Origin of the sequence: Kitasatospora sp. NPDC050463 (assembly GCF_040655255.1) — a bacterium.
In the GTDB taxonomy this organism is placed as follows: domain Bacteria; phylum Actinomycetota; class Actinomycetes; order Streptomycetales; family Streptomycetaceae; genus Kitasatospora.
On the sequence record NZ_JBFAJO010000017.1, the window covers coordinates 55909 to 112432 of the forward strand.

The 56524-nt window shown below is 73.6% G+C and carries 53 protein-coding genes (2 of these 53 running past the window's edge); 33 read left to right on the top strand and 20 right to left on the bottom strand.

Features of this window, described 5'->3' with window-relative positions:
- The 3 genes from AB0J08_RS13520 to AB0J08_RS13530 form a co-directional block, all read left to right on the top strand.
- Positions 1-84: the 3' portion of a helix-turn-helix transcriptional regulator gene (locus AB0J08_RS13520; RefSeq protein WP_360631819.1), read on the top strand. It extends 633 nt beyond the left edge of the window; the window shows 84 of its 717 coding nt (coding positions 634-717); its start codon lies beyond the left edge, outside the window; it ends in the stop codon at positions 82-84.
- Between the two features lie 174 nt (positions 85-258).
- Entirely contained in the window at positions 259-1374 is a 1116-nt protein-coding gene (locus AB0J08_RS13525; RefSeq protein WP_360631822.1) for an alpha/beta fold hydrolase, read from the top strand.
- A gap of 451 nt (positions 1375-1825) precedes the next feature.
- Positions 1826-3151, top strand: a complete 1326-nt coding sequence (locus AB0J08_RS13530) for a hypothetical protein (protein WP_360631825.1) — start codon at positions 1826-1828, stop codon at positions 3149-3151.
- A 98-nt stretch (positions 3152-3249) separates the two neighbouring features.
- On the opposite strand, the gene AB0J08_RS13535 is transcribed toward AB0J08_RS13530, so the two are convergent.
- The 9 genes from AB0J08_RS13535 to AB0J08_RS13575 all read right to left on the bottom strand — a co-directional run bounded on the left by AB0J08_RS13535 (position 3250) and on the right by AB0J08_RS13575 (position 14901).
- Positions 3250-4074, bottom strand: coding sequence for a CDP-alcohol phosphatidyltransferase family protein (locus AB0J08_RS13535; protein WP_360632028.1), 825 nt, complete (start codon positions 4072-4074; stop codon positions 3250-3252).
- Positions 4075-4114: 40 nt separating this feature from the next.
- Complete coding sequence (locus AB0J08_RS13540; RefSeq protein ID WP_360631828.1) at positions 4115-4807, bottom strand: phosphatidylserine decarboxylase; 693 nt, start codon at positions 4805-4807, stop codon at positions 4115-4117.
- A gap of 507 nt (positions 4808-5314) precedes the next feature.
- Positions 5315-6517: an acyl-CoA dehydrogenase family protein gene (locus tag AB0J08_RS13545; protein WP_360631831.1), complete on the bottom strand. Its 1203-nt coding sequence runs from the start codon at positions 6515-6517 to the stop codon at positions 5315-5317.
- A gap of 185 nt (positions 6518-6702) precedes the next feature.
- A complete protein-coding gene (locus AB0J08_RS13550; RefSeq protein ID WP_360631834.1) occupies positions 6703-7206 on the bottom strand; it encodes a MaoC family dehydratase in 504 nt (167 codons plus the stop codon).
- A gap of 19 nt (positions 7207-7225) precedes the next feature.
- On the bottom strand, positions 7226-8188 hold the full coding sequence (locus tag AB0J08_RS13555; RefSeq protein WP_360631837.1) for a CoA ester lyase: 963 nt from the start codon (positions 8186-8188) through the stop codon (positions 7226-7228).
- A 24-nt stretch (positions 8189-8212) separates the two neighbouring features.
- Positions 8213-10243 (bottom strand): protein meaA, encoded by a 2031-nt coding sequence (locus AB0J08_RS13560; protein WP_360631840.1) that lies wholly within the window; start codon positions 10241-10243, stop codon positions 8213-8215.
- A 9-nt stretch (positions 10244-10252) separates the two neighbouring features.
- Complete coding sequence (gene ccrA, locus AB0J08_RS13565; protein WP_360631843.1) at positions 10253-11623, bottom strand: crotonyl-CoA carboxylase/reductase; 1371 nt, start codon at positions 11621-11623, stop codon at positions 10253-10255.
- 366 nt (positions 11624-11989) lie between these two features.
- Entirely contained in the window at positions 11990-12898 is a 909-nt protein-coding gene (locus AB0J08_RS13570; RefSeq protein ID WP_360631846.1) for a TetR family transcriptional regulator, read from the bottom strand.
- A 227-nt stretch (positions 12899-13125) separates the two neighbouring features.
- The gene (locus AB0J08_RS13575) at positions 13126-14901 is read right to left on the bottom strand and encodes a 3-hydroxybutyryl-CoA dehydrogenase (protein WP_360631849.1); all 1776 of its coding nucleotides are present in this window, start codon (positions 14899-14901) and stop codon (positions 13126-13128) included.
- A 686-nt stretch (positions 14902-15587) separates the two neighbouring features.
- On the opposite strand from AB0J08_RS13575, the gene AB0J08_RS13580 reads away from it, so the two are divergent.
- From AB0J08_RS13580 to AB0J08_RS13590, 3 genes are all read left to right on the top strand, one after another.
- Positions 15588-17084: a glutamine synthetase family protein gene (locus AB0J08_RS13580; RefSeq protein ID WP_360631852.1), complete on the top strand. Its 1497-nt coding sequence runs from the start codon at positions 15588-15590 to the stop codon at positions 17082-17084.
- Between the two features lie 3 nt (positions 17085-17087).
- Positions 17088-18206 (top strand): amidohydrolase family protein, encoded by a 1119-nt coding sequence (locus AB0J08_RS13585; RefSeq protein ID WP_360631855.1) that lies wholly within the window; start codon positions 17088-17090, stop codon positions 18204-18206.
- A gap of 408 nt (positions 18207-18614) precedes the next feature.
- Positions 18615-20105 carry a S8 family serine peptidase gene (locus tag AB0J08_RS13590; protein WP_360631858.1) on the top strand — a complete coding sequence of 497 codons (1491 nt, stop codon included), beginning with the start codon at positions 18615-18617 and terminating at the stop codon, positions 20103-20105.
- A gap of 236 nt (positions 20106-20341) precedes the next feature.
- On the opposite strand, the gene AB0J08_RS13595 is transcribed toward AB0J08_RS13590, so the two are convergent.
- Both AB0J08_RS13595 and AB0J08_RS13600 read right to left on the bottom strand, forming a co-directional pair.
- Entirely contained in the window at positions 20342-21235 is an 894-nt protein-coding gene (locus AB0J08_RS13595; protein WP_360631861.1) for a HipA family kinase, read from the bottom strand.
- A 41-nt stretch (positions 21236-21276) separates the two neighbouring features.
- The gene (locus AB0J08_RS13600; RefSeq protein ID WP_360631864.1) at positions 21277-22164 is read right to left on the bottom strand and encodes a winged helix-turn-helix transcriptional regulator; all 888 of its coding nucleotides are present in this window, start codon (positions 22162-22164) and stop codon (positions 21277-21279) included.
- A gap of 132 nt (positions 22165-22296) precedes the next feature.
- Here AB0J08_RS13600 and AB0J08_RS13605 point away from each other — a divergent pair, with 132 nt between their 5' ends.
- The 12 genes from AB0J08_RS13605 (at position 22297) to AB0J08_RS13660 (ending at position 36145) form a co-directional block, all read left to right on the top strand.
- Complete coding sequence (locus tag AB0J08_RS13605) at positions 22297-23100, top strand: ABC transporter permease (protein ID WP_360631867.1); 804 nt, start codon at positions 22297-22299, stop codon at positions 23098-23100.
- Between the two features lie 31 nt (positions 23101-23131).
- A complete protein-coding gene (locus AB0J08_RS13610; protein ID WP_360631870.1) occupies positions 23132-24139 on the top strand; it encodes an ABC transporter ATP-binding protein in 1008 nt (335 codons plus the stop codon).
- Positions 24136-25155: an ABC transporter permease gene (locus tag AB0J08_RS13615; RefSeq protein WP_360631873.1), complete on the top strand. Its 1020-nt coding sequence runs from the start codon at positions 24136-24138 to the stop codon at positions 25153-25155. Before AB0J08_RS13610 ends, AB0J08_RS13615 begins: the two co-directional genes overlap by 4 nt.
- 125 nt (positions 25156-25280) lie before the next feature.
- Positions 25281-25721, top strand: coding sequence for an SRPBCC family protein (locus AB0J08_RS13620; protein WP_360631876.1), 441 nt, complete (start codon positions 25281-25283; stop codon positions 25719-25721).
- A 212-nt stretch (positions 25722-25933) separates the two neighbouring features.
- Positions 25934-27088, top strand: a complete 1155-nt coding sequence (locus tag AB0J08_RS13625) for a glycosyltransferase (protein WP_360631879.1) — start codon at positions 25934-25936, stop codon at positions 27086-27088.
- A gap of 334 nt (positions 27089-27422) precedes the next feature.
- The gene (locus tag AB0J08_RS13630; RefSeq protein ID WP_360631882.1) at positions 27423-28946 is read left to right on the top strand and encodes an exopolysaccharide biosynthesis polyprenyl glycosylphosphotransferase; all 1524 of its coding nucleotides are present in this window, start codon (positions 27423-27425) and stop codon (positions 28944-28946) included.
- Positions 28947-28951: 5 nt separating this feature from the next.
- On the top strand, positions 28952-30280 hold the full coding sequence (locus tag AB0J08_RS13635) for an O-antigen ligase family protein (protein WP_360631885.1): 1329 nt from the start codon (positions 28952-28954) through the stop codon (positions 30278-30280).
- The gene (locus AB0J08_RS13640) at positions 30277-31986 is read left to right on the top strand and encodes a lipid II flippase MurJ (protein ID WP_360631888.1); all 1710 of its coding nucleotides are present in this window, start codon (positions 30277-30279) and stop codon (positions 31984-31986) included. The genes AB0J08_RS13635 and AB0J08_RS13640 overlap by 4 nt, the downstream gene beginning before the upstream one ends.
- On the top strand, positions 31976-33001 hold the full coding sequence (locus AB0J08_RS13645) for a polysaccharide deacetylase family protein (protein ID WP_360631891.1): 1026 nt from the start codon (positions 31976-31978) through the stop codon (positions 32999-33001). The genes AB0J08_RS13640 and AB0J08_RS13645 overlap by 11 nt, the downstream gene beginning before the upstream one ends.
- Complete coding sequence (locus AB0J08_RS13650; RefSeq protein ID WP_360631894.1) at positions 32998-34113, top strand: glycosyltransferase; 1116 nt, start codon at positions 32998-33000, stop codon at positions 34111-34113. Before AB0J08_RS13645 ends, AB0J08_RS13650 begins: the two co-directional genes overlap by 4 nt.
- Before the next feature lie 65 nt (positions 34114-34178).
- Positions 34179-34985: a Wzz/FepE/Etk N-terminal domain-containing protein gene (locus tag AB0J08_RS13655; protein ID WP_360631897.1), complete on the top strand. Its 807-nt coding sequence runs from the start codon at positions 34179-34181 to the stop codon at positions 34983-34985.
- Positions 34982-36145: a GNAT family N-acetyltransferase gene (locus tag AB0J08_RS13660; RefSeq protein WP_360631901.1), complete on the top strand. Its 1164-nt coding sequence runs from the start codon at positions 34982-34984 to the stop codon at positions 36143-36145. Before AB0J08_RS13655 ends, AB0J08_RS13660 begins: the two co-directional genes overlap by 4 nt.
- Positions 36146-36176: 31 nt before the next feature.
- On the opposite strand, the gene AB0J08_RS13665 is transcribed toward AB0J08_RS13660, so the two are convergent.
- Positions 36177-37187 carry a glycosyl hydrolase gene (locus tag AB0J08_RS13665; protein WP_360632032.1) on the bottom strand — a complete coding sequence of 337 codons (1011 nt, stop codon included), beginning with the start codon at positions 37185-37187 and terminating at the stop codon, positions 36177-36179.
- Positions 37188-37795: 608 nt separating this feature from the next.
- On the opposite strand from AB0J08_RS13665, the gene AB0J08_RS13670 reads away from it, so the two are divergent.
- From AB0J08_RS13670 to AB0J08_RS13710, 9 genes are all read left to right on the top strand, one after another.
- On the top strand, positions 37796-38725 hold the full coding sequence (locus tag AB0J08_RS13670; RefSeq protein ID WP_360631904.1) for a hypothetical protein: 930 nt from the start codon (positions 37796-37798) through the stop codon (positions 38723-38725).
- A gap of 203 nt (positions 38726-38928) precedes the next feature.
- On the top strand, positions 38929-40527 hold the full coding sequence (locus tag AB0J08_RS13675) for an ABC-F family ATP-binding cassette domain-containing protein (protein WP_360631907.1): 1599 nt from the start codon (positions 38929-38931) through the stop codon (positions 40525-40527).
- Between the two features lie 349 nt (positions 40528-40876).
- Entirely contained in the window at positions 40877-41110 is a 234-nt protein-coding gene (locus AB0J08_RS13680; RefSeq protein ID WP_049658450.1) for a helix-turn-helix domain-containing protein, read from the top strand.
- Positions 41111-41332: 222 nt separating this feature from the next.
- Positions 41333-42139 (top strand): enoyl-CoA hydratase/isomerase family protein, encoded by an 807-nt coding sequence (locus AB0J08_RS13685; RefSeq protein WP_360631910.1) that lies wholly within the window; start codon positions 41333-41335, stop codon positions 42137-42139.
- Positions 42140-42304: 165 nt separating this feature from the next.
- Positions 42305-42814, top strand: coding sequence for an Asp23/Gls24 family envelope stress response protein (locus AB0J08_RS13690; RefSeq protein ID WP_360631913.1), 510 nt, complete (start codon positions 42305-42307; stop codon positions 42812-42814).
- A 38-nt stretch (positions 42815-42852) separates the two neighbouring features.
- Positions 42853-43044: a hypothetical protein gene (locus AB0J08_RS13695; RefSeq protein WP_329490120.1), complete on the top strand. Its 192-nt coding sequence runs from the start codon at positions 42853-42855 to the stop codon at positions 43042-43044.
- Positions 43044-43397 (top strand): hypothetical protein, encoded by a 354-nt coding sequence (locus AB0J08_RS13700; RefSeq protein ID WP_360631916.1) that lies wholly within the window; start codon positions 43044-43046, stop codon positions 43395-43397. The genes AB0J08_RS13695 and AB0J08_RS13700 overlap by 1 nt, the downstream gene beginning before the upstream one ends.
- Positions 43394-44161: a DUF6286 domain-containing protein gene (locus tag AB0J08_RS13705; RefSeq protein WP_360631919.1), complete on the top strand. Its 768-nt coding sequence runs from the start codon at positions 43394-43396 to the stop codon at positions 44159-44161. Before AB0J08_RS13700 ends, AB0J08_RS13705 begins: the two co-directional genes overlap by 4 nt.
- Positions 44162-44237: 76 nt before the next feature.
- Positions 44238-44885 (top strand): alkaline shock response membrane anchor protein AmaP, encoded by a 648-nt coding sequence (locus AB0J08_RS13710; RefSeq protein ID WP_360631922.1) that lies wholly within the window; start codon positions 44238-44240, stop codon positions 44883-44885.
- A gap of 38 nt (positions 44886-44923) precedes the next feature.
- Here AB0J08_RS13710 and AB0J08_RS13715 read toward each other — a convergent pair whose 3' ends face one another.
- Positions 44924-45691 carry an SDR family oxidoreductase gene (locus tag AB0J08_RS13715; protein ID WP_360631925.1) on the bottom strand — a complete coding sequence of 256 codons (768 nt, stop codon included), beginning with the start codon at positions 45689-45691 and terminating at the stop codon, positions 44924-44926.
- Between the two features lie 227 nt (positions 45692-45918).
- Here AB0J08_RS13715 and AB0J08_RS13720 point away from each other — a divergent pair, with 227 nt between their 5' ends.
- A complete protein-coding gene (locus AB0J08_RS13720) occupies positions 45919-46344 on the top strand; it encodes a MerR family transcriptional regulator (protein WP_360631928.1) in 426 nt (141 codons plus the stop codon).
- The gene (locus AB0J08_RS13725; protein WP_360631931.1) at positions 46345-46677 is read left to right on the top strand and encodes a thioredoxin domain-containing protein; all 333 of its coding nucleotides are present in this window, start codon (positions 46345-46347) and stop codon (positions 46675-46677) included.
- A 16-nt stretch (positions 46678-46693) separates the two neighbouring features.
- Here the strand turns inward: AB0J08_RS13725 and AB0J08_RS13730 are convergent, their stop codons facing one another.
- Complete coding sequence (locus AB0J08_RS13730; protein ID WP_360631934.1) at positions 46694-47494, bottom strand: SURF1 family protein; 801 nt, start codon at positions 47492-47494, stop codon at positions 46694-46696.
- Between the two features lie 31 nt (positions 47495-47525).
- Positions 47526-48521 carry a DEDDh family exonuclease gene (locus AB0J08_RS13735; RefSeq protein WP_360631937.1) on the bottom strand — a complete coding sequence of 332 codons (996 nt, stop codon included), beginning with the start codon at positions 48519-48521 and terminating at the stop codon, positions 47526-47528.
- Positions 48522-48681: 160 nt separating this feature from the next.
- On the opposite strand from AB0J08_RS13735, the gene AB0J08_RS13740 reads away from it, so the two are divergent.
- The 4 genes from AB0J08_RS13740 (at position 48682) to moaA (ending at position 53023) form a co-directional block, all read left to right on the top strand.
- Positions 48682-49725 (top strand): zinc-dependent alcohol dehydrogenase family protein, encoded by a 1044-nt coding sequence (locus tag AB0J08_RS13740; RefSeq protein WP_360631940.1) that lies wholly within the window; start codon positions 48682-48684, stop codon positions 49723-49725.
- A gap of 250 nt (positions 49726-49975) precedes the next feature.
- Entirely contained in the window at positions 49976-50332 is a 357-nt protein-coding gene (locus tag AB0J08_RS13745) for a DUF485 domain-containing protein (RefSeq protein WP_360631943.1), read from the top strand.
- The gene (locus AB0J08_RS13750) at positions 50329-51939 is read left to right on the top strand and encodes a cation acetate symporter (RefSeq protein ID WP_360631946.1); all 1611 of its coding nucleotides are present in this window, start codon (positions 50329-50331) and stop codon (positions 51937-51939) included. The genes AB0J08_RS13745 and AB0J08_RS13750 overlap by 4 nt, the downstream gene beginning before the upstream one ends.
- A 94-nt stretch (positions 51940-52033) precedes the next feature.
- Entirely contained in the window at positions 52034-53023 is a 990-nt protein-coding gene (gene moaA, locus AB0J08_RS13755; RefSeq protein WP_360631950.1) for a GTP 3',8-cyclase MoaA, read from the top strand.
- Positions 53024-53069: 46 nt separating this feature from the next.
- Here the strand turns inward: moaA and AB0J08_RS13760 are convergent, their stop codons facing one another.
- The 5 genes from AB0J08_RS13760 to AB0J08_RS13780 all read right to left on the bottom strand — a co-directional run.
- Entirely contained in the window at positions 53070-53327 is a 258-nt protein-coding gene (locus AB0J08_RS13760; protein WP_360631953.1) for a hypothetical protein, read from the bottom strand.
- A 265-nt stretch (positions 53328-53592) separates the two neighbouring features.
- Positions 53593-53976 carry a DUF3099 domain-containing protein gene (locus tag AB0J08_RS13765; protein ID WP_360631956.1) on the bottom strand — a complete coding sequence of 128 codons (384 nt, stop codon included), beginning with the start codon at positions 53974-53976 and terminating at the stop codon, positions 53593-53595.
- A 102-nt stretch (positions 53977-54078) separates the two neighbouring features.
- A complete protein-coding gene (locus tag AB0J08_RS13770) occupies positions 54079-54627 on the bottom strand; it encodes an RNA 2'-phosphotransferase (protein ID WP_360631959.1) in 549 nt (182 codons plus the stop codon).
- A 40-nt stretch (positions 54628-54667) separates the two neighbouring features.
- Positions 54668-56065, bottom strand: coding sequence for a metallopeptidase TldD-related protein (locus AB0J08_RS13775; protein WP_360631962.1), 1398 nt, complete (start codon positions 56063-56065; stop codon positions 54668-54670).
- Positions 56065-56524, bottom strand: the final stretch of a protein-coding gene (locus AB0J08_RS13780) for a TldD/PmbA family protein (RefSeq protein WP_360632035.1). 1094 nt of this gene lie beyond the right edge of the window; only the last 460 of its 1554 coding nucleotides appear in the window; its start codon lies off the right edge, out of view — the gene reads right to left on this strand; it ends in the stop codon at positions 56065-56067. The genes AB0J08_RS13775 and AB0J08_RS13780 overlap by 1 nt, the downstream gene beginning before the upstream one ends.

A 56524-nucleotide genomic window follows, 5' to 3' on the forward strand; every position in this document is an offset into this window, starting at 1 on the left:
ACCCCCGGGGCGCCGGGGGCCCGGCCGCTCGGCGAGCGGTTCTGGGAGCTGCTGGGGCGGCTGGAGACGGGGATCCCGGCCTGACGGGCCGCGGGCTTCCCCGGCCCCGCCCCGGCCCCGCTGCGCCCCGCCCCGCCTCGGCGCGGCGATCCCGTGCCGCCGTGACCCGGACGGCCGTGTCCGGTGGCCGGGCGCCGTCCCCGCGAGTGGACTGGTGGGCACAGTGCCCAGTCCGCGACCAACAGAGCGGGGAGCGATATGCGTTGGGGAACCGCAGCCGCGGTGGCGGCCGCCGTCGTCGGCACCGGGGCCGCCGTCCTGCTGATCGGCCGGAGGGCGTCCGAGCGGATGGTCCACCCGGCGGTCGCCCGCGAACGGGCCGCCGGCCCCGTCGTGGTGCTGACCCTCGCCGCCGGACGGGCCACCTTCACCCGCAGCGCCGAGAGCGCCCGCCCCGGCCGCTGGGCCGTCGAGTGGGCCGACGGCGGGCACGCGGTGGTCGACGAGATCCTGCACGCCGACGAGCGGGGCGTCACCCGGCGGCTGGTCCGCGCCGACCGGGGCACCCTGGCACCCGGCACCGCGGTCCGCTTCACCCCCCGGGTCCACCTCGGCGATCCGACCGTCGCACTCGGCCTGCCGTTCACCGAGACCGCCGTCGAGGGCGAACTGGGCGCGCTGCCCGCCTGGTGGCTCGACGGCAAGCGCGGCACCTGGGTGATCCTGGTGCACGGCCCCGGAGCCGACCGGCAGCAGAGCCTCCCGGTGATCCCCGTCCTGCACCGGCTCGCCCTGCCCGTACTCGCCGTCACCTACCGCGGCGACCAGGGCGCGCCGGCCTCCCCGGACGGCCTCGGTCACTTCGGCGAGACCGAGTGGCGGGATGTCGAGGCCGCCCTGCGGCTGGCCCTCGACAGCGGTGCCGGGCGGGTGATCCTGTACGGCTGGTCGCTCGGCGCGACCATGGTCCTCCAGACCGCGGCCCGCTCCGCCTGGGCGTCCTCGATCAGCGGCCTGGTGCTGGACTCGCCCGTGCTCGACTGGCCGGCCACCGCCCGCCGGGGCGCCGCCCGGGCCGGCTACCGGGGCGCCGCCGCCGAGCTGGGCGCGCTCGCGGCCGAGGGCCGTGCCGGTGTGGACCTGGCCGACTTCGCCCGCCTCGCGGACGGCACCGACCTGCGGGTGCCCACGCTCCTGCTGCACAGCCCCGACGACGCGCTGGCCCCCTGGCAGGCCGCCGCCCGGCTCGCCGACCGCCGCTCCGACGTGGTCGGCCTCCAGGCCGTCCCCGGCGGGGAGCACGCCGGCCTCTGGAACGCCGACCCCGACCGCTACGAGGAGCACCTGCGGCGCTGGCTCACCCCACTGATGTGAGTCGCGGCCGCCTCCGGGCTCCGGCCGCAGCCGCTCCGGCCCCCGCGGCCGCCGGGGCCGGAGCCTCGGCGAGGGCGCCCCGCGCCACCGCCGGCCCGTCTCCTCCCGTCCCGTCCGCCACACCGCCCCCAGGCTGGCGTGTCCGCGTCATACAGATCCGGCCAGGCGGTTTGGCCTCTGTTGCCCGATCTTGTCGACCCCCCGTGACCGCCTCCCGGTGGTCGGGGCCGATCGGATGTGACAGAAGGCCGGTACAAGGGGAAGACTGCTCGACGTGACGTCTCGGAATCCGCGCGACCGTGATGCCCAGCTCCCGCCGACGATCGGCTCCGGTGCGACGGTGACCCGTCTCCCCGGAACTGCCCACCGCCCCGCCGGCGCCAGGCCGGGCGGCTCCGGCGTACCCCGCCGACGAGGCCCCGCACCCGCCCCCGGCCGTGGCCGGGTCCCGGTGCCGGAAGGCTTCCCCGCTCCCGCCGAGCTCGCCCCGCTGGCCCGCCGGATGCTGATCGACGCCGTCCGCATCGCCCGCTGGGCCGGTGAACTCGCCGAGGTCGACAAGCGCGGCGAGCTGCTCCCCGACGACGCCCGGGCCGCCGGCCGCGCCCTCGCCATGACGGTGGGCGCCGCCAGCCGGGCCTGGGGCCAGGCCCTGCTGGTCGGCCTGGTCGAGGCCCGGGACGGCGGCGCCGCCCCCGGCTGGCGCCTGCACGCCTGGGAGCACGACGACGAGGCCGTGGTCCGCGGCTGGTCGGCCCTGTTCGACGCCTGGACGCTGCTCGCCCCGGTGCCGCCGGCCGCCCTGCGCGGTGTCTTCGCGGTGCTCGCCGGGCAGGCCGTCGACCAGGCGCCGCAACTGCTCTCCTTCCTGCACCTGGTGGCCGGCCCGGTCGCCGACAGCGAACTGCTGGAGCTGCTGCGCCGGGGCCTGGACGAGCGTCGGGTCGGTGGCGGCGACGGCGCGCTGGGCCTCTCGCCCGTGCCGCACGCCGCGTCGGCGGTCTCCGCCGTCCGCGGCACCTGCCGCGAGCCGCAGATCGACACCCCGGCCGCGCCCTCCGACGTGGCCGCCGTCCTGGACTGGATGCTGGACGGCCTGGCCGCCGTCGGCGCGGTGGTCCGCAAGGACGACGCCGCCGAGCTCTCCCCGCTCGGGCACTGGGCGGTGCGGGCCAAGCTCGAGGAGATCTGCACCGTCGCGCAGACCGCCGCCGGGCACATCGAGCAGAGCGCCTTCGAGCTGCTCAACGCCTGCGCCGACTACTCGCCGGGCCCGGCCCGCGCCGAGTTCCGCGCCTGGGTGGCCGCCCGCCCGGCCGACCGGGCGGTGGCCGAGCTGCTGGACGCCGCGCAGGGCGACGACGCCCTGGTCCGCGGCCTCGCCTTCGAGGCGCTGCGGGTGGCCGGCTCCACCGCCGAGCAGGCCGTCCGGGCCGCCGTGGACGCGCCCGTGCTGCGCCCCTACGCGCTGCTCTGGTTGGCCGAGCAGTCGGACGAGGGCGTCGCCCCGGCCGATGTGCTGGGCGCGGAGGACGCCGCCTGGCTCTGGGTGGACACCGCGGCCGCCGTGCTCGATCACGGCGAGACCGAGCTGCTGGTGGGCCATGTCGAGGGTGCCTCGGCCGGCGACCCGGTCCGGCTGTTCGCCCGCGCCCGGCAGTCCGGCCACCCCCGGGCGGCCTCGGTGCTGACCGCCGTCTCCGGCGTCCACCCGGACCCGGCGGTGGCCCGGGCGGCCCGCCGCTCGGCCTTCAGCGTCCACCGCGGCGGGGCGTGACCGGCCGGTTCGACCACCGTCCGGCCCAGACCGCAGGGCATGCGAAAGGGCCCGGATCCGCTCAGCGGATCCGGGCCCTTCGTCGTACGTCCGTCGGATCAGCCGATCCGGGACTCCGCGCGGCGCGCCCGGACGTCCCCGACCTTCTGGCCGACCTTGCGCCGGATCACCAGCAGCGGGGCCATCGCGGCCAGCGTGATCTGGGCGAAGGCGCCGATGTGCAGCAGCGTGTCGCCGCCGGGTGCACCGGTCGCCCAGGCCGCCAGGCAGCCGATCGAGAGCACGATCCAGCAGAGCGTGGCGGTGGCCAGCAGCCCCTGCGGCTTCGGGTACTCGATCCGGCTCATCATCAGGTACGCGGTGCCCGCGATGGCCAGCAGGCCGGGCAGGAACGGCGGGTCGAGTAGCACGATGGCGATCACCGTCATCGCGCCCATCGGGCAGGGCATGCCCTGGAACACCCCGGGTCGCATCTTCACGGCCGAGAAGCGTGCCAGCCGCAGGACCACGGACAGCAGCACCGTCAGCGCGATCAGCGCCGAGAGCCGGCTGTCGGAGCCCGGCGAGACCATGCCCCAGACCGCGACGAAGTAGGCCGGCGCGATGCCGAAGCTGATCAGGTCGGCCAGGTTGTCGAGCTCGGCCCCGAGGGCGGAGGAGCGCAGCTTGCGCGCCACCAGCCCGTCGAAGAGGTCGCACATCGAACCGATCAACAGCAGCGTCACCGCGGTGGCGGCGCTGTGCTTGTCCGGCGCGGCGTCCGGGTTGGTGATGTGCGGGACGAGGACCCCGGTGGTGATCGAGTAGATCGCCAGGAAGCCGCAGACGGCGTTCCCCAGGGTCAGGAAGTCGGCGGTGGACAGGTGCTGAGGAGAGCGCGGGGCGCGCAGCTCGCGGTCGCGCGCCCAGCGGCGGCGGCGCAGGGCCGTCTCCTCGTCGTCCAGGCCGACGATCGTCTCAGGATCAGTCACGGTCAAGGCGCGTCACCCCGGCTGTGGTCTTCTGGCCGACCTCGACGCCGACCTCGACGCCGGCCGGCAGGTAGGTGTCGACCCGGGAGCCGAAGCGGATCAGACCGATCCGATCGCCCTGCTCGACCTTGGTACCGGCGTCGACGTACGGCACGATCCGGCGGGCCACGGCCCCCGCGATCTGCACCATCTCGATGTCGCCGAGCTCGGTGTCGAAGTGCCAGACGACCCGCTCGTTCTGGTCGCTGTCCTTGTTGAACGCGGGCACGAAGCCACCCGCGACGTGCTCGACGGAGGTCACGGTGCCGGGCAGGGGCGCCCGGTTGACGTGCACGTTGAGCGGGCTCATGAAGATCGCCACCCGGGTGCGGCCGTCCGGCCAGGCGTCGATGCTCTGCACCACGCCGTCGGCGGGGGAGATCACTCTGCCCGTGCCGATCTCACGCTCGGGGTCGCGGAAGAACCACAGCATGCCCGCGCTGAGCGCACAGGCGGGTACCGCCGCCAGGGCCCACGCGCCGTTGCGCCGGGTGAGGGCGGTGGTCACGGCGGCCGTGGCGAGGGTGGGGACGAACCAGGGGGTGGCTCCGCGCGCGATGGTCACGCGGGGTCGCCGACCGGCCGTCGTGGCGGCGAGGGCATCGCGGTCCGTGACGGAGGTGTGAGGGGACGGGCTGATGGGCATCGAAGACCTTTGTCGCGGGGGATCATGGCCGCTGGACGGGGGCCACCGCGGGGATCGAGTAATAGAGGGACGGCTGCTGTCCCGGTGGATGCTATCGGGAGCACACGGTGGGTGGGCAACCCGCCTGTTCGTTCATGTGTCCTGCGTGCGGCGCAGCCGCGCGTTCTGTGTATACGACCGTAGCTCGCCCCGCTCCGGTTCCCAAGGGTCCTGGCGAGGCTGGTGACTCTTGTCTCAACAGGCACGCCGACGGAACCCCGAGCGCGTCGGCGCGGGGGGCGGGCGGCGGGTGCGCCGAAGCGGCCGCAAGGCGCGTGACAGCAGCTGTACGCCCTACGGCCGCTTCGGGAGCCGTGCCGGACCCCAGGCGGACCAGGCCGGGGCCCTGGTGGCACGGCGGGGTGCCGGGACGGGCCCGCACGCCCGTCGACCGGCCGTCACCGGGCCGTCAACCCGCCCCGCGGAGCGTCACCGCGCCGCCCGGGCGAGTCTTCGTGCTGGTCGTCCTCACTCCGCGATGCGGTACTCCTCCAGCAGACGACGTCCGACGATCATCTTCTGGATCTCCGCAGTACCTTCACCGATGAGCAGCATCGGAGCCTCGCGGTAGAGGCGCTCGATCTCGTACTCCTTGGAGAATCCGTAGCCGCCGTGGATGCGGAAGGCGTCCTCGACGACCTCCTTGCAGTACTCGGAGGCGAGGTACTTGGCCATGCCGGCCTCGAGGTCGTTGCGCTCGCCGCTGTCCTTCTTGCGGGCGGCCATCACCATCATCTGGTGGGCGGCCTCGACCTTGGTGGCCATCTCGGCGAGCTTGAACTGGATCGCCTGGTGCTCGGCGATCTTCTTGCCGAAGGTGGACCGCTGCTGGGCGTAGGAGATGCCCAGCTCGAAGGCGCGGCGGGCGACCCCGCAGCCGCGCGCGGCCACGTTGACCCGGCCGACCTCGACGCCGTCCATCATCTGGTAGAAGCCCTTGCCCGGGACGCCGCCGAGGACGCGGTCGGCCGGGATGCGGACGTCCTGCAGGATCAGCTCGGTGGTGTCGACGCCCTTGTAGCCCATCTTCTCGATCTTCCCGGGCACGGTGAGGCCGGGGACGGTCGGGTTCGGGCCGAAGCCCGCCGTCTTCTCGATCAGGAAGGTGGTCATGTTCTTGTACGGGGAGCTGCCGCCCTCGTCGGTCTTGCAGAGCACCGCGACCAGGGTGGACGTGCCGCCGTTGGTGAGCCACATCTTCTGGCCGTTGAGGACGTAGGAGTCTCCGTCCTTGACGCCCTTGGTGGAGATCGCGGAAACGTCGGAGCCCAGGCCCGGCTCTGACATCGAGAAGGCGCCGCGGATTTCACCGGCGGCCATCTTCGGCAGGAAGTAGTCCTTCTGCTCCTGGGTGCCGTGCGCGTTGATCATGTGGGCCACGATGAAGTGGGTGTTGACGATGCCGGAGACGGACATCCAGCCGCGCGCGATCTCCTCCACCACCAGGGCGTAGGTGAGCAGCGACTCGCCGAGGCCGCCGTACTCCTCGGGGATGGTGAGCCCGAAGAGGCCGAGCTGCTTCATTCCCTCGACGATGGCGGCGGGGTACTCGTCCTTGTGCTCCAGTTCGGTCGCGACCGGAATGATCTCCTTGTCGACGAAATCCCGCACGGTGGCGAGGATGTCCCGCTGGATCTCGGTCAGGCCGTCGGTCTGTGCGAGGCGTCCCATCGTGCGGCTCCTGTGGCGAAAGGGAAGAGGGTGGGGGGAAGAACTGGCGGGGGGGGGGGGGGATTTCCGGGGGCCCTGCCGGCGTGGCTGCGGCAGCAGGGCCCCCGGTACCGGGGTGGGGATCGGCCGATGACGGCGGCCTACCCGTCCGGAGCTGTGGGAGTGCGGGCTCGGTCGGGCAGGGCCTAGGCCAGCGGAGTGGGACGGCCGGGCTGCTCGCCGCCGCGCTCCTTGATGTACGTCGCGGTCGGCACCATCACCTTGCGGCGGAAGATGCAGACGACCGTGCCGTCCTGCTTGTAGCCCTTGGTCTCGACGTACACGATGCCGCGGTCGTCCTTGGACTTGGAGGGCCACTTGTCGAGCACGACGGTCTCGCCGTAGAGGGTGTCGCCGTGGAAGGTCGGCGCGATGTGGCGCAGCGACTCGATCTCCAGGTTGGCGATCGCCTTGCCGGAGACGTCCGGGACGGACATGCCGAGCAGCAGCGAGTAGATGTAGTTGCCCACCACGACGTTCTTGCCGAAGTCGGTCGTCTTCTCCGCATAGTTGGTGTCCATGTGGAGCGGGTGGTGGTTCATGGTGAGCAGACAGAAGAGGTGGTCGTCGTACTCGGTGACCGTCTTGCCGGGCCAGTGCTTGTAGACAGCGCCGACCTCGAACTCCTCGTAGGTGCGTCCGAACTGCATCTCAGTGGTCCTTAGGAGGTCAGGCCTGCGGGGGCTCGAACTTGGAGGTGCGCTGGAACCCGGCGGCGCGGCCCTTGCCGGCGATGACCAGGGCCATCTTGCGGCTGGCCTCGTCGATCATCTCGTCGCCGAGCATCGCGGAGCCCTTGGCGCCGCCCGCCTCGGAGGTGCACCAGTCGTAGGCGTCGAGGATCAGCTCGGCGTGGTCGTAGTCCTCCTGCGAGGGCGAGAAGATCTCGTTCGCGGCGGCGACCTGGTCCGGGTGGAGCACCCACTTGCCGTCGAAGCCGAGCGCGGCGGCGCGGCCGGCCACCTCGCGGTAGCCCTCCTGGTTGCGGATCTGCAGGTAGGGGCCGTCGATGGCCTGCAGGTCGTTGGCGCGGGCGGCCATCAGGATGCGCATCAGGATGTAGTGGTAGGCGTCGGCCGGGTAGCCGGCCGGCTGCTCGCCGACCACCAGGGACTTCATGTTGATCGAGGCCATGAAGTCGGCCGGGCCGAAGATGATCGTCTCCAGGCGCGGGGAGGCCTCGGCGATCGCGTCGACGTTGATCAGGCCCTTGGCGTTCTCGATCTGCGCCTCGATGCCGATCTTGCCGACCTCGAAGCCCATGGTCTTCTCGATCTGGGTGAGCAGCAGGTCGAGCGCCTTGACCTGCTCGGCGTCCTGGACCTTCGGCAGCATGATGCAGTCGAGGTTGGGCCCGGCGCCCTCGACGACCGTGATCACGTCGCGGTACGTCCAGTGAGTGGTCCAGTCGTTGACGCGGACGACCTTGGTCTTCTTGCCCCAGTCGCCGTTGTTCAGCGCGTCGACGATGTGGTGCCGGGCGCTCTCCTTGACCAGCGGGGCGCAGGCGTCCTCCAGGTCGAGGAAGACCTGGTCGGCCGGGAGGCCCTGGGCCTTCTCCAGGAAGCGCGGGTTGGAGCCCGGCACGGCCAGGCAGGAGCGGCGGGGGCGGAGCCTGTTGACGGTTGCCATGAGGGTGGGTCAGTCCTTCCGGGGTCAGCTGGTGGTCGTCGCGGCGGCTGCGGGCGTCCACGGCTGGAGCCTGTTGGCCAGCCGGATCTCGTCCACGATCCGGCCGATGATGGTCGTGATGCCGAAGTCCTTCGGGGTGAACACGGCAGCGACGCCGGCGGCCTTGAGAGCCTCGCCGTCCGCTGCCGGGATGATGCCACCCACGATCACTGGCACATCCTCCACCCCGGCCCGGCGCAGCCGGTGCAGGACGTCGGGTACCAGCTCGGGGTGGGCCCCGGAGAGGATCGACAGGCCCACGCAGTGCACGTCCTCCGCGACGGCGGCGGAGACGATCTGCTCGGGCGTCAGCCGGATGCCCTGGTAGACCACCTCGAACCCGGCGTCGCGGGCCCGGACGGCGATCTGCTCGGCTCCGTTGGAGTGCCCGTCCAGGCCGGGCTTGCCGACCAGCAGGCGCAGCTTGCCGGCGCCCAGCTCGGCGGCGGTCGCGGTGACCGCCTCGCGGACGGCGGCCAGCTCGCCGCCGGGCTCGGCCGCCACCGCGACCGGGGCACCGCCGACGCCGGTGGGCGCGCGGTACTCGCCGAAGACCTCGCGCAGGGCGAAGGACCACTCGCCGGTGGTGACCCCGGCGCGGGCGCAGGCGAGCGTGGCGGGCATCAGGTTGGCCTCGGTGACCGCGACGCGCTTCAGCTCGTCCAGGGCCAGCTGGACGGCGGCCTCGTCGCGGCCCCCGCGCCACTGCTCAAGGGCGGCGAGCACGGACTGCTCGGAGGCCGGGTCGACCACCATGATCGCGGTGTCGAGGTCGGCCGTGAGCGGGCTCTCCTCGGTGGTGTCGAAGCAGTTGACCCCGATGATCTTGTCCTCGCCGGACTCGATCCGGGCCCGGCGGGCGGCGTGCGAGGCGACCAGGTTGGACTTGAGGTAGCCGGACTCGACGGCCGGGATGACCCCGCCCATCTCCAGCACCTTGGCGATCTCGGCCTCCGCGCCGGCCAGCAGCGCGGCGGTCTTGGTCTCGATCACCTCGGAGCCGTTGAAGATGTCCCCGTACTCCAGCAGGTCGGACTCGTAGGCGAGCACCTGCTGGATCCGCAGCGACCACTGCTGGTCCCACGGACGGGGCAGGCCGAGCGCCTCGTTCCAGGCGGGCAGCTGCACGGCCCGGGCCCGGGCGTCCTTGGAGAGCGTGACGGCGAGCATCTCCAGCACGATCCGCTGGACGTTGTTCTCCGGCTGCGCCTCGGTCAGGCCCAGCGAGTTGACCTGGACCCCGTAACGGAAGCGGCGCTGCTTGGCGTCCTGGATTCCGTAGCGCTCCAGCGTGACCTTCTCCCAGAGCTGGGCGAAGGCGCGCATCTTGCACATCTCCTCGACGAAGCGCACGCCGGCGTTGACGAAGAAGGAGATCCGGGCGACCACCTCGCCCATCCGCTCGGCCGGCACCTGGCCGGAGTCGCGCACCGCGTCCAGCACCGAGATCGCGGTGCACATCGCGTAGGCGATCTCCTGGACCGGGGTGGCCCCGGCCTCCTGCAGGTGGTAGCTGCAGATGTTGATCGGGTTCCACTTGGGGATGTTCCCGACCGTGTAGGCGATCATGTCGGTGATCAGACGCACGGACGGCCCGGGCGGGAAGACGTGCGTCCCGCGCGACAGGTACTCCTTGACGATGTCGTTCTGGGTGGTGCCGGTGAGCTTGGCGATGTCGGCGCCCTGCTCCTCGGCGACCACCTGGTAGAGCGCCAGCAGCCACATCGCGGTGGCGTTGATCGTCATGGAGGTGTTGGTCTGTTCGAGCGGGATGCCGTCGAACAGGGTGCGCATGTCCCCGACGTGGCCCACCGGCACGCCGACCCGGCCGACCTCGCCGCGGGCGAGGATGTGGTCGGAGTCGTAGCCCGTCTGGGTCGGCAGGTCGAAGGCCACCGAGAGGCCGGTCTGGCCCTTGGCGAGGTTCTTGCGGTAGAGCGCGTTGGAGTCGCTCGCGGTCGAGTGCCCCGCGTAGGTCCGCATCAGCCAGGGCCGATCACGCTTCTGATCAGTCATCGGATCGCCTTAGATGTCGCGGCTGGACCGCTCGGTCCGCTCGGAGGCCTCGCGGAACAGGTTGATCGCGGGCAGGTGCTTCTCGCGCAGCTCGGCGTTGCGCACGCCCAGGCCCTCGGACGGGGCGAGGCAGAGCACGCCGACCTTGCCCTGGTGCTTGTTGTGGTGCACGTCCAGGGCGGCCTGGCCGGTCTGGTCGAGGCTGTAGACCTTGGACACGGTCGGGTGGATCTTGCCCTTGGCCACCAGGCGGTTGGCCTCCCAGGCCTCGCGGTAGTTGGCGAAGTGCGAGCCGACGATCTTCTTCAGCGACATCCACAGGTAGCGGTTGTCGTACTGGTGCATGAAGCCGGAGGTGGAGGCGCAGGTGACGATGGTGCCGCCCTTGCGGGTGACGTACACCGAGGCGCCGAAGGTCTCGCGGCCCGGGTGCTCGAAGACGATGTCCACGTCCTCGCCGCCGGTCAGCTCGCGGATCCGGCCGCCCAGGCGCTTCCACTCGCGCGGGTCCTGGGTGTTCTCGTCCTTCCAGAACCGGTAGCCCTCGGCGGAGCGGTCGATGATCGCCTCGGCGCCCATGGCCCGGCAGATCTCGGCCTTCTGGTCGTTGGAGACCACGCAGATCGGGGTCGCGCCGCCGGCCAGCGCGTACTGGGTGGCGTACGAGCCGAGGCCGCCGCTGGCGCCCCAGATCAGCACGTTGTCGCCCTGCTTCATGCCCGCGCCGTTCTGCGAGACCAGCTGGCGGTAGGCGGTGGAGTTGACCAGGCCGGGGGAGGCGGCCTCCTCCCAGGTCAGGTGGGCGGGCTTGGGCATCAGCTGGTTGGTCTTCACCAGGGCCAGCTGGGCCAGGCCGCCGAAGTTGGTCTCGAAGCCCCAGATCCGCTGTTCCGGGTCCATCATCGTGTCGTTGTGGCCGTCGGAGGACTCCAGCTCGACCGAGAGGCAGTGCGCGACGACCTCGTCGCCCGGCTTCCAGGCGTTGACCCCGGCGCCGGTGCGCAGCACCACGCCCGCGAGGTCCGAGCCGACCACGTGGTACGGCAGGTCGTGGCGCTTGGTGAGCGGGGAGAGCCGGCCGTAGCGCTCCAGGAAGCCGAAGGTGGAGACCGGCTCGAAGATCGAGCTCCACACGGTGTTGTAGTTCACGGCACTGGCCATGACGGCGACCAGGGCCTCGCCCGGGCCCAGCTCGGGCAGGGCGACCTCGTCGAGGTGGAGGGACTTGCGGGGGTCCTTGTCGCGGCTGTCGAGGCCGGCGAACATCTGCTCCTCGTCCTTGTGGAGCGTCACCGCCCGGTAGGACTCCGGCAGCTTGAGCGCGGCGAAGTCCGCCGCGGTGCTGTCGGAGCTGAGGATCGCGTCGAGGATTTCCTTCATGGCTGCCTCCGAAGGCGTACCTGTGTGAGGGGCACAGGGCGTCTGGGGGAGCCGGGAGCGGACACCGGCTTCGCTGAGATGGGTGGTTGGTGGTCTGGCAAGGGGCCTTGCGGTGGACCTGGCTGGCACACGGCTCCCGGGGTGTGGGAGCACCGGACGACGGCGCGCCGAGGTGGGGAGCCGCGGCGCCGCGACTGGTGGGTAACAAGGTAGTGGCACCCTGTGCCACTCGTAAAGACACCGGGTGTCACCAATTCAGGTGAATCAAATCCGCGTTCGAGGGCCTCCCGGCGGACGCGGAGAGGGCCCGCACCGGAGATCCGGTACGGGCCCTCAATACTTCTCGACCTGCGGAAACGCTGCTGGTCAGGCCTCTCTGGCACTGCTCAGCGCGGCGCGGATGCTGTCCACCACGACGTCCAGCGGGGCGTCGGTCCGGGCCACTGTGATGAGTACCTCACCTCCGGGGCTGGCACTCAGTGCGCTCGCGGCCGCCTCCTCCAGGAGTGTCACACTGGCACCGGGTGCCACCAGGGACCCGCGCCGTCTCACCCCGGGCGGGGCGGAGGCCCAGAAGGTCCGCCGGATCACCTCGAAGGAGTGGTCCAGCTGCGCCTCCACGTCACCCCGGCCGCCGGCCCTCAGCCAGCGCCGCAGCACGTGGTTGTGGGCCGCGACGACCGCCGCCGCCGACACCTCGGCCAGCATCGAGTCGTCCTCGCCGGCCCGCTGCCAGCCCGAGGGGATCTCGCCGCCGGTGTCGAACCGGCCCAGCAGGTAGCGGGTGAACAGCCGCTCGTACCGGGCCACCACGGCGATCTCCCGCTCGCGCAGCGCCGGCACCTGACGGATCAGCTGGTACCGGGCGACCGAGACCGCCGGGGTGGAGGCGTACATCCGCAGCACCTCCTTGATGCCCCGGCAGACCACGTCCAGCGGGTGCTCGTCGGGCTCGGCGCTGGCCAGCAGGTCGGCCACCCGAACCAGGGTGTCGTCGTGGTCCGGGAAGATCGCCTCCTCCTTGGACCGGAAGTACCGGAAGAAGGTCCGCCGGGCCACCCCGGCGGCCGCGGCGATCTGGTCGACCGTGGTCTCCTCGTAGCCCTGCGACGCGAACAGCTCCATCGCGGCCGTGGCCAGGTCCTGACGCATCTGCTGGCGCTGTGCGGCCGCCCGGCGGCTGCCCGGGCCCCCCTCGGCGCCGGGCGCGACCGGCCGGTCGGCGCCGCGCGGTACGGCGGAGTGCTGAGGGGAGGCTGACTGAACCCGATCCATGCCCGGAACGCTACACGCCCCCGGGGCCGGCGCCGCGGGCCTTCCCCGCCGTACCGGTGCGACCGGGCCGGTCACGGCCGGTCTCGGCCAGCGCGCCGACACCGCCCCGGGGCTCCAGCCGGTGCGCGGCGGGCCGTACCCGGGCTGCCCCGGCTGCCCCGGCTGGACCGGCGCCGGGCCGGCGGGGCCCGGGCCGAGGGGCGCGGCGCCCCCGACCGACGGCGTGGTCACCGGCGCGCGTGGTCGCGGAACCCGCGGCCGGTCTTGCGGCCCAGGCAGCCGGCCGCCACCAGGTGCTCCAGCAGCGGCGCGGCCGCCAGGCCCGGCTCGCGGAACTCCTGGTGCAGCACCTGCTCGATGGTCAGCGAGACGTCCAGGCCGACCACGTCGAGCAGCTCGAACGGACCCATCGGGTAGCCGCAGCCGAGCTTCATCGCGGTGTCGATGTCGTCCACCGTCGCGTAGTGCTCCTGCAGCATCCGCACGGCGTCGTTCAGGTAGGGGAAGAGCAGCGCGTTCACGATGAACCCGGCCCGGTCGCCGCACTCCACCGGGTGCTTGCGCACCTTCGCGCAGACCTCCAGCGCCGTGGCGGTGACGTCCGGCGCGGTCAGCACGGTGGAGACCACCTCGACCAGCTTCATGGCCGGCGCCGGGTTGAAGAAGTGCAGGCCGATCACGTCCTGCGGGCGGGAGGTGGCCGACGCGCAGCTGATCACCGGCAACGAGGAGGTGGTGGTGGCGAGCACCGCTCCCGGCTTGACGATCTTGTCCAGGACGGCGAACAGCTCGCGCTTGACCGTGAGGTCCTCGGCCACCGCCTCGACCACCAGGTCGACCCCGGCCAGCTCGGTGTACTGCCCGACCGGCGTCACCAGGGCCAGCGCCGCGTCCCGCTGCTCCTCGGTCAGCCGGCCCCTGGACACCGAGCGCTCCAGCGACCTGGCCAGCTGGGCCTTGGCCTTCTCGGCCTTCTCCTGGCTGCGGGCGGCCAGCAGCACCGGGTACCCGGCCTTGGCGAACACCTCGACGATGCCGGTGGCCATGGTGCCCGAGCCGCAGACGCCGACGCTGCGCACCTCCCGGCCGGGCACCTGCGCCCGGGCCGGTCCGGTGGCGGCGTCGACCGCCTTGGAGGAGCCGGGCGCCTCGTAGGTGTAGAAGCCCCGGCCGGTCTTGCGGCCCAGCAGCCCGGCGGCGACCAGCTGGCCGAGGATCGGCGCGGGCGCGTGCAGCCGGTCCCGGGACTGCTCGTACATCGCCTCCAGGACGGTCCGCGCGGTGTCCACGCCGATCAGGTCGAGCAGCGCCAGCGGCCCCATCGGCAGCCCGCAGCCGAGCCGCATCGCGGCGTCGATGTCCTCGCGGGTGGCGTACCTGGACTCGAACATCGCGGCGGCCTGGTTGAGGTACGCGAAGAGCAGGCCGTTCACCACGAAGCCGGCCCGGTCGCCCGCCGCCACCGGCTCCTTGCCGAGGTCGCGGGCGAACGCCGCGGCGTCCTCGGCGACCTGCGGGGCGGTCAGCACGGTGCGGACCACCTCGACCAGCTTCATGGTGTGCACCGGGTTGAAGAAGTGCAGACCCAGCACGCGATCCGGGCGCGCGGTGGCGGCGGCGATCCGGGTCACCGACAGTGCGGTGGTACCGGTGGCCAGCACCGTCGCGGGCGGGCAGATCCGGTCCAGCTCGGTGAAGAGCTCCCGCTTCAGCTCCAGCTGCTCGGGGACCTCCTCGATCACCAGGTCGGCCGCGGCGGCGGCGTCGAGCAGGTGGCCCACCGAGATCCGCGCGAGCAGCGCGGCCCGGTCCTCGGCGGTGATCCGCTCCCGGGCGACGGCGTGTGCGGTCGCCTCCTCGATCCGGGCCAGGGCCCGGGCGGCGGAGTCCTCGTTGGCCTCGATGCCGATCACTCGGCGGCCGCTCTGTGCGACCGCCACCGCGACGCCGGCACCCATCGTGCCGAGGCCGACCACGGCGACCGTGGGGAAGGGACGCTCCATCTGTCCTGACTCCTTGTCATAAGGGCCCGCGCGCGCTCCGGCGGACGCGCCGCCGGAGGAGGGTCCGCGCGCGGGGGCTGGGGAGATGACGGTTGCGGCACACCGGCGCAGCCGCCGGTCCGCTCCGGCCGTGCTGCGGGTGTGCCGTGGTACTCAGGCGCTCGGGGTGAAAGGAAGCGGCTCTGATACGAGGAGAGAATCCGGCCCGCCGCGACCCGCGGCAGAGACCGGTGAAGACGCACCGCCCGCCGCCGTCCGTTCCGCACGATCACGCGCGCCGGCCGACGACCCCGTCGGTGCGGCTCCCGAAGCCCGACGGTGGTGCGTGCCGACACTGTAGCGAAGCTACTCGCCAGTAGGAAGGGGGTGGCGGAGCCTATTCGGGGCGTGGTGCACGACGCCGGCATGCTCATCCACGTGGCGCGGGACCGGGCCCTCGCGGTGGCCACGCATCGCGACCTGTCGGCCCTCGCTGGGCACCGGGTCGGGATCTGCCGTCCCGGCCGGCCGGACCGGATCCCCTGGCCACCCACCCGGGCGGCACTTCGCCCGACTCCCCGGAGCGGCCCACCGCGGGGGTGTGGAGGCCCTGACCGACCCGGAGGAGTGAACGGGCGGACAGACGTCCGCCCGAACCACCCGATAGGGGAATTCCCCCTGGTCGGCGGGCGCGACAGCATGGGCGCATGAGCACCGGAACCGTCTCCTCCGCCGGCCTCGCCGACCCGTCCGAGCCCGCGTCCGACGCAGTGCCCGACGCCGCGTCCGGGCCTGCCGGCGCGTCGGCGCCCGGTACGGCCGGCCTTCCCGGCGCCGTCACGCTGCCCCCACGCGCCGAACGCGGCGCGCGGGCGCAGGCGGCCGTCGAGCGGCTGCGCCCGGCCGGCGTCGAGGCGGTGGCCGTCACCTGGGTGGACAACGCCGGCATCGCCAGGGTCAAGGCCGTCCCGCTGGACGGGCTGGTGCACGCCGCGCAGTGGGGCGTCGGCGCGGCGCCCTGCTTCGACGTCTTCCTGGCCGACGACACCATCGTCAGCAGCCCCCTGATCGGCGGTCCCACCGGAGACCTCCGGCTCTACCCGGACCTCGACCGGGTGGTCCCGCTGGCTGCCCAGCCCGGCTGGGCCTGGGCGCCGGGGGAGCGCTACACCCAGTCCGGCGCCCCGCACCCGGGCTGCCAGCGGCTGTTCGCCCGCCGGATGACCGCCGCCGCGGCCGCGCGCGGGATCGCCGTCAAGGCCGGCATCGAGGTCGAGTGGGTGGTCGCGCTCGCCGGGCCGGCGCAGGAGGAGCCCCGCTACCCGACCGAGGGCCCGGCCTACGGCATGCAGCGCCTGACCGACCTCTCCGACTACCTGCGCGAGGTGCTGCGCGCGCTCACGGCCCAGGGTCTGACCGTGCTGCAGATCCACCCCGAGTACGCCCCGGGCCAGTTCGAGGTGTCGGTGGCCCCGGAGGGTCCGGTCGAGGCCGCCGACACCTCCGTGCTGATCCGCCAGACCATCCGGGCCGTCTCCGCCCGGCACGGCCTGCGTGCCTCCTTCGCCCCGGTGGTCGAGGCCTTTTCGGTCGGCAACGGCGGCCACCTCCACCTCAGCCTCTGGCGGGACGGCCGGAACCTCGCCCGCGGCGGGGCCGGCCCGCACGGGCTGACGGCCGAGGCGGAGGGCTTCCTCGCCGGGGTGCTCGGCGCGCTGCCCGAGCTGCTGGTGCTCGGTTCGTCCAGCCCGGCCGGGTACCTGCGGCTGGTGCCCTCGCGCTGGGCCGGCGCCTACCAGTGCTGGGGCCTGGAGAACCGCGAGGCGGCGCTGCGACTGGTGACCGGCTCCTCCGGGGAGCGTGCCACCGCGGCCAACGCCGAGGTCAAGTGCTTCGACGCCACCGCCAACCCGTACCTCGCGGTCGGCGCGGTGCTCGCCGCCGGCCTCGCCGGGCTGGACCAGCGGCTGGCACTGCCGCCGGAGTTCACCGGCGACCCGGCCGAGGCCGTGCCCGGCACGGTGCCCCGGTTGCCGGCGAGCCCGGGCGACGCGCTCGCGGCGTACCAGAAGTCGGCGGTGCTCCGCGAGGCGCTCGGCGAGCCGCTGTACGAGGCGGTGCTGGCCGTCCGTCGTGCCGAGGGCGAGCAGTACGCCTCGGCCACCCCGGAGCAGCTGGTCGCGGCCACCCGCTGGCGGTACTGACCGGTGCACTCGCTGGACGTCCCGGCGCTGGTCGACCACCACTGCCACAGTGTGGTGGCGGCCCACCTCGCCGACGGCGCCCTGGCCGGGCTGCTCACCGAGTCCGACCGGCCGCCCGCGCCCGGCACCTCGCCGTTCGACAGCGCGCTCGGTCTCGCCGTGCGGCGCTGGTGCCCGCCCGCGCTCGGGCTGCCCGCGCACGCCCCCGCCGCCGACTACCTGGCCCGGCGGGCCGAGCTGGGCGCCGCCGAGGCCACCCGGCGGCTGTTGTCCGCCGCCGCGTTGGACACCTGCCTGGTGGACACCGGACTGGCCGGGGCGGCCGGCCACCCGCTGCTGCCGCTCAGCGAATTCGCCGAGGCGGCCGGTGCCCGGGTGCGCGAGGTGATCCGGCTGGAGTCCGTCGCCGAGGCGGTGTCGGCGTCGGCCGGGGCGTGGCCGCGCCTCGTCCGCGAGGCGCTGGGCGCCTCGGCCGCCGGCGCGGTGGCGGTCAAGTCGGTCCTGGCCTACCGGCACGGCCTGGCGGTGCCGGCCGAACGGCCCGCCCCGGCCGAGGTGACGGCGGCCGCGGGGAAGTGGCTGCGCGCCGGGCGCGGCCGGCTGACCCACCCGGTGCTGCTGCACCACCTTCTCTGGACGGCGCTGGACGTCTGCGCCGAGCTCGGCCTGCCGCTCCAACTGCACACCGGCTTCGGCGACCCGGACCTCACCCTGCACCGGGCCGACCCGTCGCTGCTGACCGACTTCGTCCGGGCCGCCGAGCCGAGCGGCGTGCCGCTGGTGCTCCTGCACGGTTACCCCTACCACCGGCAGGCGGCCTGGCTGGCCCAGGCCTTCCCCCAGGTGTACACCGACCTCGGGCTGACGGCCTCCTACGTCGGGCCCCGGGTGGCGGCCGTGCTCGGTGAGATGCTGGAGCTGGCGCCGTTCGGCAAGCTGCTCTTTTCCACCGACGCCTACGGGCTGGCGGAGCTGTACCTGGTCGGCGCGGCCCAGTTCCGGCACGGCCTGGGCACCCTGCTGGACGGCTGGCGGGCGGACGGCGCCTGTTCGGCGGCCGACGCGCAGCGCCTGGCCCGGCAGGTCGCCGCCGACAACGCCCGCCGCCTGTACCGGCTCTGAACGGCGGGCAGGGGCGGCCCGGGCCCCGCCCGGCGCCGGCGGGCACGGTCCGGACGGGTGCGGCGAAGCCTCCCGGGAGCCCGTCCGACCGGGTACGCGGGCGGCTGGGCGGACGGGTGCGGCGAAGCCTCCCGGGAGCCCGTCCGACCGGGTACGCGGGCGGCTGCCGGGGCCCGGAAAATGTGGATCGTCCACGCCCGGCCGAGGGAAAGAACGAGCAGTCCGGATATTCACCGTATGGATTGACGCCGGGTCGGCGAGCCCGGAACCACACCCCTCGGAAGTGGCCGAACGGTGTCGATTAGATGACTACCTCTTGCGGATTGCAACGCATGTTCACTAGCGTCCCGATCATTCCACTGCACCTGCCATCCGCAGCTGCACGACGACTCGGGAGGGCCAACCCCTATGAGTGTTCCTCGGATCAGCCGGACCCGGTACGCCGCGGTGGGCGTCGCCCTTGCCGCGGCAGGTGCCCTGGCGCTGCCCGCCGGTACCGCCGTCGCGGCCACCGGGGCCGAGCCGACGACCGGGCCGCTGCTGAGCTACGTCGTCAACACCCAGGCCAACCACGGCCAGGTGCAGAAGGTCGAGAAGGCCGTCACGACCCTCGGCGGCAGCGTGGTGTACTCCTACGAGCAGATCGGCGTGGTGATCGCCCGCTCGACCGACACCCAGTTCGCCGCCAAGCTGCGCAAGGCGAAGGGCGTCCAGTCGGTCGGCACCAGCCGCACCAAGGGCATCACGGCCGCCGAGAACCAGAAGGCCGAGGTGGCCGCCGAGCCGGTGACCGCCGCCGCGGCCGGCGAGGAGCCCTACTGGGCCAACCAGTGGGACATGCGCCAGATCGGCGTGGACAAGGCCCACAAGCTCTCCCTGGGCAGCCGCAACGTGACCGTCGGCGTGCTGGACTCCGGCATCGACGGCACCCACGAGGACCTCGCCGCCAACGTCGACGCCTCGCAGTCGGTCTCCTGCATCGACGGTGGCAAGCCGAACACCGACTGGGCGGCCTGGCAGCCGGGCCCCGACGGCGACCACGGCACCCACGTGGCCGGCACCATCGCCGCCGCCAAGAACGGCAAGGGCATCGAGGGCATAGCCCCGAACGTCAAGCTGGCCGCGGTCAAGGTCGTCGACGACGGCGGGTTCATCTACCCGGAGTACGCGATCTGCGGCTTCGTCTGGGCCGGTGAGCACAAGTTCAAGGTGACCAACAACAGCTACTACGTCGACCCGTGGATGTTCAACTGCCAGAACGACGCCGACCAGGCGGCGATCACCACCGCGGTGCGCCGCGCGGTCGAGTTCTCGCAGCGCAAGGGCGTCCTCAACGTCGCCGCGGCGGGCAACGAGAACATCGACCTCGCCCACAAGACCGTCGACGTCAGCAGCCCGGACGACACCACCCCGGGCACCCGCCCGGTCACCCAGGACTGCCTCAGCCTGCCGACCGAGCTGGACGGCGTCGTCTCGGTCTCCTCGGTGGGCGTCAACGGGGACAAGTCGTACTACTCCAGCTACGGCAAGGGCAAGGTCACCGTGGCCGCCCCCGGTGGCGACCGCCGCTACCAGATCCCGGACACCCCGGACAAGAACGGCCGCACCCTGTCCACCATTCCGGGTGGCCAGTACGGTTACATGCAGGGCACCTCGATGGCCTCGCCGCACGCCGCCGGTGTGCTGGCGCTGCTCGCCAGCACCTTCCCGTGGGCGAGCCCGGAGGAGCTGACCGAGATGCTGACCAACCAGGCCGAGTCGCACGCCTGCCCGGCCGGCCCGTACAACCCGGGCGGCGCCGGCGAGTGGACCGCCACCTGCGAGGGCGGCGTGGACGACAACGGCTTCTACGGCGCCGGCATCATCAACGCCGAGAAGGCGGTCCAGTGGTGGCGCTGACGCGCTGACCGGCCGTCACCGGGCTCGGAGGCCCGGCGCGGAAGCGTGATGCGGAAGCGCTGAGCCGGATCCCGGCGCTTGATCGAACCGTGGGTGGGGAGTGGGACTCAGGTCCCGCTCCCCACCCTTTCGAGTACCGGTACTCGAAAGGGTGGGGAGAGCCTGGCGTCGGCCGAGCCGGTGCGAACTCCGTGGCCGCCGGCCCGACGACCGCCCGAGCTCGCAGCCGCCCGGCCTCACTCGAAGTGGTGGTCCCAGACGGTCTCGACCGACGGCTTCCCGTGCAGGTCCGGCACCTCCTGGAGCCACGCGGGCCGGCCCGCCCGGCTCCGGGCGGCGCGCCGGCGTTCGGCCTCGCCGAGTTGCTCGGGCGTGGCGAACCCGTCCGGCAGCCAGTCGCGGGAGAGCTTCGCCCGGGTGGCCAGGTGCGTGACGTAGGCGTGCCGCAAGGCCTCCACCGAGTCGAAGCCGGGCTCGTCGGCCAGCCACGCGTCGGGGACGAGCGCCACGACCTCCTCCAGCAGGGCGGTGGTGACCAGCGGTCCGAGCTCCTCGTCGGCCAGCCGGACGTCGGGGGCGGCGCCACCGAGGGCGTGGGCGCTCAGGTCGTACCGCTTGCCGACCGAGGCCGCGGCGCCGGACCAGCGGTGGTGGAAGACCAGCGCGGCGCCGTTGTCGATCAGCCAGAGCTTCCCGTGCCAGACCATCAGGTTGGGGTTGTGCACGGTGCGGTCGACGTTGCCGGTGAGCGCGTCCAGCCAGACCACCCGGCCGGCCTCGACCGGGTCGACCGGGATCATGCCGGGCCTGAAGTCGCGGGCGCCGGGCAGCAGGTCCATCCCGAGGTTGAGCCCGCTGCTGGCCCGGAGGATGTCCTGGACCTCGGGGTCGGGTTCGGCGTCGGCGACCGCGGGGTCGAAGTCGACCAGCCGGAGTTCGGGCACCGGCAGGCCGAGCCGACGGGCCAGCTCGCCGACGATCACCTCGGCCACCAGCGCCTTGCGGCCCTGCGCGGCCCCGATGAACTTGACCACGTAGGTGCCCAGGTCGTCGGTCTCCACGACGCCGGGGACGGACCCGCCGGCCCGCAGCGGATCGACGTAGCGCACTGCTGTCACCTGATCGAGCACATTCGTCACCCTAACCCGTGCACCTTCCGTGTCCGACCCGTTCAGCGGGATTCCCGCGCCACCTCGCGGGCGTCCGCGAGCGCCTGCCGGACGGCGGCGGGGATGTCGGTGACCGGGAAGGCCACCCGGCGCACGACCCGTTCGCGGTCCAGCACGAGCACCGCCCGCTTCAGCCGCAGGCCCTGGCCGACGTGGAACGTGGGCAGCCGGAGGGTGGCCGCCAGCCGGACGTCCAGGTCGGACAGGAGCGGGAACGGGATCCCCTCCGCCTCGGCGAACTCCCGCTGCTCGTCCGGCCGTTGGGTGGAGATCCCGCGCAGTGCCAGCCCGGCCGCGCGGAACTCGGGGTACGCCTCGCGGAAGAGCCGGTTCTCCAGCGTGCAGCCGACCGTACCGGGGATGTCGCCCCAGCCGGCCGGCAGTGGCGCGGGCCGGCCGGTGGCGGGGTAGCAGAACAGCACGGTGGCGCCGGCCGCCGGGTCGACCGGGTCCAGCTCGCCGCCGGTGTGCGCGGGCAGGGTGAGCGCCGGCAGCCGGGTGCCGGGCAGCGCCGCCATCCGGGCGGCCTCGGCGCTGCCGGGCTCGGCCGAGCCGGAGAGCGCGCCGTCGCCGAGCAGCCAGCGGTCCGCCCAGTCCTGCATCGCGACCAGGACCGGCAGCAGTGCCCGCCCGGCCTCGGTGAGCCGGTACTCGTAGCGCACCGGGCCGCTCTGGTAGGGCACCCGTGCCAGGACGCCGGCCTCGGTCAGGTGGCCGAGCCGTTCGGTGAGGACCTTCCGGGAGATGCCCAGCTCGTGCTGGAGCTCGTCGAAGCGCAGCAGGCCGCGCGCCGACTCGCGGACGATCAGGATGCTCCACCAGTCGCCGATCACGGCCGCCGAGTGGGCGATCGCGCAGCTGGCGTCCCGCTCGGGTACCTCTTTGAGCACCGTCGCTCCTCTCGCGGTCAGGACGGTCCATCCTCGCACCCCCTTGCGAGTTCCGAAAAGGAACTTGTAAGTTTCTTATCGGAACTCAAGCGCTGGAGCGCATGAGAGCGAACGAGAACGGAGGGGGAGCACATGTCCGTCGCCCGGGCGACGCTGCACCGCACCTGGACGATGACCCGCCGGGCCTACCCGTGGTCCTACGCCGTCGGCTGTCTGCTGATCGGCGTGTTCACCCTCGGCCTGTCCTACCTGGGTCTGCACGCCATCGGTGGCGGCTCGGTGGCCGAGGACTTCACCGCCCGCACCGGCGGCGCCGACTACCTCGGCTACGTCGCGATCGGCGCGGCCGGCTACATGTTCACCGTGCGGATGCTGCTCTGGAGCAGCAAGGCACTGATCACCGAGCAGCGCCAGGGCACCCTGGGCGCGCTGCTGATCGCCCCGGCCGGGCGGCTGCCCTACTTGCTGGGCTTCACCGGGTTCGCGCTGCTCAACACCGCGGTCGAGGTCGGCCTGCTCGGCGGGTTCGCCGCGGCGCTCGGCGTCACCCTGCCCGCCTGGCACCCGCTGGCGGCCCTCGCCGGGCTGCTCGCGCTCACCGCCGCCGTCTTCGCCGTCGCCGTCGTGCTCGGCGCGCTGATGATCGTCGCCGGCGAGGCGCACATCTCGCAGAACACCGTCTTCCTCGCCGTCTCCCTGCTCTGCGGCATCACCTTCCCCAACAGCTACCTGCCCGCGCCCGCCCGGTGGCTGGCCGAGCTGCTGCCCGTCACCTCCGCCATGGACGTGCTGCGCGGCGCGCTCGGCCGGGGACAGCCGCTCACCGAGCTCACCGCGCGGCTGGTGACCTGCCTCGCCCTCAGCCTCGGCTACCTGCTGGTCGGCCTGTGGCTGCTGCCCGGTGCCGAGCGCCGCGCCATCGAACGGAGCTTCTGACCCATGGACCACCCGGACCGGAGCCACTGACATGATCCGCACCCGCGCCCTGCGCAAGACCTTCCGCACCCGGGAGAAGGGCCTCTTCGGCCCGCGCGCCGTGAAGACCGCCGTGGACGGCCTCGACCTGGAGATCCCGGCCGGCCGGGTCACCGGGCTGCTCGGCCTCAACGGCGCCGGCAAGACCTCCACCATCAAGATCCTCGCCACGCTGCTCCGCCCCACCTCCGGCACGGTCACCCTGGACGGCCTCGACCTGGTCGAGCACGCCCGCGAGGCCCGGCGCCGGATCAACCTGATCGCCGGCGGCGAGCGGATGGTCTACGGCAAGCTCACCGGCGCCGAGAACCTCCGCTACTTCGGCCACCTCTACGACGTCCCCGGCGCGGTGCTGCGCCCCCGGATCGGCGAACTGCTGGAGCTGGTCGGCCTCACCGGGGCCGCCGACACCCCGGTCGAGCGGTACTCGCGCGGCATGACCCAGCGGCTCTCGATCGCCCGCGGCCTCATCAACGACCCGGCGTACCTGCTGCTGGACGAGCCCACCCTCGGCCTGGACGCCCCGATCGCCCGGGACCTGCGCCGGGTGGTCGCTGGCCTCGCCGCCGAGGGCCGGGGGGTGCTGCTCACCTCGCACTACCTGACCGAGGTCGAGGAGCTCTGCGAGCACGTCTACGTGATCTCCGACGGGCGCCACCTCGCGGCCGGCAGCCCGGCGGAGCTCAAGGCGGAGACCGGCAGCCACCGCAGCGTCCGGGTCACCGTCACCAATCCGTCTCCCGAACTGGAGTCCGCCGTGGTCGACTTCGCACTTCGCCTGGGCGTGCGCGCGGAACTCGGGGCGGCCGAGCAGGGTGGCCTGCTGGTCACCGTCCGTCACCCGGAGGACGTGGCCGGCCCGCTGGCCGGGGCGATCGTCGCCGCCGGCGGGGCGATCGGCGGGCTGGAGGTCACCGAGGCCAGCCTGGAGGACGCCGTCCTGGCCCTCACCGGCAGCACCGCGTCGCCCGCCGGCGGCCGGTCGGCGGTGAGCGCATGACCGGCCTGCCCTCCACCGGGGCGCTGCCGCCCACCGAGGCGTTGGTGCTCGGCGCGGCCGACCGCGGCGCGCGGCCGCCGTACCCCGCCGGCCCCGCCCTTCCACCGCACCCCTCCGGCCGGACCCTCCCGCCACCCCGCCCGGGCACGCGTCGGCCGCCCGGCCCGGGCGGCGACCGTCCTCCCGCCAGGCCGCTGCGGCACGCCGGCAAGGTGTTCGCCGCCGAGGCGCTGAAGCAGCACCGCACGCTCTTCGGCCAGCCGCTGGTGCTCGCCTCGATGCTGATCTGGCCGCTGCTCCAACTGGCCGCCACCTACTACACCCTGCACCCGATCGCGGCCGGCTCGGCCGCCGCCGCCCGCTGGCCGCTGGCCGCCGACCCGGCCAAGCTGCTCGGCTTCCTCGCGACCGGGGCGCTGGCCTGGGCGTTCTTCTTCTCGCTGGTCCAGTCCGCGTGGAACTTCGCCTTCGAACGCACCACCGGCACGCTGGAACTGCTCTTCCTCTCGCCCGCCGACCGGCTGGTCCTGATGCTGGCCAACGGCGCCGGCGCGCTGCTGCAGAACGCGTGGCTGCTCACCTGCTTCCTGGGCGCCGCCGCGTTCGGTTTCGGCAGCCTGGACGTGGCCGGGCCCTGGGTGTACCCGGTGGTGCTGCTCGCCCTGCTGCTGCCGGCGGTGGCCTGGGGCGCGCTGCTCAACAGCCTGATGGTGTTCTCGCGGGACTCCGCCTTCGTCTACACCGTGCTGGACGATCCGATGTGGTTCGTCGCCGGGGTCCGGCTGCCCGTCTTCGCGCTGCCCGGTGTGCTGCGGGTGCTCGGCGCGGCGCTGCCGCTGACCGGGAGCCTGGCGGTGGTCCGCGGTGCGTTGCTGGAGAGGGAGGGGCTCGGTGCGCTCGCCCCCGGGCTGGCCTGGCTGGCGGTGCTCTGCACGCTGCTGCTGGCCGGCGCGGTGCTCGCGCTGCGGCTCGGCGAGGCCCGGGCGCAGCGGACGGGGGGTCTGCGGCTGTCCTGAGCCCGGGCCCGGGCGCCCCGCGGCCGGCCGGACCCGGGCCACCCCGAGCCCCTGCACCGCCCCGGGCCGTGCCCTGTGGTTGGCTTGCCGGTGAAACCGGACGTCCAGACGAGGAGAGCAAGGTCATGGGACAGGTGCAGGCCACCACCGAGCGGGTCTACGACGCCACCCCCGAGCGGGTCTACGAGGTGCTGGCCGACTACCAGGTGACCCGCCCCAAGCTGCTGCCCGCGCAGTACAGCGAGTACGAGGTCCGGGTCGGCGGCACCGGGGCGGGCACCCAGGTGCACTGGCGGCTCCAGGCCACCGAGAAGCGGGTGCGGGACTGCCTGTTCACCGTCTCGGCGCCCGCGCCGGACCAGCTGGTGGAGAAGGACGCCAACTCCAGCATGGTGATCACCTGGACGGTGGCCGCGGCGGGCGAGGGCCGGTCGAAGGTCACCGTCTCGGCCACCTGGCAGGGGGCGGGCGGCATCGGCGGCTTCTTCGAGCGCACCTTCGCGCCGAAGGGCCTGAACCGGATCCACGACGAGGTGCTCGCCAACCTGGCCGCCGAGGTCCGCTGACGCCCACGAGGCCCCCGGATCCCCAACCGGGGACCGCCGGGTGTCCGCCGGGGACCGCCGGGATCCGCCGCACCGGTCGCCCGGTCAGCAAGAAGATTCGATGAGTTCGCCCACCCGTACGACGAGCAAGCCGTACGGGTGGACGGCCGCCACCTGCGGGTGACGAGGGCCGCCGGGCACGGCGGAGCCACCCTAGGCTCGCCGCCGTGCATATGACGATCCTTCACATTTCGCAGCCCGTCGACGGCGGGGTCGCCCGCGTCGTCGTCGACCTGGTTCGCGGCCAGCGCGAGGCCGGCCACCGGGTGCTGGTCGCCTGCCCGCGCGGCGGCCGGCTTGCCGAGGAGGCCGCCGCCGCCGGCGCGCTGGTCCAGGACTGGCCCGCCCGCCGTTCGCCAGGTCCGTCCGTTGCCGCCGAGGCGTGGCGGCTGCGCAGGATCGTCCGCGCCGCCGCGCCCGACATGGTCCATCTGCACAGCGCCAAGGCCGGGTTGGCCGGCCGACTGGCCATCCGGGGCGCGGTGCCGACCGTCTTCCAGCCGCACGCCTGGTCGTTCGCCGCCGTCGACGGTGCGCTGGCCGCCGCCACCCTGCGCTGGGAGCGGTACGCGACCCGCTGGGCGCACCGCCTGCTCTGCGTCAGCGTCCAGGAGCGGGCCGACGGCGTCGCCGCGGGCCTGCACGCCGACTGGGCGGTCGTGCCCAACGGCGTCGACGTGCGCCACTACGCGCCCGCCGAACGCCGGGCCGCCCGGATCGCGCTCGGCCTGGACCTCGACGCCCCGCTGGCGGTCTGCGTGGGCCGGCTCTGCCGCCAGAAGGGCCAGGACGTGCTGCTCGACGCGTGGCCCGAGCTGCTGCGGCTGGTGCCGCAGGCCCGGCTGGCCCTGGTCGGTACTGGTCCGGAGGAGGCCCGGCTGGCCGCCGCCGTCCGGGAGTCGGCCGAACCGTCCCGGATCCGGCTGGCCGGGGAGGTGCCGGATCCGCGGCCGTGGCTGGCGGCGGCCGATCTGGTGGTGCTGCCCTCGCGCTGGGAGGGGATGGCGCTGGCGCCGCTGGAGGCGATGGCGGCCGGCCGGCCGGTCCTGTTGACGGACGTGCCCGGAGCGCGCGAATGCCTGCCTCCGACCGAGCGGAAGTGCGCGGTCGTGCCGCCCGAGGACGCCGCCGCGCTCGCCACCCGAATGGCCGAAGCATTGTCCGACCCGATCGAGTGCGAGCGACGCGGTGCGCGCCTGCGCGAGCACGCCGTGGCGCGCCATGACGTGCGATCGGTGGTCGAACAGGTGGACGCGCTCTACCGCGATCTGCTGGGCGCCGGGCCGGCGGCCGGACGCCGCCGTGCCCGTGTCCCAGAGCGGATCTGATCGTTTCACATGCCGTGAATGCCCTCCGCTGCGGAGCTGTCGTATTCGCACCCTCAACCGGTTTGTGGGCGAGGGGTGAAATCAGAAATACCTATTAATGGGCGGCTGGAATGAAATGGCAAGTCAACTTCCAGCATCCAGGGCCACGTTCGGTACTGTTCGATTTTGCCTGCTTCATTTCGATTTCACGCCGGGAATTCGCGAGAGAACCGAAAGGCGCCAGCGGCAGCAGGTGCAGTCAGGACCGCGCCCACCGGGCCGGGACGGCCGCCCCGGGCCAACCGGTGCCGGGCCGCCGTCACCCCGGGCACACAGCAGGGGAGTTCGTGCGCTGATGACCATTGACCACGACAGCGTGCCACGGCCCGGCCGGCCCCTGTCCGGCCCGCGCCGGCCCGCCACCGGACTGCTCGACCGCCCGGCCAGGTCCGCACAGACCCGCAGCACCCCGGCGCTCCGCCGCCACCGCCGACCGGTCCGCTCCCGGCTCGCCCTGCCCGTCACCCTGGCCGCCGTCGACGCCTTCGCCCTGTGCACCGCCACCGGGCTCGCCAACCGGGCCCTCGACCCGGCGGTCCGGGTCGATCCGCTGCTGGGCGTGGCCGCCCTGCTCCCGCTGCTGCTCCTGCTCAACCTGGCCGGCGGCCTCTACCGGGCCCGGCTCACCCTCTCCGTCCTCGACGAGCTCCCCGCGCTGATCGTCCGGGCCGTCGTGGCCACCGCCTTCGCCGTCACCCTGGCCGGCTGCCTGGACGGCCGCTGGCCCGACACCGGCCCCGCCAACCCGGCCCGGCTGACCGTACTGCTCGGCGCCCAGCTGCTGCTCGCCGTCTGCGGCCGGACGCTGCTCTTCCACCTGGTCCGCCGGATCCGCCGCAGCCGGCCCAGCCCCGTACTGGTCCTCGGCGCCGGCCGGCTCGGCCGCCGGGTCGCCGCGGCCCTCAGCGAGCGTGGCGAGTACGGCATGCGCCCGGTCGGCTTCCTCGACCCGGACCCGCCGCTGCTGGCCGGCGACACCGACCTGCCGGTGCTCGGCGGCCGCGAGGTGCTGGAGCGCGAGGTCCGCCGCCACCGGATCCACCACGTCGTCGCCACCGCGGGCGCCGCCGACGAGGCCGAGACCGCCGCCGCCCTGCGTGACGCCGCCCGGCTCGGCTGCCAGGTCTGGCTGGTGCCCGCGCTGCGCGAGTACGGCTCCCTGGAGAACGGCCACTCGGCAGGCGGCGACCACCTCTGGGGCTTCCCCTGCCTGAAGGTGGACCGCCCGGCGATGCGCCGCCCCGGCTGGGCCGCCAAGCGCGCCCTGGACGTCACCGCCGCCGGCCTCGGCCTGCTCGCCCTCGCCCCCGTGCTCGCCCTGTGCGCGCTCGCCGTCCGCTTCGACACCGGCCCCGGCGTGCTCTTCCGCCAGCAGCGCACCGGGCTGGACGGCCGGGTCTTCACCGTCCTCAAGTTCCGCACCCTGCGCCCCAGCAACGAGCACGAGTCGGCGACCCGCTGGAACATCTCCCAGGACCACCGGATGGGCGCCGTCGGCAAGCTGATGCGCCGCAGCTCCCTGGACGAGCTGCCGCAGCTGTGGAACGTGCTGCGCGGCGACATGAGCCTGGTCGGCCCGCGCCCCGAGCGCCCCTACTTCGTCATGCGGTTCAGCCAGGCCTACCCCGAGTACGCGGACCGCCACCGCGTCCCGGTCGGCCTCACCGGCCTCGCCCAGGTCAACGGCCTGCGCGGGGACACCTCCATCGAGGACCGGGCCCGCTTCGACAACCGCTACATCGAGAGCTGGAGCCTCTGGCAGGACGTCAAGATCCTGTGCCGCACCGCGGCCCTGATGCTCCACCCGGACGGAAGCTGACCAGCGTGGCCCTCACCCTCGATCTCGTCCCGACGCCCGCCCGGGCGTTACACCGGACGGTCGCGGCGCTCGCCGCCCGGCCCAGCCTGCTCGCGGCCGCCACCGTGCTCCTGGTCTGCGTGCCCACCGGCGAGAAGGACGTCACCGCCGCCGTCCACGTCACCGCCGCCGACCTCGCCTCGCTGGCCCTGGTCGCGGTCACCGCCGTCGAGCTGCTGCGCGGCCGCACCCCCGCGATCGGCCGGATCGCCGCCGTGCAGTTCGGCGTGATCGTGCTCGCCGCCGCCGTCGCCACCGTCGGCTCGATCGACCCGGCCGCCAGCCTCACCGGCTTCGTCCGGCTCACCCAGGTCTTCGTCCTGGTGCCCGCCGCCGTCCTCTGCTCGCTGCGCGACCGCACCGACCGGCGGCTGGTGCTCGGCTCCTTCGTCGCCGCCGCGCTGGTCCAGGGCGTGGTCGGCGCCCACCAGTACCTCACCGGAACGGGCGCCTCCTACACCGGCCGGCCGATCCGGGCCGTCGGCACCTTCGGCGCGCTCGACATCATGGCGATGTCCACCGTGGTCAGCTACGGCCTGCTCGCGGCCCTCGCGCTGGGACTCGCCGAGCGAGGCCCGGCCGGCCATCCGAAGCTGCGCCGGGCGATGTTCGCGGCCGCGGCCTTCCTGGCCTTCCCGCTCGCCGTCTCGTTCAGCCGCGGCAGCTGGATCGCCACCGGCGCCGCCGCCGCCGTCCTGCTGCTGCGCGCCGACGCCCGGCTGGCCGTCCGCAGCGCCGTCCTCGGCCTGGCCGCCGCCGTCGTGCTGATCGGCGGCCTCGGCCTCGGGGCCTCCGGCGTCACCGCCCGGATCAGCTCCATCGGCTCCGTCTCGGCCGCCCCCGACCAGTCCGTGTCCGACCGCTACGACCTCTGGTCCACCGCCGGGCGCATCTGGCAGGACCACCCGGTCAGCGGCGCCGGCCCCAAGGCCTTCCAGCAACTGCGCGACAGTAACGCCCCGTTGCGGCTCTCCTCGGGCAGCGACGCGGCCGACGCCACCATCGGCTTCCAGCGCGAACCGCTGCTTTCCCCGCACAACATGTACTTCCTGGTCCTCAGCGAGCAGGGGCTGATCGGCATCGTCGCCTACGCCGCGCTGTTCCTCGGTCTGCTGATCGGGTGCCTGCGCCGGGCCCGGGGCGGCGGCCTCGCGGCGCTCGCCCTGCTGGTCTGGGTCCTGGTCGACTTCCTCTACGCGGACATCGGCGGCACGACCACCGTGCTGACCTCCGTCGTCCTCGGCCTCGCCGCCCGGACCGCCGCCGGCGCCACACCGGAGGCGACCCCCCGATGACCACCGACCGGCCGACCGCGCTCACCCCGACGCTGCCGGCCCCCCGCTCCGCACCCGCCGCCGAGACCACGACGGCCCCCCGGCGCGGCTTCCTCGCCAAGGCATTCGGCATCACCGCCGTGCTCAGCGCCGCCGGCTCCGCCCTCGGCCTGCTCCGCGACCTGCTGCTGGCCCGCTACTTCGGCGCCAACCAGGGCACCGACGCGTTCCTGGTCGCCTGGACCGTCCCGGAGACCGCCGCACCGCTGCTGATCGAGGACGCCATGTCCTTCCTCATGGTGCCCGCCTTCGCCCTGGCCCTGGTCCTGCGGGAGGAGCACCCGGACGGGCCCGACCCGGTCCGCCAGCTGGTCCGCGCGACCCTGCCCTGGCTGCTGCTGGCGCTCACCGCGCTCTCGCTCGGCGCCGCGCTCGGCGCCCCCCAGCTGGTGGACCTGCTCGCCCCCGGCCTGGCCGACCCCGGGCTCGCCGTCACCTGCGCCCGGATCACCGCCTGCACCGTGCTGCCCTTCGGCGTGGCCGGCTACCTCGCCGCCGCACTCCGGGCGCACCACAGCTTCACCGCCCCGGCCGGCATCTACGTCGCCTACAACGTCGGCATCCTCGGCGTCCTGCTCGGCTGCCAGGCGCTCTGGGGCGTCCGCTCCGCCGCGATCGGCGTCGCCCTCGGCAGCCTGCTGATGGCCGGCCTGCTGGTCGTGCCGTTCCTGCGCCGGCTGCGGTCCGGCCGCGCCGCCGGGGGCCGCCGGGCCCGCCCCGCACTCGTGCTGATCCCGCTCGCGCTGCTGCCGGTGGCCGCCTTCACGCTCACCCGGCAGGCTCAGGTCTTCATCGAGCGCTTCCTCGGCTCCGCGCTGCCGCCCGGCACCATCTCGCACCTCAACTACGCCGCCAAGGTCTCCCAACTGGCCATGACGGCGGCCATCCTGATCTGCACGGTGACCTTCCCGCTGGTCGCCCGGGCGCTCGCCGCCGGGGACCTCACCGCCGCCCGCGACCGGGTCGAGAAGGACCTCGGCCAGGCGGCCGCGGTCGTCCTGTTCGGCACCGCCTTCCTGCTGGCCTGCGCCCCCTCGGTGGTCGCCCTGCTCTTCCAGCGCGGCGCCTTCGGTGCCCAGGACACCGCCGCCACCGCGGCCGTCATCCGCGTCTACAGCTTCGGACTGCCCGCGCAGGCGCTGATCGGCGTGATGATCCGCCCTTACTTCTCGCTCCGCCCGGTGGTCCGCCGGGCCGGCGACCCGCGCACCGACGACGGCGGCCGCCGGCTGCTCGACTGGTATCCGGCCGCCGCCATGGTGCTCGGCCTGGTCGTCACCGTCGCCGTCGGCCTGCTCGCCACGCCCCGCTTCGGCGCCCTCGGCCTGGCCGCCGGGAACGCGGCGGGCATCACCACCACCGCGGCACTGCTGCTGCGCGGGCTCGTCCTGCGCGGCATCGCGCTGCGCCTGCGGCTGGTCCTCGGCGGCCACGCCAGGCTGCTGGCCGCCGCCGCCGGGGCGGCCGCCCTCGGCACCCCCGCCGCCGGACTCCCCGCCGACCCCCTGCTGTCGACGCTGCTCGGGGGCCTCACCGTGGCGCTCGCCTTCGCCGCCCTCGGCACCGGTCTCGGTGCCCGCGAGGTGCGCGGACCGGTCCTCGCCGTCGTCCGGGCCCTGTGCCCGCCATCCGTTGCCGATGAAGGGAAGCCTCCCCATGGACGCTGAACGGGGATCCGTACGGTCGGTGCTGTCGGGCGTACGCCGCTCCGGCGCGCCGGCGGCAGCCGGACCACGGACCGAGGTACCGCGCGCCGCGGGCCGCCGCCCGGAGGCACAGCTGCCCCGAAGTCGCCGACCCGCCACCCGGGTACCCGTCCAGGAGGCCACCTCGCCGTGGATCCTGATGTACCACTCGGTGGCCGTCGAGAAGGACGACCCGTACCAGCTGACCGTCAGCCCGGAGCGCTTCGCCGAGCAGATCGCCTGGCTCCACCGGCGCGGCCGGCGCGGCGTCTCGGTCCGCGAGTTGATGCGGGCCAGGGCCGCCGGCCGAGCCGACAACATGGTCGGCCTGACCTTCGACGACGGCTACGCGGACTTCGGCCGCTTCGCCGTACCGATTCTGCAGGCGTACGGGTTCACCGCGACCGCCTACGTGGTCGCCGACCTGCTGGGCCGGGCCAACGACTGGGACGCCAAGGGCCCGCGCAAGAAGCTGCTCACCGTCCAGGAGGTCACCGAACTCGCGGCCGCCGGCTGGGAGATCGGCTCCCACGGCCTCGGCCACCAGGCCCTGCCCGGCCTGCCCGCCGACGTCCTGGCCGCCCAGACCCGGGAGAGCCGGCGCGCCCTGGAGGAGGTCGTCGGCGGTCCGGTCACCGGGTTCTGCTACCCGTACGGCGCCGTCGACCTGCCCGCCACCCTGGCCGTCCGCGACGCCGGCTACGACTACGCCTGCGCCATCGCGCACTCCCCGCTCACCGGCCGCTACGCGCTGCCCCGCTGTTACGTCGGCGACCGCGACGGCGCCTTGCGGCTGCGGGCCAAGCGCGGCCGGCACCGTCTTCGCGACACCGTCACCGAGCTGCGCCGCAGCCGCCTCGGGGCACGCTCCGCGTCGAAGGGCCGGGCCGGCGCCGAGCGCGAGGAGGCGCAGGGGAGCGCCGGGGCCCGGAGCACCGCGGGCGGGTCCGAGCGCCCGGCCGGGGAGCGGGCGGGCCGGCGGGGGGCCGACCGGTGAGGGTGCTGCACATCGTCACCGGTCTCGCCTCCGGCGGCGCCGAGCGCCAGCTCCAGCTGCTGCTGCGCCACCTGCCCGCGCACCAGCACTGCGAGGTGGTCGCGCTGACCAACCCCGGCACGGTGGCCGCCGCGCTGCGCGCCGAGGGCGTCACCGTCCACCACCTGGCGATGCGCGGCAACCGGGACGTCGGCGCGCTGCCCCGGCTGGTCCGGCTGATCCGGTCCGGCCGCTACGACCTCGTCCACACCCACCTCTACCGGGCCGGCCTGTACGGGCGGCTGGCCGCCCGGCTGGCCGGCGTCCGGGCGGTGGTGGCCACCGAGCACTCGCTGCACGCGGGGGTGATCGAGGGCCGCCCGGTCACCCGCGGCGTCAAGGGCCTCTACCTGGCGGCCGAGCGCCTGGGCACCACTACCGTCGCGGTGTCCCGGCAGGTCGCCCAGACCCTGCACGCCTGGGGCGTGCCGCCGGGCCGGGTCGAGCTGATCCCCAACGGCATCGACGCCGCCCGCTACCGCCGTCCGGACGCCGACCGGGCCGCGGCCAGGCACCGGCTGCGCGCCGACCTCGGCCTCCCGGCGGCGAGCTGGGTGGTCGGCGGAGTCGGGCGGCTGGTGCCCGGCAAGCGGTTCCACGTCCTGCTGGAGGCGCTCGCCGGCCTCGACCCGGCCGCCCGGCTGGTGCTGGTCGGCGAGGGCCCCGAGCGCGCCGCCCTGGAGCGGCGGGCCGCCGAACTCGGCGTCCGCGACCGCCTGGTCCTCACCGGCGAGCGCGACGACGTCCCCGACCTGCTGGCCGCGCTGGACGTGCTGGCCGCCCCCTCGACCGCCGAGACCTTCGGCCTCGGCGTCCTGGAGGGCCTGGCGGCCGGCCTGCCGGTCCGCCACAGCGCCTGTCCGGCCCTGGACGAACTCCCGCCGACCGCCGCTCCGCAGGCCCGCCGGATCCCCTCCGACGCCGCCGCCTACACCACCGCGCTGCGCGAGCTGCGCCACCTCAACGACCACAGCCCCGAGCCCCTGCCCCGGCCCCCGGCGGTCGGCCACTACGACATCGTCCGGGTGGCCGCCGACCTCGGCGCCCTCTACGACCGCCTGGCACCCGCTTGAGCCGTCGGCAGCCGCCGAACCCCCGGGCCGCCGGCCGGGCGGCCCCCATATCCAAGGAGCACCCCATGTCCGAACCGCGCCGAAGCGTCCGCAGCCTGGCCCGCCGCTGGTGGCCGGTGGTCCTCGCGGTGCCGCTGGGCGCCGCCGCCGGCGCCGGGTACGCCGTCGTCGCCCACCCCTCGTACGCCGCCAACTCCTATGTGATCGTGGTGCCGGAGAGCCAGGGGGAGAGCGCCACCGCGATCAACTTCGCCCAGGCGTACGGCCGGCTGGCCGGCCAGCCCCAGGTGCTCGCGGCCGCCGCCGCCGAGACCGGGCACAGCCGCGCCGAGCTGGAGGCCCTGGTACACGGGACCACCTCCCCGGACGCTCCGATGATCGAGATCACCGGCACCGGCGCGCGGCCGCCGGAGGCCGTCCGGGCCGCCGACGCGGTGGCCCGCTCGCTGGTCGCCTTCGCCAACGCCAGCACCAAGGAGACCGGCGTCCAGCTGGTCCCGCTGGCGCCCGCCGCCGAGCCGGACAAGCCGACCACCCCGTCCGCACAGCTGGACGTCGCGGTCGGCGCCGCCGCCGGGGTGCTGATCGGCGCGCTGGTGATGATGACCCGCCGCCGGGGCACCGAGCCCACGCCGGCCGCCGTTGCCGCGTCCGGCACCGGCACCGGCCCCGCGCCGACCACCCCGCGCCCGCGCTCCGAGGAGGCCCCGGCCCGGGCGGCCGGCGCCCCGGCCGAGCCGACGCCCTCCGAGCAGCCGGCCACCGGGGCGGCACCTGCGGAGAAAACCGTCACGGAGAAGACCACCGCCGAGAAGACGGCCGCCGAGAAGACCCCGACGAAGGAGAAGAGCGCCGCCGGGAGCGGCCGATGAGCACCGAGGTGCCGGTCACCGCAGGCCTGCCCGCCCAGCCCGGAGCGCCCCGCTGGACCACCGAACTGCGCCGGGAGGATGACGCCCTCGACGCCCTCGCCGAGGAGTGGGACGACCTGGTCACCCGCTGCCGGACGGCCACCTTCTTCCAGGCCGCCGTCTGGCAGCGTTCCTGGTGGCGTCAGTACGGCCGCCCGGGCGAGCTGCTGGTGCTGCTGGTCCGCCGCGACGGCCGGCTGGTCGGCGCGGGGGCGTTCCAGCGGCGCCACGGCCCCCTCGGCGGGCTGACCGGCCTCGGCGACGGGTTGATCGACTTCACCGACATCCTGCTCGACGACTCCTGCGCGGACCGCGCCGCCGCCGAGTTCGCCGCCGCCCTGCCGCTCACCCGCCCCTGGCACAGCCTGGAACTGCGCGAGGTGCACCCCGAGGCGGCCGTCCAGCGGGTCTTCGAGCGGTGGCGCGGCCGACGACTCCGGTTCACCGACTCGCTCTGCCAGTACCTGCCGGCCGTCCCGATGGAGCAGTTGCTCGGGCGGGTGCCCGGCAAGACCGCCCAGCGCACCCGGGTGAAGCTGCGCAAGATCGCCGAGTCCGGGGTCGAGGTCCGCACGACGTCGCCGGAGGAGGTGCCCGAGGCCCTGGCCGGGCTGCTCCGGCTGCACTTCCTGCAGTGGAGCGAGCGCGGCGTGACGCCGGAGCACCGCACCGAGCGGTTCGCCCGGCACCTGACCGAGTCCACCACCGGTCTGGTCGCCACCGGCCGCGCGTCCGTCCACCAGTACTGGCTGGACGGCGAACTGGTCGCGGTGAACCTGCTGCTGCTCTGCCCGTCCTTCGGCGGCCTCTACCTGTACGGTGCGCATCCGGAGCTGCGGGAGCGGCTGGACATCGCCGGCCTGCTGTTCGGCGTGGCGCTGGACGAGACGGTCGGCGCGGCCATCCCGGTGCTGAGCCTGCTGCGCGGCCAGGAGCCGTACAAGCAGCGCTGGCGGCCGGACCGACTGCCCAACCAGCGGTTGCTGTTCGGCCCGCGCGGGCCGGCCCCGGCGGTCACCGCCCGGGCCGGCTCGGTAGGGGCCCGGCAGGTCGCGGTGCACGTACTGCGCACCCGCCTGCCGAGGCTCAAGGAGGCGTTGGCGGCCCGCCGGCGGAGCTGACCGCCCGCCGGCCCGGCCCGGGCGCCGGTCCTCAGCGCCGGGCCGGCAGGTTGGAGGGCGAGGGCGAGGGCGAGGGCGAAGGGGAGGCCGACGCGGACGGCGCCCCGGAGGCGGCCGCCACCGCCGACGGCGACGGCCCGGTCGAAGCGGAGGCCGAAGCCGAGGCCGAAGCCGAAGCGGGGCCGGAGGCCGTGGCGGAGGGAGTCGCCCCCGGTGCCGGGGCGACCGTCGGGGCGGGCGCCGGCGCGGCTGCGGCCGGTGCCCCCTTCGACCCGGCCATCAGCTGCTTGAACCTGCTGCTGGAGCGCGGGTTCTGCGAGCACTGCCAGAATCCGTGGGGGCAGTAGTCGGTGACGGTCTGGTAGCTGGTGTCGTGGGTGCGGATCCACTCCACCATCCGCTGCACGAACTCCGGGTTGTCCCCGTTGCGGAACAGCCCCCATTCCGGGTACGAGACCTGCTTGCCGCGTTTGGCGGCGAACTCCACCTGGTCCTGCAGCCCGTACGGCTCGCGGACGTAGTCGTCGAAGGTGGCGCCGGCCGGCTGGTCGTAGCTGTCCATGCCGATGATGTCGACCACGTCGTCACCGGGGTAGCACCTGGTCCACGGGATCGCGTCCTGCCCCCGGTTGGGCGTGAAGTCGAAGCGGAAGCGCTGCCCGGGCACCGAGCGCATCACCGAGACGATCCGCCGCCAGTAAGCCTTCCAGGCGGTCGGGTCGGGCTTGCAGCGGTGGGTGTAGGTGACGCCGTTCATCTCCCAGCCGGGGGTGAGCACGGTGTCCGTGCCGCCGAGCGCCACCAGCCGGCGGGCGAGCCGCAGGAAGTGCCGGTCGAAATCCCCGCGGGCGCCCTGGGCGAGCAGCTTGGCCACCTCGCCGTCCGGCACGTTCGCCTCGTTGGGCACGAGCATCGGGACGCCGAGGATCAGCATCCGGGACGGGTCGGCCAGCCGCCACTGCGACCACATCCCGAGCACCACCGGATCGCCCTCGACGTCCGCCCAGCTGTTTCCGGCCAGATAGGTGTGGCCGACCTGCATGTTGGCGTTGTTCAGCCACTGCGCGTAGCGGCCCAGCTGGGGGATGTACTTGTCCCACGAGCCGACGAAGGCGCCGAACGGTGCCTCGTGGTTCGGCCGCAGGACGACCGGCCGGGGGGCGGCGCCGCGGGGCTGGAAGGCGTCGGAGGAGAGGGTTTGCCGTTCGGTCTGGCTGAGCGGCGTCCCGGCGGGGACGCTCGCGGTGGTCAGCATCAGCAGGGCGGCGGCAGCCAGCGTCAGGCGGCCGAGTCGCATGGGCTCTCCTCCGGGCGTCACGGGGCGGGGCAGCGGGACGGACCGTGATACCCCGCTTGCAGACAGTAGGCCCCGTGAGCGTCGGAAAAGCCGAATGTCACCCTAAAGTGGGCGATATTCGAACGCCGTCTGCCGCAATGTGCCGTGTATCACCTCTGTAACAGTCCGGGCGGCCCTGGAGGCCCTACGTCGACGGGCCGACCGGAGCGTCGCCGGGGCGTTCGGCGGCCCGACGGCGCAGGTGGGCGGGTGGTTCGGGAGAAGGGCGCGAAACGGTCGCCCGCGCATCCACCGTTCGGACGCGCGGCCGGGTCCGGCTGACTCGTGAGGGTGTCGAAAGGTACGCTCCGCCCGTGTCCTGGAAGCCGCTGCGTGTACTCACCCCTCGATCGATCCTCCCTGCCCTGGCGGTGCTGCTGGTCCTTGTGGCGGGCGCGGCCGCGCACGCCAACAAGCCGGTGCCGTTCGGGGACCGGGTGGCCGAGCCGGGCGGTGCGAGCGTCGGGCCGGTCAGCACGCAGTCGCTGGGCGCCGACGGTTTGGAGCTGAAGGTGGGCCCCGGCCTGGAGGCCTACAACCGGGCCACCGGCGAGCACGCGTGGTCCTACCGCCGCGAGGGTGCCACCGCGCTGTACCTGTCGATGGCGGGCGAGAGCGCCGTGGTCGTCTGGGACGACGGACTGGTCACCTCGGTGCGCCCCGGCGACCACGAGGTGCGCTGGCACCGCGCGGTGCCCGGCCTGGCGGACTGGCTGATCGGCGAGGGCGAGCCGGGCGCCGAGAAGCGCACCGACGAGCAGCGCCGGCAGCTCCAGCGGGAGCGGGCCGCGGCGGCCCTGTACACCGTCCAGCAGTCCTCGCCCTGGGTGGCCGTGGTCACGCCCGAGCTGACCATGGGCTTCCGCGACGCCGACGGTGACCTTCGCTACAACTCCAAGCCGGCCGGCAACTGCGTCTACGACCCGACCCGCACGGTGGGCACCGACTTCGCGGTGCTCGTCCCGCGCAGCTGTGCCAACAGCACCGGCCAGCCGGTCTCCGGCGGTGTCACCGGCTACCGGCTGGACAGCACCGGCTGGCAGCTCAACGCGGGCCCGACGGTGTCGATGAAGGCCCTGGACGGCCGCCGGGTGCTGATCTCGGACGGCCCGATCGTCGGCCCCAAGGTGTTCGACACCAAGGCGGCGGCCCCCGAGGCGGCCTGCGGCAGCCCGGTCGAGCCCTTCGCCGCCGTCCGCCCGCAGGGCAGCTGCACCGCCCCGGAGGACGTCCCGCAGCCCTGAGACCGGTACCCGCAGCGGTCGATGCCACCGGGCCCCGCCACGGGGCCCGGTAGACTTGCCGCCATGGCTGTTCTCTCCGGGCACTAGCGGACGAGCGGCGCCGCCCAGCGCGGTCCGCCGATCCGACGACGACGCCCCCTTCCGCTGCCCCGGCCCTGTGCCATGCCCAGGCGCCCGCCCACGTCCCAGGAGTAGTCCCAGCCATGATTTCCGCCAACGCCCTTGAGCTGCGCGCCGGTGCCCGCATCCTGATCGAGTCCGCGAGCTTCAAGGTCGCCCCGGGCGACCGGATCGGTCTGGTCGGGCGCAACGGCGCCGGGAAGACCACGCTCACCAAGGTGCTGGCCGGCGAGGGCCTGCCGGCCTCGGGCACGGTCACCCGCTCCGGCGAGGTGGGCTACCTCCCGCAGGACCCGCGCACCGGCGACCTCGACGTCCTCGCCAAGGACCGCATCCTCTCCGCCCGCGGCCTCGACAGCGTGCTGAAGAAGATGCGCGAGAACGAGGAGCGGATGGCGAACGGCAAGGGCGCCACCCGGGACAACGCGATGAAGAAGTACGCGCGGCTGGAGACGGAGTTCCTCACCAAGGGCGGGTACGCCGCCGAGGCCGAGGCCGCCACCATCGCCGCCGCGCTGGGCCTGCCGGACCGCATCCTGGAGCAGGAGCTGCACACCCTCTCCGGTGGTCAGCGCCGCCGTGTCGAGCTGGCCCGGATCCTCTTCTCGGACTCCGACGTGCTGCTGCTCGACGAGCCCACCAACCACCTCGACGCCGACTCGATCGCCTGGTTGCGGGACTTCCTGAAGACCTACAAGGGCGGCTTCATCGTCATCTCGCACGATGTCGAACTGGTCGAGACGGTCGTCAACAAGGTCTTCTACCTGGACGCCAACCGCTCCGCGATCGACGTCTACAACATGGGCTGGAAGCAGTACCAGCAGCAGCGCGAGGACGACGAGAAGCGCCGCAAGCGCGAGCGGGCCAACGCCGAGAAGAAGGCCGCGACCCTCAACTCGCAGGCCGACAAGATGCGGGCCAAGGCGACCAAGACGGTGGCCGCGCAGAACATGGCCCGCCGTGCCGAGAAGCTGCTCTCCGGGCTGGAGCAGGTCCGGCAGAACGACAAGGTCGCCAAGCTGCGCTTCCCGGACCCGGCCCCGTGCGGCAAGACCCCGCTGACCGCCAGCGGGCTCTCCAAGTCCTACGGCTCGTTGGAGATCTTCACCGACGTGGGCCTGGCCATCGACCGGGGTTCGCGGGTCGTCATCCTCGGGCTCAACGGCGCCGGCAAGACCACCCTGCTGCGCATGCTCGCCGGCGTGGAGCAGCCCGACACCGGCGAGGTGATCCCGGGCCACGGTCTGAAGATCGGCTACTACGCCCAGGAGCACGAGACGCTGGATCCGGAGCGCTCGGTGCTGGAGAACATGCGGTCCTCGGCGCCCGACACCGACCTGGTGCAGATCCGCAAGATCCTCGGCTCGTTCCTGTTCTCCGGCGACGACGTCGACAAGCCGGCCGGGGTGCTCTCCGGCGGCGAGAAGACCAGGCTGGCGCTGGCCTCGCTGGTGGTCTCCAGTGCCAACGTGCTGCTGCTCGACGAGCCCACCAACAACCTCGACCCGGCCAGCCGCGAGGAGATCCTCGGCGCGCTGCGCGAGTTCAGCGGCGCGGTCGTGCTGGTGACCCACGACGAGGGCGCGGTCGACGCGCTCCAGCCGGAGCGGATCATCCTGCTGCCGGACGGCGTGGAGGACCTCTGGAGCCCGGCGTACAACGACCTGGTCTCGCTGGCCTGATCCGAGGCCGGCTTCCGTCCAGCCTGGAGTAGACGCCTCATCCACTCTTTGGACCAGAAAAACTAGTACTTACGGCGTGTCCGGGAATGAAGAGGTCCGGGATTCCGTTTGAGAAGCTTCCGTCGGCCCGCCACTCGATCGTGGTCGGGCCGACGCTGCTGATCAGCTCTTTCGCGCCGAATGGCGGTAGCACCCCGGGGGCGTGCACTCTGCGTGAGCGCCCTTGTGCGCTCGGATCACCACCGACGGACCGCGCATTCCCGGCATCGACCTTGTCGAATGGGTGGCCAGGAGCCGGTGGATGGGTGATCATGGGAATCTGACCGAGCAACGCTACGAGGAGGCACGGGTGGCCGAGACTCTGAAAAAGGGCAGCCGGGTGACCGGTGCCGCGCGTGAGAAGCTCGCGGCCGATCTCAAGAAGAAGTACGACTCCGGGGCGAGCATTCGCGCTCTCGCGGAGGAGACCGGTCGCTCGTACGGCTTCGTGCACCGGATGCTGAGCGAGTCCGGAGTGATCCTCCGGGGCCGCGGCGGTGCCACGCGGGGCAAGAACAAAGCTACTGCTGGAGCCAGCTCCTGACGGTCCGTCAGTTCATGGACGGATGACTCGGCGGCAGGGCGCAGGTCGGGGAGGCGACGCTTGGTCGTCTGCCCCCGGCCGGAGCGAACCGGCCGCCGATCGTCATGCCCGCCGCCACCCGCCCGGGGCCGTCCGCAACGGCGGGTGCTCCGGGCCCTGCCGCTGCGCGCCCAGTTTTGTTACTCTCCGGTAGCCAAGTCCCTCGCCACCGGAGGTCCCCGCATGACCGCCCCCGCCACCGACCCGCAGGCCCCGAGCTGGGAGCAGGACGGCGTCCGCCTGGAGGTCGACGGTGAACTCGCCGTCGTCACCCTCTGTCAGCCCGAACGGCGCAACGCCCAGTCGCCCGCGATGTGGCGCGCGCTGACGACCGCCGGCCGCGAACTGCCCGGCAGCGTCCGGGTGGTGCTGCTGCGGGCCGAGGGCCTCTCCTTCTCCGCCGGCCTGGACCGCGCGATGTTCACCCCCGAGGGCATCCCCGGCGAGCGCACCTTCCTCCAGCTGGCCGCCGCCGAGGACAAGGACCTCGACGACACCATCGCCTCCTACCAGGAGGCCTTCTCCTGGTGGCGCCGGTCCGACCTGGTCTCGATCGCCGCCGTCCAGGGCCACGCCGTCGGAGCCGGCTTCCAGCTCGCCCTCGGCTGCGACCTGCGCGTGGTCGCCGACGATGTCCGGTTCTCCATGAAGGAGACCTCGCTCGGCCTCGTCCCCGACCTCGCCGGGACCAAGCCGCTCACCGAACTCGTCGGCTACGCCCGGGCGCTGGAGATCTGCGCCACCGGCCGCTGGGTCGGCGCCGAGGAGGCCGCCGCCATCGGTCTGGCCAACCTGGCCGTGCCCGGCGCGGAGCTGGACTCCGCCGCCCGCGACCTCGCCGCCGCACTGCTGGCCGCCCCGCGCAGCGCCGTCATCGAGACCAAGGTGCTGCTCCAGGGAGCGGGCGGCCGCTCGTACGACGAGCAGCGTTCGGCCGAACGGGTGGCGCAGGCTCGCCGGCTGCGCGATCTGGCCGGTATCGGCGACTGACCGCACGATTGCGCCGAAGGCCCGGCTCCGGGGACCACCCCGGAGCCGGGCCTTCGGCGTTCCGGCCGGCCGAGGGTCGACGCTCCAGGGGCGGGAATCGTGGCGAAATGCCAGAGTTGGAGCGATTTGCGATATAGCTGGAGCCGTACGACGGGAGAAGCGCCCATGCCTGACACTCCGACGCCCGCCACCATGCACAAGAACCCCCCCGCCCCCGCCGCGCCCGGACCGGCCGCCCCGGCGGCCGACGCCGGCCGGGAGGCCGAACGCGGCCGCACCGCCCTGGCCGTCGGGGTGATCGAGAAGATCGCCGGCATGGCCGCCCGCGAGGTCTCCGGTATCCATGCGCTCGGCTCGGGCCTGTCCCGGACGTTCGGTGCGATGCGCGACCGGGTGCCCGGCGGCAAGTCCAGCATCGGGCGCGGGATCAAGGCCGAGGTCGGCGAGAAGCAGACCGCCATCGACATCGCCCTGGTCGTCGAGTACGGCGTGGTCATCCCCGAACTGGCCCGCCAGGTGCGGGAGAACATCATCGACGCGGTCGAGCGGATGACCGGGCTGGAGGTCGTCGAGGTCAACATCGCGGTCAACGACGTCCACCTGCCCGACGAGCCGGACGTCGAGGAGGAGGAAGAGGAGAGCGTCCCCGCCGGACAGCGGCCCAAGTTGAAGTAGCCCCTCGGCGGGCATGAGCGGAAGACGAGGAGGAGCGGATGAACCTGGCCATCGTCGGCCTGGTGGTGGGAATGGCCCTCGGCTTCGCAGGCTATTTCGGTGGCTTCGCGGCGTTCCTGCTGGTGGCCGCGCTGGGCGTGGTCGGCTTCGTGGTGGGGCGCCTGCTGGAGGGCGACATCGAGATCGGTGACCTCGGCGATCTGCTGCGCGGCCGCGACCGGCGCCGCTGATGGCGTCCCCCGCCGCCCCCGTCGCCCGCCGCCGCGAGCCCGGTGCCCGCGGGCGGCTGCGGATCGCCGACCGGGTGTACGCCCGGATCGCCGACCGGGCCGCCCGCGAGGCGCTGACCGACGCGTGGAGCGGGCGGACGGAGCGCGGCGGGCCGCCGAAGGTGTCGGTCGCCACGCGGGGCACCACCGTCTCCGTCCGGGTCGCCGTCGACCTGCCCTTCCCCGCCGACCTCGCCGCGCTCGCCCGGGCCGTGCGGGAGCGGATCGTCGCGCAGGTCGGCGGGCTGACCGGGACGCGGGTCGCCGAGGTGGTGGTGGTCGTCGAGCATCTGATCACCGGGGGAGCCGCATGACCGGGCCGGCGCCGGACGCCCTCCCGGCGGGAGGCGTCGAACCCGAGCCGATGGCCGTCAAGGTGCCCCGGCTGCGGTCGCCGCGGACGGTCGCCGCCGTGCTGGTCGCCGTCGCCGTCCTGCTGGTCGCCGCCGCACTGCTCTACGACGTGATCGCCGTGCGCACCGGGCACGCCGCCCGCCGCTGGCGGGCCGAGGTCGCCGACGAACTGGCCACCCGCCACCCGGACGACTTCTGGGTGCTGCTCGGCGCCGGGGTGGCCGTCCTGCTCGGCGGCTGGCTGCTCTGGCTCGCGCTCGCCCCCGGCCTGCGCCGCTGGCTCCCGCTGCGCCCGCACGGCGGTACCTCCGCCGCCATCGACCGCACCGGTGTCGGGCACCTCCTGCACGACCGCGTCGCCGGTCTGCCGGGCATCGAGCACCTCACCATTCGGATCAACCGCCGCCGGGTGAAGGTGGCGCTCACGGGCCCCGCGGATCCGGCCTCGGTGCAGCGGCAGCTGCGCGCGGAGCTGGCCAGGGTCACCCTGGCCCGGCCGCTGCGCCTCGATGTGCGGGCGAAGCGCGGCCGGGGGGAGGGCGACGGCGTGCCCGGGCCGCCACCGGAGGCCACCAAGGGCGCTCCGCCGGCCGGCCAGGTCGGTGAGACCGGCCAGGTCGGTGGGGTCAGCGGGGTCGGCCAGGCCGGTGAGGTCAGCGGGGTCGGCGAGGCAGGCGAGGCAGGCGAGGCCGGTGAGGCCGGCAAGACCGGCGGGGCCGGGTGAGCGGGGTGCCGGCCGGGAGCGGGCGGCGGAGTACGGGGGTGCTGGTGCTGGTAAGGGTCGGACGAGGAGGGGTCTGGTGAGTCGGTCCACCGTCAACCGGGTGCTGCTGGGCGTGGTCGCCGTGCTGCTGCTGGCGGCCGGAGTGCTGGTACTGGCCGGCGGGCTCGACCTCTACGCGCGGCTCGGGCTGGACGTGCCCGACGGGTGGCCGCTCACCTCGCCGGACCAGCCGGTGGTCAGCGCCGGCTCACGGACCCGCTGGGCGGACGAGTCCTGGTGGTGGCCGGCCGTGATCGCCGGGCTGGCCCTGGTGGTGGCCGGCACGGCCTGGTGGCTCCTGGCCCAGCTGCGCCGCAGCGGTCCGGCGACCATCGTCCTCCCCACGCCCGGTGCGAGCGGGCTGCGGCTGCGGCTGCGCACCCGGGCCCTGGCGGAGGCGCTGGAGACCGGGACGGTGGTTCTTCCGGAGGTGGAGCGGGTGAGCGTCCGGTTGCTGCGCGGGCCCCGGCGGCAGCGGCTGCGGCTGCGGGCCGTCGTGCGGTTGACCCCGGGGGGCGATCCGGCGGAGCTGGTCGAGCACTTCGAGACCGGCCCGTGCGGCAACGCGCGGTCCAGCCTCGGCCTGGCCGACCTGCCCGCCGAACTGCGGATCCGGGTGCAGACGGCGAAGCCGGCCGCCGCGCCCCGGGGCGGCGGCCGGCGCAGGCGTCCGCGGGTCGAGTAGCCGCCTGCCACCGGGCCCGGCGGACGGGCCCCAGGCGGTCAGAGCCCGCGCAGGGCGCCCCCGTCGACCGGGATCATCACACCGGTCAGGTAGGAGGCGGCGGGGGAGAGTGCGAAGGCCGCGACCTTCCCGAACTCCGCCGGGGTGCCGTAGCGGCCGAGCGGGATGGTGGCGCTGTTGCGGGCCCGGGCGGCCGCGGCGTCGCCGCCGAGGGCGTCCAGCTCGCGGACCCGGTCGGTGTCGATCCGGGCCGGGAGCAGGCCGACGACCCGGATCCCGCGCGGGCCCAGCTCGTCGGCGAGCGACTTGGCGGCCATCGCCAGGCCGGGCCGCAGACCGTTGGAGATGCCGAGGCCGGGGATGGGCTCGCGGACCGAGCCGGAGAGCACGAAGCCGATCACGCCGCCCTCGCCGAGCCGCTCGGCCGCCGCCCGGGCGAGCCGCAGGGCGCCGAGGAAGACCGACTCGAAGGCACCGCGCCAGGCCTCCTCCGGGGTGCTGGTCACCGGGCCGGCGGACGGCCCGCCGACGCTGATCAGCACGCCGTCCAGCCGGCCGAAGCGCTCGACGGCCTCGGTGAGCAGCCGCCCGGCGGTCTCCGGGTCCGCGTTGTCGGCCACCAGGCCGTGCGCCGCGCCACCGCCGAGGGCGTCGAGCTCGGCCACCGCCGCCGCGACGGACTCCTTGCTCCGGCCGCTGACCAGTACCCGGGCGCCGTCGGCGGCCAGCTCCCGGGCGGCCGCGAGGCCGAGGCCCCGGGTGGCGCCGGTGACCACGTACACCGTGTCCTTCAGTCCAAGATCCATGGCTCCCATCCTGCCGGGTCGGGGGCGCGGCGGGGTAGGGGGGCGCGTCGGGCGGGCCGGCACCGGGGGCGGTCGGCGGCGGTCCGGGCCGGATCCGCGGCCGGGCGCGGGCCCCGCGCCGACGAGTTTCGGCCGACTGCGCCGGCACGCTGGCCTTTACGCCCGCGTCAACGTCTACCGTCGTACCCGACGGCGTTCGAACGGCGGCCGGAAGGAATGGTGCGGTCATGCGGATCGGCGAGCTGGCGGAGCGGGCGGGGACGACCACCCGGGCGTTGCGCTACTACGAGCAGCTCGGGCTGTTGCCCGCCCGACGGGCGGGCAACGGCTACCGCGCGTACGGCGAGGACGACCTGCGGCTGCTGAACCAGATCCGCACGCTCCAGGACTTCGGCTTCGAACTGGAGGAGACCCGCCCGTTCGTGGAGTGCCTGCGGGCGGGTCACCCGGAGGGGGACTCCTGCCCGGCCTCGCTGGAGGTCTACCGGCGCAAGCTGGCGGAGCTGGACGAGTGCATCGCCCGGCTCCAGGAGGTCCGTACGCAGGTCGCCGAGCAGTTCGCCCGGGCCGAGCAGGCCCGCGACGAACTGGCGGCCGAGGCCGCCTGGCAGACGCCGCAGTGTGAGTTGGCAGTCGAGTGGGAGGAGCGGTAGATGGGGAAGATCGCTGGGGTTCCGGAGGTCACGGACGACACGTTCGCGACCGAGGTACTGGCGGCCGAAGGGCCGGTCCTGGTGGAGTTCACGGCGGACTGGTGTCCTCCGTGCCGCCAGATGGTGCCGGTCCTGGCCGACATCGCGAAGGAGGAGGCGCACCGGCTCACCGTGGTCACCGTGGACGTGGACCACAATCCGCAGACCCAGGCCGCGTACGGGGTCCTGTCGATGCCGACACTGATGGTCTTCCGGGGCGGTGAGCCGGTGAAGTCCATGGTCGGCGCCCGGGCCAAGGTGCGGCTGCTGCGCGAACTGGAGGACGTGCTGTAGCTCGCGGAACCCGCGGCTACGCCGGCACGGCTTCCAGCTCCAGCTCCACCTCGGCCTCGGCGGCCTCCTTGTCGCGGTCCCTGGCCTCGCGGCGGGCCATGACCCAGAAGCCGACTGGGATCAGCGCCGTGAACAGCCACCACTGGATCGCGTACGCCATGTGCGGGCCGATGTCGGAGTGGTTGGGCTCGGGCAGCAGCTCGGGCTGGTCGGCCGGGGCCGGGGTGGTGGCGGTGAGCTCCAGGTAGCCGCCGAGCAGGGGGGCGCCGCTCTCCTTCGTCTGCTGGTCACTGCTGATCAGGTTGAACTGCCGGTCCGGCAGGCCGGCCCGGTCCCGGATGCTGCCGGTCGCGGTCTCGTCGGGGCGCAGGCGGCCGGTGAGGGTGACCTCTCCGGCCGGCGCGGCCGGCACCTGCGGGTAGGTGGTGGCGGAGTCGCCGGACGGCACCCAGCCGCGGTTGACCAGGACGGTGCCCCCGCCGTCGGCGAGCCTGAGCGGGGTGACGACGAAGTAGCCGACCTTCTCCTCGGAGTTGAGTCGCTTGCGGACCACGAACTCGTGCTCCGGGTCGTACTGCCCGGTGGCCGTCACCGCTCGCCAGGTCAGGTCCTTCGGGACGGCGAAACCGGGCGTGGCCGACAGCGTGTCGAACGGGACCGCCCGGTCGGTGAGGGCGTGCGCGATCAGCTCGTTGCGGGCCACCCGCGCCTCGTGGCGGTGCAGCTGCCAGAACCCCAGCCGGATGGTGGCGGGGATCATCAGCAGGGCGATCAGCAGCGTGATCAGCCAGCGCCGGGAGAGCAGAAAACGGTACACATGGGCACGGTACGCCCACCTCACACCCGGCTCACGCACCGGGGTGCGGCGCGACCTCCCGCAGCAGTTGGAGGAAGGCGTCCTCGCCGACCACCGGCGTGCCGACCTCGCGGGCCTTGCGGGCCTTGCCGCTCCAGCCGCCCGGTTCGTTGGTGACCAGCAGGCTGGTGAGCCGGCTCACCGAGGACGCGATGTGCAGGCCGGCCTCCACCGCGCGGTCCTCCAGCAGCTCGCGGTCGGTCGCGGTGTCGCCGGTGAACGCCACCCGCATGCCCTGCACCAACGGCTTGCCGTCCTCCCAGCGCCCCGGGTTCGGGTACGGGCACGGCGGGCGCTTCCGGGCCTGCCGGTAGGAGGCACCGGTCCAGGAGCTGCGCCCGGGGGAGGCGGGCTCCTCCTCGCCGAGGTCGGTGACGGCCACGCAGGTCTGCAGCGGCAACGGGACGCCCCCCGCGCGCGCCAGGTGCAGGCTGGGGCGGAACGCCTCGGCGAGCACCCGGGCGTCGTCCAGGGCGTTGTGCGCCTGGCGCTGGCTGACGCCGAAGTACCCGGCGAGCGAGGACAGCTTGCCGTTGGGCAGCGGCAGCCGCAGGTCGCGGGAGAGGACCATGGTGCAGATCCGCTGGTCCACCGGGGCGCGCAGGCCGGCCCGGGAGAACTCGCGGGAGATCATGTTCCAGTCGAAGAGCGCGTTGTGGGCGACCAGGACCCGGCCGCGCAGCCGCTCGGCGAACTCCCCGGCGATCTCCGGGAAGGTCGGCGCACCCGCCAGCAGGTCGTCCGTGAGGCCGTGGATCCAGACCGGGCCCGGGTCGCGCCCGGGGTTGACCAGCGTGTACCAGTGGTCGGTGACCTCGCCGTCGGCGTCCAGTTGGTAGACGCCGGCCGAGATGACGCGGTCCGAGCGGCCGAGGCCGGTGGTCTCGACGTCGACCACCGCGAAGCCCTCGTCGGGGGCGGCGGAGCGCTGGGCGGGGACGGGGACGGTCCGCGGCGCGCCGTACGTCTCGGGCTGGATCGCATGCATGGTCAAACAGAATAAGCGCCGTCGCGGCCGGGCTCGGTCGAAATGTTCGTACCGACCGGCCGGAATAGAGTGGGACGCGTATTCGTCGTACACCCAGTCGAATATTCTCCGGCCGCTCGACACCCCCCACGCGGCCGTCTCTGTGAAGGACGAAACCCCCATGCGCGCCACCGTGATCCACGGCCCGAACGACATCCGGATCGAGGAGGTGCCGGACCCGGTGATCCAACACCCGACCGACGCCGTGGTGCGCGTGGTCAACGCCTGCATCTGCGGCAGCGACCTCTGGGCCTACCGGGGTGTGGCGGCGCGGGTGGCCGGGCAGCGGATCGGGCACGAGTTCCTCGGCGTGGTCGAGGAGACCGGCGCCGAGGTCCGCGACGTACGGCCGGGCGACTTCGTGGTCGCACCGTTCGTCTGGTCGGACGGCACATGTGATTTCTGTCGCGAAGGCCTGCAGACCTCCTGCCCGCACGGCGGCTTCTGGGGCCAGGTCGGCTCGGACGGTGGCCAGGGCGAGGCGGTGCGCGTCCCGTTCGCCGACGGCACGCTGGTCCGGCTGCCCAAGGAGGCGGCGGGCGACGAGAAGCTGCTGCCCAACCTGCTCGCCCTCTCCGACGTGATGGCCACCGGCCACCACGCCGCCGTCTCGGCGGGCGTGCGGCCCGGCGCCACCGTCGCGGTGGTCGGCGACGGTGCGGTGGGCCTGTGCGGCGTGCTGGCGGCGCACCGGCTCGGCGCGGGCCGGATCATCGCGCTCGGCCGGCACACCGCCCGGACCGACCTGGCCCGGCGCTTCGGGGCGACGGACGTGGTCGCCGAGCGCGGCGAGGCCGCGATCGAGGCGGTCAAGGAGCTGACCGGCGGGCAGGGCGCACACGCCGTACTGGAGGCGGTCGGTACCGAGGAGTCGATGCGCACCGCGATCTCGATCACCCGTGACGGCGGCGCGGTCGGCTACGTCGGGGTGCCGCACGGCGGTAGCGCCGGCGTCGACATCGGCCAGATGTTCGGCCGGAACGTTTCACTCAACGGCGGTGTCGCGCCGGCCCGCGCGTACATCCCCGAGCTGCTGCCGGACGTCCTCTCCGGCGCCATCGAACCCGGCCTGGTCTTCGACCGCACCGTCGACCTGGACGGTGTCCCGGACGGCTACCGGGCGATGGACGACCGCTCCGCGCTGAAGGTGCGGATCGCGTTCTGACGCAACGTCACCACAGGCTCCATCAGGGGCGGCACCGCTCGTCGGTGCCGCCCTTCCCGTTGTCCGGAAGTGATGGTTTTCGGCCAATTGACTAGCGCGACAGGGTGAACGGATGGCTGATCACGGTCAACCCCTTTCGGGGCGGGCGCGACCCTCCTAGCATTGCGCGGCGCGCATCAGGATTGTGACGCCCCTCACGTCCGATCGTTCCACTGGTGCGACCGCCATGCCGAAGGAGTGAGGAGACAACGTGGAATCGCCGCCGATCACCACCGCCCCTAGCGAAGTCCAACTCATCGAAGAGGGCCAGGAGTTCCGCACCCTTCGGAGCTCCTTCCGGAGCTTCGCGTTCCCGGTCACCATCGGGTTCGTGCTCTGGTACCTGCTCTACGTCCTGCTCTCCAGCTACGCCCCCGGTCTCATGGGCACCAAGGTGGTCGGGCACATCAACGTCGCCCTGGTGCTGGGGCTGCTGCAGTTCATCACCACCTTCGCCATCGCGGCCTGGTACGCGCGCTACGCGGACCGGCGGCTCGACCCGGCCGCCGCCGCGATCCGCGAAGCCCAGGGCGCCGTGGTCCACGCCCCCCGGGAGGCCGCCGAATGACCCTGCTCGCCAGCTCCGCCACCGAGCACCGCGGTCTGACGATGACCCTGTTCGGGATCTTCGTCCTGGCCACCCTCGGCATCACCGTCTGGGCCGGACGGCAGACCAAGGGCGCCGCCGACTTCTACGCCGGCGGCCGCGGCTTCACCGGTTTCCAGAACGGTCTGGCCATCTCCGGCGACTACATGTCCGCCGCGTCCTTCCTCGGCATCGCCGGCGCCATCGCGCTCTCCGGCTACGACGGCTTCCTCTACTCGGTCGGCTTCCTGGTCGCCTGGCTGGTCGCGCTGCTGCTGGTCGCCGAACCGCTGCGCAACTCCGGCCGCTTCACCATGGCGGACGTGCTGGCCTTCCGGATGAAGCAGCGCCCGGTCCGGACCGCCGCCGGCATCTCCACCATCGTGGTGTCGATCTTCTACCTGCTCGCCCAGATGGTCGGCGCCGGGACGCTGGTGGCCCTGCTGCTCGGCGTCAGCGGGGACGGTGCCAAGCGCCTGACCATCGTCGCCGTCGGTGCGCTGATGGTGATCTACGTGGTGATCGGCGGCATGAAGGGCACCACCTGGGTGCAGATCGTCAAGGCGGTGCTGCTGATCGCGGGCACCGCGCTGATGACCGTCCTGGTGCTGGCCAAGTACCACTTCAACCCCTCCGCGCTGCTCGGCGCCGCCGCCGACGCCAGCGGCAAGGGCGCCGCCTTCCTCGAACCGGGGCTGAAGTACGGGGCCAGCGGGACCACCAAGCTCGACTTCCTCAGCCTCGGGATCGCCCTGGTACTCGGCACCGCGGGCCTGCCGCACATCCTGGTTCGCTTCTACACCGTGCCCACCGCGAAGGTCGCCCGGAAGTCCGTGCTCTGGGCGATCGGCATCATCGGCGGCTTCTACCTGATGACCCTGGCCCTCGGCTTCGGCGCGGCGGCGATCGTCGGCCACAAGGCCATCGAGGACACCAAGTCCTCCGGCAACACCGCCGCTCCGCTGCTCGCCGAACAACTCGGCGGCGGCGCGGGCACCACCGGCGGCGCGATCCTGCTGGCGGTGATCTCCGCGGTGGCCTTCGCCACCATCCTCGCCGTTGTGGCCGGCCTCACCCTGGCATCCTCGGCCTCCTTCGCCCATGACCTCTACGCCAACGTCATCCGGCGCGGCAGGGCGAGCGAGAAGGAGGAGATCCTCTCGGCGAAGTGGGCCGCCGTCGCGATCGGCGCGGTCGCCATCGTGCTCAGTCTCTTCGCGGGGAAGCTCAACACCGCCGCCCTGGTCGCCCTGGCCTTCGCGGTGGCCGCCTCCGCCAACCTGCCCACACTGCTCTACTCACTGTTCTGGAGGCGCTTCACCACCACCGGCGCGGTCAGCTCGGTCTACGCCGGTCTGATCAGCTCGGTGACGCTGGTGGTCTTCTCGACCGTCGTCTCCGGCAAGCCGACCGCCCTCTTCCCGAACTCCGACTTCCACTGGTTCCCGCTGGAGAACCCCGGTCTGGTCTCCATCCCGATCGGCTTCCTGGCCGGCTGGATCGGCACGCTGCTCTCCAAGGAGAAGGCCGACCCGGCGAAGTACGCTGAACTGGAGGTCCGCTCACTGACCGGGCTGGGCGCCCACTGACAGGCGGACGATGGCTAAGCTGGCCCGGCCCCGTGGTTGCGGTGGCCGGGCCGGCCGCATGTCCCGGCCGCAACCTCACCGGAAAGGGACCGCCGTGCTGCTCGACACTTTCGGCCGGCAGGCCGTCGACCTGCGGGTCTCCCTCACCGACCGGTGCAACCTGCGCTGCACCTACTGCATGCCCGAGGAGGGCCTGCAGTGGCTGGCCAAGCCCGACCTGCTCACCGACGAGGAGATCGTCAGGCTGGTCACCGTCGCCGTGCGCGATCTCGGCGTCCGGGAGGTCCGCTTCACCGGCGGTGAACCGCTGCTGCGCCCCGGGCTGGTCGGGATCGTCACCGCCTGCTCCGCCCTCGAACCGCGCCCCGAGCTCTCCCTGACCACCAACGGCATCGGCCTCGCCCGGACCGCCGAGGCCCTGCGCAACGCCGGGCTGGACCGGGTCAACGTCTCGCTCGACACCCTCGACCCGGACACCTTCCACACCCTCACCCGTCGCCGCCGCCACCAGGACGTGCTGGACGGGCTGGCCGCGGCCGAGGCCGCCGGGCTGACGCCGGTCAAGCTGAACGCCGTGCTGATGCGGGGGATCAACGACCACGAGGCGCCCGAGCTGCTCGCCCGGTGCCTGGAGCACGGCTACGAGCTGCGGTTCATCGAGCAGATGCCGCTGGACGCCCAGCACGGCTGGGACCGGTCCTCGATGGTGACCGCCGAGGAGATCCTGGAGCGGCTCTCCACCCGGTTCACGCTCACCCCCGAGCCCTCCGCCCGCCGCGGCGCCGCCCCGGCCGAGCGCTGGCTGGTGGACGGCGGCCCGGGCCGGGTGGGCGTGATCGCCTCGGTCACCCGCCCGTTCTGCCGCGCCTGCGACCGTACCCGGCTGACCGCCGACGGGCAGGTCCGCAACTGCCTCTTCGCGACCGGCGAGACGGACCTGCGGACCGCGCTGCGTTCGGGTGCCGGGGACGCCGAACTCGGTGAGCTCTGGCGTGCGGCGATGTGGGGCAAGAAGGCGGGCGCCGGGATCGACAACCCGGAGTTCCTCCAGCCCGAGCGGCCGATGTCCGCGATCGGCGGCTGAGGGGCGGCTGAGGGGAGCGGTGGCCGGGCGGCCGCCGCGTGGTCGCTCAGGAGAGCGGCAGGCGCGGGCCCGACGTGTCCTGCGGGGTCCAGTCGGCGAGGGCGACGACCTCCTTGAGGAAGCCGCGGACCCCGAGGAACTGGGAGAGGTGCTCGCGGTGCTCCTCGCAGGCCGCCCAGGTCTTGCGGCGGTCCGGGGTGTGCAGCTTCGGGTTGTTCCAGACCAGCACCCACTGGGCGTCCGCCCGGCAGCCCTTGGCCGAGCAGAGCGGCGTCTGCGTCTGCGGGGAGCCCGGGGATTCCATGGTGCCGTCCTCAGCGATAGGCGGGTGGTCTGCACCGCCAGTCTTTCACGGCCCCGGACGGCGGAGGCCGGTCCGGGCATGGCGACGCCGGGCAGCCACGGGGGGAGCCGCCCGGCGTCGGTCCGTCGCTCCGACGGGGGATGCGGAGCGCGTACGCAGTATGTCACGGCAGGGCCCCGGTATGGGGAGGTCTTGCATGATTAATCTGAGGTTCTTTTGAGCTTTCTGTCGAGGGAGTCAGTTGATAACCCCCTAAAACGGACAGTCAGTTCTGCCTCTGTGAAGAATCGGTGGGCACGCTCTGTGCCACAGTGGCATCACGTGAAGCACCGGCCCCACCCGTACCGCCGGGGCCGAGCATCAGCAGGGTGTCCGGCGGGACGTCGAAGGTGCTCGGCAGCCCCGGCGCCCGCTCGCGGCCGGCATTGGCGATCAGCACCGCGAAGTAGGGCAGCAGCACCGCGCCCGCCAGTGCGACGAACGCCAGCACCCGCTGGACGTCCCAGAGGATCACCGCGAGCAGGACGCAGACCGTGCGGAGCAGCATCGAGGCCACGTAGCGGCGCTGTCGCCCCCGGACGTCCTCGGTGAGGCTGCTGCGTGCCCCCGTGATCCGGTGGACCTGTCCACCGCCGGCGCTCTTGCCCATGTCCTACCGCCCTCGTCCACGCACCCGTGCGTCTCGCCGCACGGCCACTTCACGGTACGCCGCGCGGAGGCCGCCGACGAGACCGGGGGCCGACGGCGCCTCCTACCGGAGTAGTGAGAGGTACTCCGGCGGGACCGCGTCGGTCAGCCAGACGCCGTTGGCGCTGATCCGGAAGGCGTGGCCGGCCGCCGCCATCGCGGCGGCGTCGACCGTCAGGACCACCGGACGGCCGTGCCGCGCGCCGACCCGCACCGCGGTGTCGGTGTCGGCCGAGAGGTGGACGTCCCGGCGGGCCATCGGCCGCAGGCCCTCGCGGAATATCGCGTCCAGGCTCCGGGTGGCGGTGCCGTGGAACAGCAGCACCGGGGGCTCGGCGGCGGCCAGACCGAGGTCGACCGCCACCGTGTGCCCCTGACTGGCGCGGATCGAGAGGCCGTCCTCGGAGTAGGCGAAGCGGCGCTTGTTGTTGGTCGCCACCACATGGTCCAGCTCGGCCCTGGTCAGTCGGGTGCCCTTCGCCGCCAGCGCGGCGAGCAGGACGTCCACCCCGACCCAGCCGGCCGCGTCCAGGGTGATCCCGACCCGCTCGGGCTCGTGCCGCAGGATGCGGGACAGCATCTTGCTCGTCCTGACCGTGCGCTTCTCGTCCATGCCTCTCGATCCCTCGTTCCCCCCGTGCCGTGCCCGGACCCTAGGAGGCCTGGCTCACCGAACTCATGTTGAAGCCCGCGACCCGCACCGGCGGCATCGCGGCCCGGGTGAACCAGTCGCCCCACTCGCGCGGCAGGCAGCGCTCCGTGCGGCCCACCTCGGTGATCCGGCCGAGCAGGTCGACCGGCGACTCGTTGAACCGGAAGTTGTTCACCGCGCCGACCACCTCGCCGTTCTCCACCAGGTACACGCCGTCCCGGGTGAGGCCGGTGAGCAGCAGGTTCGCCGGGTCGACCTCGCGGATGTACCAGAGGCAGGTGACCAGCAGGCCGCGCTCGGTGCGGGCGATCATCTCGTCCAGGGTCGGCGCGTCGGCCCGGTCGGCCGTCTCCAGGACGAGGTTGTCCACCGCCGGCCGCAGCGCCAGGCCGGTGAGCCCGGCGGAGTGCCGGGTGGTGATCAGCTCGGCCAGTTCGCCGTCGCGGATCCACTCGGTGGCGGTGAGCTCCAGGCCGTTGTCGAAGACCGAGGAGTCCCCGCCGCTGGAGTGCGCCAGCACGAACGGCGCCGCCTCCAGGCCCGGCTCGGCCGGGTCGGAGCGCAGCGTCAGCGGCAGCGGGGCCAGCTTGTCGCCGATCCTGGTGCCCCCGCCGGGCTTGGAGAAGACCGTCCGGCCCTCGGCGGCGTCCCGGCCGCCGGCGGACCAGCTCAGGTAGACCATCAGGTCGGCCACGGCCGAGGGCGGAAGCAGCGTCTCGTAACGGCCCGCGGGCAGGTCGACCTTCCGGGCGCCCCAGGCCAGCCGCCTGGTCAGCTGGGTGTGCAGCCCGGCGACGTCCACGTCGGCGAAGTCCCGGGTGGCGGCGCCGGCCCAGGCCGAGCCGGACAGGTCGGCGGTCTTGGCGTTCAGTTCGACCGTGCCGGTCGGCTGGTCGTGGCGCAGCCGCAGGCCGGTGGAGGTGCCCAGGTAGCTGGAGACCACCTCGTGCCGGGCGAAGCCGTACAGCAGCTCGCCCTGGGCGGTGGCCCGGGCGAAGGCCTCGCCGAGGGCGGGCGCGAAGGCCGTGAAGACCTCGATCGACGTCTCGGCCGGCGGGTCGCCGAAGTCGGGCGAGGACGGCCGGTCGGCCACCAGCGGCTGCGCGTCCTCGGCCGGGCCGGCCGCCAGGGCGGCCTGCTCGGCGGCCCGGACCAGGGCCTCCACCCCGTCCGGGGTGACGGCCTCGGCCGAGACCACGCCGGAGGCGGTGCCCTCGGCCCCCGCCACCGTGGCGATCACGGTGAGCCGGCGGCCCCTGGTCACCCCGTTGGTGGTGAGCGCGTTGCCGGCCCAGCGCAGGTTGGCGGTCGACTCCTCGTCGGCGATCACCACGCAGCCGTCCGCGCGGGAGAGGCCGAGCGCCAGCTCGACGAGTTCGTGGGGCTGAATCGCGGTCATCAGTGACCCGCCTCCTGCTGGGTGTTGAGCACGTTGACGTTGCGGAACAGCGCCGAGGGGCAGCCGTGGCTGACCGCCGCGACCTGGCCGGGCTGGGCCTTGCCGCAGTTGAAGGCCCCGCCGAGGACGTAGGTCTGCGGGCCGCCGACGGCCGCCATCGAGCCCCAGAAGTCGGTGGTGGTGGCCTGGTAGGCGAAGTCCTTGACCTGGCCGGCGAGTTCGCCGTTGCGGATGGCGTAGGCACGCTGGCCGGTGAACTGGAAGTTGTAGCGCTGCATGTCGATCGACCAGGAGCGGTCGCCGACGATGTACAGGCCGTTCTCGACACCTGCGAACAGGCCCTCGGTGTCGGGGCCGCCGGCGGCCGGCCGGAGCGAGACGTTGGCCATCCGCTGGACCGGGACGTGCGCGGGGGAGTCGGCGAAGGCACAGCCGTTGGAGCGGTCGAACCCCTTGAGC

Coding starts and splice junctions, on each gene's coding strand:
- AB0J08_RS13770 (WP_360631959.1), bottom strand. CDS start 54,627: ATGGACGAGAAGCGCACGGTCAGGACGAGCAAGATGCTGTCCCGCATC.
- AB0J08_RS13725 (WP_360631931.1), top strand. CDS start 46,345: ATGGGGAAGATCGCTGGGGTTCCGGAGGTCACGGACGACACGTTCGCG.
- AB0J08_RS13570 (WP_360631846.1), bottom strand. CDS start 12,898: ATGGATCGGGTTCAGTCAGCCTCCCCTCAGCACTCCGCCGTACCGCGC.
- AB0J08_RS13765 (WP_360631956.1), bottom strand. CDS start 53,976: ATGGGCAAGAGCGCCGGCGGTGGACAGGTCCACCGGATCACGGGGGCA.
- AB0J08_RS13690 (WP_360631913.1), top strand. CDS start 42,305: ATGCCTGACACTCCGACGCCCGCCACCATGCACAAGAACCCCCCCGCC.
- AB0J08_RS13540 (WP_360631828.1), bottom strand. CDS start 4,807: ATGCCCATCAGCCCGTCCCCTCACACCTCCGTCACGGACCGCGATGCC.
- AB0J08_RS13760 (WP_360631953.1), bottom strand. CDS start 53,327: ATGGAATCCCCGGGCTCCCCGCAGACGCAGACGCCGCTCTGCTCGGCC.
- AB0J08_RS13715 (WP_360631925.1), bottom strand. CDS start 45,691: ATGGATCTTGGACTGAAGGACACGGTGTACGTGGTCACCGGCGCCACC.
- AB0J08_RS13590 (WP_360631858.1), top strand. CDS start 18,615: ATGAGTGTTCCTCGGATCAGCCGGACCCGGTACGCCGCGGTGGGCGTC.
- AB0J08_RS13665 (WP_360632032.1), bottom strand. CDS start 37,187: ATGCAGGTCGGCCACACCTATCTGGCCGGAAACAGCTGGGCGGACGTC.
- AB0J08_RS13645 (WP_360631891.1), top strand. CDS start 31,976: ATGGACGCTGAACGGGGATCCGTACGGTCGGTGCTGTCGGGCGTACGC.
- AB0J08_RS13720 (WP_360631928.1), top strand. CDS start 45,919: ATGCGGATCGGCGAGCTGGCGGAGCGGGCGGGGACGACCACCCGGGCG.
- AB0J08_RS13655 (WP_360631897.1), top strand. CDS start 34,179: ATGTCCGAACCGCGCCGAAGCGTCCGCAGCCTGGCCCGCCGCTGGTGG.
- AB0J08_RS13695 (WP_329490120.1), top strand. CDS start 42,853: ATGAACCTGGCCATCGTCGGCCTGGTGGTGGGAATGGCCCTCGGCTTC.
- AB0J08_RS13740 (WP_360631940.1), top strand. CDS start 48,682: ATGCGCGCCACCGTGATCCACGGCCCGAACGACATCCGGATCGAGGAG.
- AB0J08_RS13555 (WP_360631837.1), bottom strand. CDS start 8,188: ATGGCAACCGTCAACAGGCTCCGCCCCCGCCGCTCCTGCCTGGCCGTG.
- AB0J08_RS13735 (WP_360631937.1), bottom strand. CDS start 48,521: ATGCATGCGATCCAGCCCGAGACGTACGGCGCGCCGCGGACCGTCCCC.
- AB0J08_RS13625 (WP_360631879.1), top strand. CDS start 25,934: ATGACGATCCTTCACATTTCGCAGCCCGTCGACGGCGGGGTCGCCCGC.
- AB0J08_RS13580 (WP_360631852.1), top strand. CDS start 15,588: ATGAGCACCGGAACCGTCTCCTCCGCCGGCCTCGCCGACCCGTCCGAG.
- AB0J08_RS13615 (WP_360631873.1), top strand. CDS start 24,136: ATGACCGGCCTGCCCTCCACCGGGGCGCTGCCGCCCACCGAGGCGTTG.
- AB0J08_RS13750 (WP_360631946.1), top strand. CDS start 50,329: ATGACCCTGCTCGCCAGCTCCGCCACCGAGCACCGCGGTCTGACGATG.
- AB0J08_RS13775 (WP_360631962.1), bottom strand. CDS start 56,065: ATGACCGCGATTCAGCCCCACGAACTCGTCGAGCTGGCGCTCGGCCTC.
- AB0J08_RS13545 (WP_360631831.1), bottom strand. CDS start 6,517: ATGGGACGCCTCGCACAGACCGACGGCCTGACCGAGATCCAGCGGGAC.
- AB0J08_RS13705 (WP_360631919.1), top strand. CDS start 43,394: ATGACCGGGCCGGCGCCGGACGCCCTCCCGGCGGGAGGCGTCGAACCC.
- AB0J08_RS13560 (WP_360631840.1), bottom strand. CDS start 10,243: ATGACTGATCAGAAGCGTGATCGGCCCTGGCTGATGCGGACCTACGCG.
- AB0J08_RS13675 (WP_360631907.1), top strand. CDS start 38,929: ATGATTTCCGCCAACGCCCTTGAGCTGCGCGCCGGTGCCCGCATCCTG.
- AB0J08_RS13700 (WP_360631916.1), top strand. CDS start 43,044: ATGGCGTCCCCCGCCGCCCCCGTCGCCCGCCGCCGCGAGCCCGGTGCC.
- AB0J08_RS13610 (WP_360631870.1), top strand. CDS start 23,132: ATGATCCGCACCCGCGCCCTGCGCAAGACCTTCCGCACCCGGGAGAAG.
- AB0J08_RS13685 (WP_360631910.1), top strand. CDS start 41,333: ATGACCGCCCCCGCCACCGACCCGCAGGCCCCGAGCTGGGAGCAGGAC.
- AB0J08_RS13640 (WP_360631888.1), top strand. CDS start 30,277: ATGACCACCGACCGGCCGACCGCGCTCACCCCGACGCTGCCGGCCCCC.
- AB0J08_RS13630 (WP_360631882.1), top strand. CDS start 27,423: ATGACCATTGACCACGACAGCGTGCCACGGCCCGGCCGGCCCCTGTCC.
- AB0J08_RS13605 (WP_360631867.1), top strand. CDS start 22,297: ATGTCCGTCGCCCGGGCGACGCTGCACCGCACCTGGACGATGACCCGC.
- AB0J08_RS13575 (WP_360631849.1), bottom strand. CDS start 14,901: ATGGAGCGTCCCTTCCCCACGGTCGCCGTGGTCGGCCTCGGCACGATG.
- AB0J08_RS13620 (WP_360631876.1), top strand. CDS start 25,281: ATGGGACAGGTGCAGGCCACCACCGAGCGGGTCTACGACGCCACCCCC.
- AB0J08_RS13550 (WP_360631834.1), bottom strand. CDS start 7,206: ATGCAGTTCGGACGCACCTACGAGGAGTTCGAGGTCGGCGCTGTCTAC.
- AB0J08_RS13660 (WP_360631901.1), top strand. CDS start 34,982: ATGAGCACCGAGGTGCCGGTCACCGCAGGCCTGCCCGCCCAGCCCGGA.
- AB0J08_RS13525 (WP_360631822.1), top strand. CDS start 259: ATGCGTTGGGGAACCGCAGCCGCGGTGGCGGCCGCCGTCGTCGGCACC.
- ccrA (WP_360631843.1), bottom strand. CDS start 11,623: ATGAAGGAAATCCTCGACGCGATCCTCAGCTCCGACAGCACCGCGGCG.